Origin of the sequence: Clostridioides sp. ZZV14-6345 (assembly GCF_020657775.1) — a bacterium.
In the GTDB taxonomy this organism is placed as follows: domain Bacteria; phylum Bacillota; class Clostridia; order Peptostreptococcales; family Peptostreptococcaceae; genus Clostridioides; species Clostridioides difficile_D.
The window spans coordinates 1-45,628 of record NZ_JAGWCX010000032.1 but is presented as its reverse complement, the minus strand read 5'-3'; the positions used below and the strand labels follow the sequence as shown (position 1 = coordinate 45,628).

32 protein-coding genes and 1 riboswitch are annotated in these 45,628 nt (G+C 29.7%); of the genes, 4 read left to right on the top strand and 28 right to left on the bottom strand.

What is annotated here, in order from left to right:
• Positions 1–202: 202 nt before the first annotated feature.
• From KGF39_RS10395 to KGF39_RS10330, 14 genes are all read right to left on the bottom strand, one after another.
• The gene (locus KGF39_RS10395) at positions 203–1,522 is read right to left on the bottom strand and encodes an APC family permease (protein WP_227822255.1); all 1,320 of its coding nucleotides are present in this window, start codon (positions 1,520–1,522) and stop codon (positions 203–205) included.
• 37 nt (positions 1,523–1,559) lie between these two features.
• On the bottom strand, positions 1,560–2,306 hold the full coding sequence (locus KGF39_RS10390; protein ID WP_161802989.1) for a gamma-glutamyl-gamma-aminobutyrate hydrolase family protein: 747 nt from the start codon (positions 2,304–2,306) through the stop codon (positions 1,560–1,562).
• Between the two features lie 242 nt (positions 2,307–2,548).
• Positions 2,549–2,851, bottom strand: a complete 303-nt coding sequence (locus tag KGF39_RS10385; RefSeq protein WP_227822254.1) for a hypothetical protein — start codon at positions 2,849–2,851, stop codon at positions 2,549–2,551.
• Between the two features lie 294 nt (positions 2,852–3,145).
• The gene (locus KGF39_RS10380; protein ID WP_227822253.1) at positions 3,146–4,579 is read right to left on the bottom strand and encodes a glycoside hydrolase family 1 protein; all 1,434 of its coding nucleotides are present in this window, start codon (positions 4,577–4,579) and stop codon (positions 3,146–3,148) included.
• Positions 4,580–4,591: 12 nt separating this feature from the next.
• Positions 4,592–6,019 carry a 6-phospho-beta-glucosidase gene (locus tag KGF39_RS10375; RefSeq protein ID WP_227822252.1) on the bottom strand — a complete coding sequence of 476 codons (1,428 nt, stop codon included), beginning with the start codon at positions 6,017–6,019 and terminating at the stop codon, positions 4,592–4,594.
• A gap of 85 nt (positions 6,020–6,104) precedes the next feature.
• Positions 6,105–8,021, bottom strand: a complete 1,917-nt coding sequence (locus KGF39_RS10370) for a beta-glucoside-specific PTS transporter subunit IIABC (protein ID WP_227822251.1) — start codon at positions 8,019–8,021, stop codon at positions 6,105–6,107.
• A gap of 94 nt (positions 8,022–8,115) precedes the next feature.
• On the bottom strand, positions 8,116–8,955 hold the full coding sequence (licT, locus tag KGF39_RS10365) for a BglG family transcription antiterminator LicT (RefSeq protein ID WP_227822250.1): 840 nt from the start codon (positions 8,953–8,955) through the stop codon (positions 8,116–8,118).
• A gap of 362 nt (positions 8,956–9,317) precedes the next feature.
• Positions 9,318–10,505 carry a M20 family metallopeptidase gene (locus KGF39_RS10360; protein WP_227822249.1) on the bottom strand — a complete coding sequence of 396 codons (1,188 nt, stop codon included), beginning with the start codon at positions 10,503–10,505 and terminating at the stop codon, positions 9,318–9,320.
• A gap of 13 nt (positions 10,506–10,518) precedes the next feature.
• Entirely contained in the window at positions 10,519–11,910 is a 1,392-nt protein-coding gene (locus KGF39_RS10355; RefSeq protein WP_227822248.1) for a YfcC family protein, read from the bottom strand.
• Between the two features lie 147 nt (positions 11,911–12,057).
• Positions 12,058–12,237, bottom strand: a riboswitch (Lysine riboswitch).
• A 273-nt stretch (positions 12,238–12,510) separates the two neighbouring features.
• Positions 12,511–14,163 carry a PTS transporter subunit EIIC gene (locus KGF39_RS10350; protein ID WP_227822247.1) on the bottom strand — a complete coding sequence of 551 codons (1,653 nt, stop codon included), beginning with the start codon at positions 14,161–14,163 and terminating at the stop codon, positions 12,511–12,513.
• A 19-nt stretch (positions 14,164–14,182) separates the two neighbouring features.
• On the bottom strand, positions 14,183–15,586 hold the full coding sequence (locus KGF39_RS10345) for a Sapep family Mn(2+)-dependent dipeptidase (RefSeq protein WP_227822246.1): 1,404 nt from the start codon (positions 15,584–15,586) through the stop codon (positions 14,183–14,185).
• A gap of 266 nt (positions 15,587–15,852) precedes the next feature.
• Positions 15,853–16,344 carry a PTS glucose transporter subunit IIA gene (locus KGF39_RS10340; protein ID WP_227822245.1) on the bottom strand — a complete coding sequence of 164 codons (492 nt, stop codon included), beginning with the start codon at positions 16,342–16,344 and terminating at the stop codon, positions 15,853–15,855.
• A 25-nt stretch (positions 16,345–16,369) separates the two neighbouring features.
• The gene (locus tag KGF39_RS10335; protein ID WP_227822244.1) at positions 16,370–17,182 is read right to left on the bottom strand and encodes a Cof-type HAD-IIB family hydrolase; all 813 of its coding nucleotides are present in this window, start codon (positions 17,180–17,182) and stop codon (positions 16,370–16,372) included.
• Positions 17,183–17,194: 12 nt separating this feature from the next.
• Entirely contained in the window at positions 17,195–18,346 is a 1,152-nt protein-coding gene (locus KGF39_RS10330) for an iron-containing alcohol dehydrogenase (protein WP_227822243.1), read from the bottom strand.
• Between the two features lie 392 nt (positions 18,347–18,738).
• Between KGF39_RS10330 and KGF39_RS10325 the strand changes: the two genes are divergently transcribed.
• Positions 18,739–19,380 carry a transaldolase family protein gene (locus tag KGF39_RS10325; protein WP_054275033.1) on the top strand — a complete coding sequence of 214 codons (642 nt, stop codon included), beginning with the start codon at positions 18,739–18,741 and terminating at the stop codon, positions 19,378–19,380.
• Between the two features lie 25 nt (positions 19,381–19,405).
• Positions 19,406–20,950: a BglG family transcription antiterminator gene (locus KGF39_RS10320; protein ID WP_227822242.1), complete on the top strand. Its 1,545-nt coding sequence runs from the start codon at positions 19,406–19,408 to the stop codon at positions 20,948–20,950.
• A 184-nt stretch (positions 20,951–21,134) separates the two neighbouring features.
• Here the strand turns inward: KGF39_RS10320 and KGF39_RS10315 are convergent, their stop codons facing one another.
• Together KGF39_RS10315 and KGF39_RS10310 are read right to left on the bottom strand one after the other, a co-directional pair.
• Positions 21,135–21,761, bottom strand: coding sequence for a YitT family protein (locus KGF39_RS10315; RefSeq protein ID WP_054275035.1), 627 nt, complete (start codon positions 21,759–21,761; stop codon positions 21,135–21,137).
• Positions 21,762–21,896: 135 nt separating this feature from the next.
• On the bottom strand, positions 21,897–22,613 hold the full coding sequence (locus KGF39_RS10310; RefSeq protein WP_054275036.1) for a ribulose-phosphate 3-epimerase: 717 nt from the start codon (positions 22,611–22,613) through the stop codon (positions 21,897–21,899).
• A gap of 408 nt (positions 22,614–23,021) precedes the next feature.
• Between KGF39_RS10310 and KGF39_RS10305 the strand changes: the two genes are divergently transcribed.
• A complete protein-coding gene (locus KGF39_RS10305; protein WP_227822241.1) occupies positions 23,022–24,236 on the top strand; it encodes a 6-phosphofructokinase in 1,215 nt (404 codons plus the stop codon).
• A 607-nt stretch (positions 24,237–24,843) separates the two neighbouring features.
• The gene (locus KGF39_RS10300) at positions 24,844–26,172 is read left to right on the top strand and encodes a hypothetical protein (RefSeq protein WP_227822240.1); all 1,329 of its coding nucleotides are present in this window, start codon (positions 24,844–24,846) and stop codon (positions 26,170–26,172) included.
• Positions 26,173–26,299: 127 nt separating this feature from the next.
• Here KGF39_RS10300 and KGF39_RS10295 read toward each other — a convergent pair whose 3' ends face one another.
• The 12 genes from KGF39_RS10295 to KGF39_RS10240 all read right to left on the bottom strand — a co-directional run bounded on the left by KGF39_RS10295 (position 26,300) and on the right by KGF39_RS10240 (position 45,524).
• Positions 26,300–27,490, bottom strand: a complete 1,191-nt coding sequence (locus tag KGF39_RS10295; RefSeq protein WP_227822239.1) for a M20 family metallopeptidase — start codon at positions 27,488–27,490, stop codon at positions 26,300–26,302.
• A 105-nt stretch (positions 27,491–27,595) separates the two neighbouring features.
• Entirely contained in the window at positions 27,596–28,975 is a 1,380-nt protein-coding gene (locus KGF39_RS10290; RefSeq protein ID WP_227822238.1) for a M20 family metallopeptidase, read from the bottom strand.
• A 30-nt stretch (positions 28,976–29,005) separates the two neighbouring features.
• Entirely contained in the window at positions 29,006–30,214 is a 1,209-nt protein-coding gene (locus KGF39_RS10285) for a hypothetical protein (protein WP_227822237.1), read from the bottom strand.
• 1,012 nt (positions 30,215–31,226) lie between these two features.
• Positions 31,227–32,723, bottom strand: a complete 1,497-nt coding sequence (locus KGF39_RS10280; RefSeq protein ID WP_227822236.1) for a glycoside hydrolase family 1 protein — start codon at positions 32,721–32,723, stop codon at positions 31,227–31,229.
• Positions 32,713–34,146, bottom strand: coding sequence for a family 1 glycosylhydrolase (locus KGF39_RS10275; RefSeq protein ID WP_227822235.1), 1,434 nt, complete (start codon positions 34,144–34,146; stop codon positions 32,713–32,715). The genes KGF39_RS10280 and KGF39_RS10275 overlap by 11 nt, the downstream gene beginning before the upstream one ends.
• Position 34,147: 1 nt before the next feature.
• Positions 34,148–35,971, bottom strand: coding sequence for a beta-glucoside-specific PTS transporter subunit IIABC (locus KGF39_RS10270; RefSeq protein ID WP_227822234.1), 1,824 nt, complete (start codon positions 35,969–35,971; stop codon positions 34,148–34,150).
• A gap of 143 nt (positions 35,972–36,114) precedes the next feature.
• Positions 36,115–36,927 (bottom strand): MurR/RpiR family transcriptional regulator, encoded by an 813-nt coding sequence (locus tag KGF39_RS10265; protein WP_227822233.1) that lies wholly within the window; start codon positions 36,925–36,927, stop codon positions 36,115–36,117.
• A gap of 309 nt (positions 36,928–37,236) precedes the next feature.
• Positions 37,237–38,679, bottom strand: coding sequence for a family 1 glycosylhydrolase (locus tag KGF39_RS10260; RefSeq protein ID WP_227822232.1), 1,443 nt, complete (start codon positions 38,677–38,679; stop codon positions 37,237–37,239).
• Positions 38,680–38,698: 19 nt separating this feature from the next.
• Entirely contained in the window at positions 38,699–40,570 is a 1,872-nt protein-coding gene (locus KGF39_RS10255) for a beta-glucoside-specific PTS transporter subunit IIABC (RefSeq protein ID WP_227822231.1), read from the bottom strand.
• The gene (locus KGF39_RS10250; protein WP_227822230.1) at positions 40,560–41,420 is read right to left on the bottom strand and encodes a PRD domain-containing protein; all 861 of its coding nucleotides are present in this window, start codon (positions 41,418–41,420) and stop codon (positions 40,560–40,562) included. The genes KGF39_RS10255 and KGF39_RS10250 overlap by 11 nt, the downstream gene beginning before the upstream one ends.
• A gap of 884 nt (positions 41,421–42,304) precedes the next feature.
• The gene (locus tag KGF39_RS10245) at positions 42,305–44,254 is read right to left on the bottom strand and encodes an FAD-dependent oxidoreductase (RefSeq protein WP_227822229.1); all 1,950 of its coding nucleotides are present in this window, start codon (positions 44,252–44,254) and stop codon (positions 42,305–42,307) included.
• On the bottom strand, positions 44,226–45,524 hold the full coding sequence (locus tag KGF39_RS10240; protein ID WP_227822228.1) for an OFA family MFS transporter: 1,299 nt from the start codon (positions 45,522–45,524) through the stop codon (positions 44,226–44,228). Before KGF39_RS10240 ends, KGF39_RS10245 begins: the two co-directional genes overlap by 29 nt.
• Positions 45,525–45,628: the final 104 nt, after the last annotated feature.

Below are 45,628 nucleotides of genomic sequence, written 5' to 3'. Positions count from 1 at the left end.
TAAATTGATAATTATCACCATAAGTAGTATAATTAAACTGTATACCATTTTGTTTTAACACACAATTATTATACAAGAATCCCAAACTCTTTTGAAATTGGGATTCTTGTATAATAAAGGGTGTAGCACTATTTTCTAGTGATACAGCCCCATTTCCCTAAATTCAAAATAATCTTTATAGAATCCATATAGATTACAATAATTATTTGACTTCTACATCATTATATTTCTTTGAGTATACCTTAGTCATATAGAAATATATAGGAACTACAATTATCATCCCTCCTAATCCCCAAACTATCTTCATAGGTTCATCTATACCTGCTTTTATTAGTAATAATATACTTATAATAACTGCAAATATTGGTATAATTGCTCCTCCAGGTATTCTAAAATTTACATCTTTACTAGCATACTTCTTTCTTAATATCAATACAGCTAAACAGGTAGGAATATATTGAATAAATCTAGATACAACACTTATTTGAGATAATGTTGTAAATGAGCCCGACCATGCTATTAATAGAGTTCCTATAACAGATACTATAATGGCTATATATGGAGCTCCATTTTTATTAGTTTTTCTTATAGACTTAGGCATTAATCCTTGCTCAACCAAAGCAGCAGCGGACCTTGGTGTAAATATAGATGATGCAATATTTATACCTCCAACAGATACTATAGTTCCTATTGTAATTATATACCCACCTATAGGACCTAACATCTTAATAGCAGCATCTGCAACAGGAGTAGCTGACCCTGCTAATCCATTGCCTAATACACCTATACTTATTCCCAGTATAAGCATATATATTACTGATACCACAAACATTACCATTACCAGTGCTTTAGGTACATTTTTCTTAGGATTCTCCATATCTTTTGCTGCAACTGCTAAAGATTCAAATCCTGTAAAAGCATAAAATAAAGTTATAGATACTGCTACAAAAGCTGACGATGCACTTTGACCTTTTTGTATTATTACAAATGGTGTAAAATTAGAACCTTTTATAAAGAATAAGCCTACAGCTATAAATAAAACTATCGGTAATAATTTTCCTATAGTCATTATATTGTTTAAATGCTTAGATTGTTTCATTCCCATAAAGTTTATAATCCCAAGTCCTACAACTAGTATACCAATTATTATATTTTTAGTAAGTGGTTCTGCTGCCTGAGGCCATACAGATGATAGTGTTACAGCAAAGAAATTTGCCATAGTAGCCCAAGCAATCATACTAACTATCCATTTCATAAATCCAACTTCAAATCCAATAAAATCTCCAAACGCCTCTTTTGCATAAAGATATGGACCTCCGTCAGTATCAAACCAACTACCTGCTTCAGCAAAACATAAAGCGATAGAAACAGCTAAAAACATACAAAAAACTAATACTAATATACTTGCTGGACCTATATCTGTATAAGCATCGCCAGGTAACCCAAATATACCTGACCCTATTATTGCATTGATTCCTAATAATACAATACTCCAAAAACCTAACTTAATGCCTTTTTCCATTGTTATTCCCCCCAAACCCAACTTAATATAGTTATAATTATTTAGATGCTTCTTTAACTATTGCCATAAATATTTTTTTCATATTATCATAATCTCTAGTCATCATTTCTGGATGCCATTGTATTCCTATTACAAACTCACTTCCCTCCTTTTCTATAGCTTCAATCAAGCCATCTTTAGCTGTAGCTGAAACAATATATCCTGGTGCTACCTTATTGACAACTAAGTGGTGAAAGCTATTAACTAAAATTTCTTTTTCTCCTAATATTTCATATAACTTTGTTCCCTCTTTTATCTGTGCTGTATGTGTAGGTATGTTAGATAAATGTTGCTGATTGTGTTTAATATAAGCTCCTTCAACTAGAGATAAATCTTGATATAAACTACCTCCCTCAGCTACATTTATAATTTGTTCTCCTCTACATATACCTAAAACTGGTTTTTTCATATCTAAAGCATGTTTTAATAATTTCATATCAAAAACATCTCTCTTTGGTGATATTGCACCTAACTTATTATGAGGTTCTTCTTTCCATATAAGCGGATTTATATCTTGTCCTCCAGATAGTATAAGCGCGTCTATATTAGATACTTGCTCCTTTATAATCTCATCATCATATACAATCGGTACAATATATGGTATAGCTTTACACATAACTACTGATTGTATATAGTCATTATTTACATAAGCTCTTTCATAGCCAGGAAACATTCCCCCCTCATCAATTAATAAATTGCCTGATATTCCTATTACTGGATATTTCTTTTTAACCACTTTCTTCACCCCTTAACTTATTTGTGAACAATAAAAAATGCTACTTCTCTATTAAAGAGCAAGTAGCATACCAATATTTTATTTATTTAAAGATTATAATTCATTTTAGAAATACTTTTCCTAAATACTAGTAATATAAATAATTTTATTGACTTATATTTTATTTTAATCCTGTTTAATTTGACTTTTATGAATGGTCTTAAGTCTAACTAATGGGTAAAATAGGTATTTATATTTTCCTTTTTAGTAACCTAATTTACTACTAATACATCTATCCCTTCTGGTAATGAAAATAACTTGTATATATCCTTTTGCTTTATACTCCTATTTATAGTTATTATTTTTGAAACATCTTTTACATATTTTTTTATTTTTAATACTCTGTCATCTATCATTACCAATATTATGTCACCTTTTATCGATTCTTTTTCTGTTATTTTATTTAAATAATAGTTTTTTATCATTACTTTATCTTTAAATATCAGTTCTAAATTTTTATTTAAAAAACATTCTAGTTTAGATAGCCCATCAGTTACTACTGCTATTGTTTTCATCTTATTACTCCTTTTAAAATATACTCTACTCTTTTATAATATACATTTAATTTTCACTTTAATACTATCAAAAAATTGTACATTTAGTATACTAACATATTCATTTATTGGTTTTATGTCCCACGTATCATAGTCGTAATGCCTATCATATTTCTTAAACTTATATAGAGCAAAAATTGTGCCAATTATAAAAAAGATGGAATAACGAATCGTTACTCCACCTTTCTTTGTGATAAAAAATCGTATATATCAACACTATATGCTACTCTTCTAAACACAAACAGTATCTATATGCTATAACTTTTCACCATTAGATTCTATTACTTGTTTATACCAGTTAAAACTCTTCTTCTTAATCCTAGACAAGTCTCCACTTCCATCATCATACTTATCCACATATATAAACCCATATCTCTTAGCCATCTCACCAGTAGATGCACTTACTAAGTCTATACATCCCCATGGAGTATATCCAAATAAATCAACACCATCTTCTACAGCTTCCTTCATTTGCTCTATATGCTCTTTTAAATATTCTATACGATAGTTATCATTTATTACTCCATTAGGTTCTTTTTTATCATAAGCTCCTAAACCATTTTCAACTACCATCATAGGTATTCTGTATCTATCATAAATCTCATTTAATGAATATCTAAGCCCTTTAGGGTCTATTTGCCACCCCCATTCACTAGACTTAAGATATGGATTTTTTACTCCACCTAATATATTACCACTTGTATTAGCTTCTTTAGAATCGCTACTTACACATATAGACATATAGTAACTAAATGTATAGAAATCTACACAACCTTCTTTTAAAATTTCTAAATCGCCTTTTTCCATTTTTATTTCGATACTATTTTCTCCAAAATACCTATTCATATAACTTGGATATTCGCCACGCACTTGTACATCTCCACAGAAATAATTCATTACTCTACTATCTCTTTGAGTTTTAACTACATCATCTGGATTACAAGTATAGGGATACATTGTTGCAAATATTTGCATACATCCAACTTGATAATTTGAATCTATTTCATGAGCTAACTTAACAGCCTTAGCACTTGCTACAAATTGATGATGTAACCCTTGAAAACGAAGTTGAGGTATATCTACTTGGTTTATAAAATCTGTAGTTCCTTTATTTAATATCCCTTGTGATAAGTAGCCTCCCATAGGCATAGTAGCCGAATTTATTTCATTGAATGTTAGCCAATATTTTACTTTTCCTTTATATCTCTTAAATATTGCTTCACAGTAATTCATATACAGGTCTATTACCTCTCTCGAAACCCATCCATTGTATTTCTCTGTTATTGCAAAGGGTACTTCATAGTGGGATATTGTTATTAATGGCTCTATATTGTATTTTAAGCACTCATCTATTACATTTTCATAAAACTTAAGTCCTAATTCATTTGGCTCTTTCTCCATTCCTGTTGGAAATATTCTAGTCCATGCTATTGAAAATCTAAACACTTTAAATCCCATTTCTGCAAATAAAGCTATATCTTCTTTATATCTGTGATAAAAATCTATTGCTTCATGACTTGGGTAGAATGTTCCTTTTTCTATAATTCTCGTTATTTTTTTACTTACCGTTTGAGAGCCTCCAGTACACATATCTGAGCAAGATGGTCCTTTCCCATCTAAATTCCATGCTCCTTCACATTGATTTGCAGCTGTTGCTCCCCCCCACAAAAAATCTTTTTTAAATGACATATCTATATCCTCCTATTCTAATTCTTTACCATTTGATGCTATTACTTTTTTATACCAGTCAAAACTCTTCTTTTTGCTACGTTTTAAAGTTCCGTTTCCATCATTATCTTTATCCACATATATAAATCCATAACGCTTTTTCATTTCTCCAGTACTAGCACTTACTAAATCAATACATCCCCATGGAGTATACCCCAATAAGTCAACACCATCTAACTCAACAGCATCTATCATAGCTTTTATATGAGCACGTAAGTAATCAATTCTATAATCATCATTTATATTACCATTTTCCTCTGGATTATCTACTGCTCCTAGTCCATTTTCAACTATAAATAATGGTTTTTGATAACGGTCATATAAAGAATTCATAGTTATTCTAAGCCCTAGTGGGTCTATTTGCCATCCCCACTCACTTGCACCTAAGTATGGATTTTTAAGGCTTGCAAAAACATTTCCTTCTGTTAAAATATTTACTTCAGGGTCTGCACTTGTAAGTCTTGATGAATAGTATGAGAACGATATAAAATCTACTGTATTTTCTTTAAGTATCCTTTTATCATCTTCTTCCATCGCTATATTTATTCCTTTTCGCTCCAATTCTTTTAGGGCATAAGCTGGATATTCTCCACGAGATTGTACATCTATAAAAAAGTAGTTTTCCCTATCTTTTTCTATAGATTTCCATACATCCAATGGATTACAAGTATTGGCATAAGTGTTTCCTGCAGCTAACATACACCCTATTTTAAATTCTGGACTTACATCATGAGCTAGTTTAGTAACTAATGCACTTGCAACTAATTGATGATGCGCAGCTTGATATTTTATTTGTGTTTCATTTTCACCTTCTTCAATATATAGTCCTGCACCTATAAATGGTAAATGAAGTATCATATTTATTTCATTGAATGTCAGCCAATACTTTACTTTTCCTTTGAATCTTATAAATATGGCTTCACAGTATTTTACATATAAATCTACTAGCCTACGATTCCTCCATGCACCATATTTTTCTACCAAATACATAGGGACATCAAAGTGGCAGATTGTTACTACTGGTTCTATTCCATATTTTAAACACTCATTGAATATATCTTCATAGAATCTTAATCCCTCTTCATTTGGAGCTTCCTCAACTCCTGTGGGAAATATTCTAGTCCATGCTATTGACATACGATAGCATTTAAATCCCATCTCCGCAAATAATTTTATATCATCTTTGTAATTATGATACATATCTATTGCTTCATGAGCTGGATAATAATATTCATCATCACATTCAAACATTTTCATTTTTCCAGCTAAAACTGGAAATCTATTTTCTCCTTGTGGTATAACATCAACATTAGCTAAACCTCTACCACCTTCTTTATATCCACCTTCACATTGATTTGCAGCTGTTGCTCCCCCCCATAAAAAATCTTTTCTAAGTGCCATAGCTCTACCTCCAATAATTTATTTATAGTAAATCTCTTTTAAAATAAAAATACCAATTTCTGATTCTTATTAAGAATACCCTATTCTAAGCTAAAACAGTTATCAATTCCTGACTATTACTTATGTACTTTGGTGTTTTTTCTATAATATCCACATAATCAGAATAATTAGTAACAACTACTGGTGTTTCTAAGCAATATCCTTCTTTTAATATATTTTCTATATCAAAAGTTATTAAAGTTTGACCTTTTTGAATCTTATCACCTTGCTTAACAAAAGATTCAAAGAATTTACCTTCTAATTGAACAGTATTTAACCCTATATGTATCAATAACTCACATCCATTATCAGATATTATTCCGATTGCATGTTTTGTTGGAAATAAAGTCATTATAGTCCCATCAAATGGTGCTACAACCTTTCCCTCTTTAGGAACTATAGCTACACCCTTACCTAATACACCTGTTGAAAATGCTGAATCTTTAACTTGTTCCAAAGCTTTTACTTCACCTTTTATTGGACTATATATTACTTCTCTTTTAGTATTTTCTACCATTTTTTGTCTATTATCATTTTTAGAGTCTTCTACCACAGTATCATCTTTCCAGAAGAAGAATGTTAATACAAATCCTACTACAGTTGCTACTATTGCTGCTATTATTGATACATAAACGCCTGTCATATCTCCAGTTGTTGGATTTATATAATTAGGTATGCCAAATATTCCAAGTCCACCCATTACATAACCTTTGACATTCATTATTCCCATTACAGCTCCTGCTGCTGCACCACCTATACAACTATATATGAATGGTGTTTTTCTTGGTAAAGTTATTCCGTATATTGCAGGTTCCGTTACACCACATATACCTGAAATAACTGCAGGTACACATAACTCTTTTATTTTCTTGTCTTTTAATTTAAAGTACATTGCTGCAACTACTGCTGTTTGTGCAAAAGATGGTGCAAATGCTCCAACTAATATTGTGTCAGACCCCATAGTCATAAGGTTTGAAATAGCTATTGGTACTAGTCCCCAATGTAGCCCAAATATTACAAGCACTTGCCACAATAAACCAGTTAATACGCCACATAAAACTGATGAGAAATTAAATAAAGCTAAAAATCCATTTCCAACTATATTGGAAGCATACGTTGCTATAGGACCTATAACCATAAATCCTACTGGTAAAGAAACTAATAAAACTGCCATTGGTACAAAGAAATTCTTTACTACATCTGGTATTATTTTAGCAAACACTTTTTCTAACTTAGCTGCTAATAATACTATTAAAATTACTGGAACTACTGTTGAAGTGTAGTTCATTGCTATTACTGGTAATCCTAAGAAAGTTATATATACTGGTGATTCAAATATTGTTCCAGCAAATAGATTATATAAAGGTTGACTTGTAGATGCTAAAGTATCTAATTGAATACCTGAATAGCATAAAACTGCACCTATAAGCATACCAATAAATGGTTTTAATTTGAATTTCTTAGCAGCTGTATATCCAAGAATTATCGGCATATACTGGAACATTGCATCTCCAATTGCATTTAGCATAATATATGCTCCATCAGCTTCTCTATATAAACCCAATGCTGTAAATACTGCGTTGAATCCTTTTATCATACCAGCAGCACACAGTACTCCTAATATTGGTTGAAAAACTCCTGATATTATGTCTATAAACTTATTAAGTAATCCTTTTGGTGCATCTGAATCTGAATTGTCTATTGTATCCCCTCCTAATCCAGCCAAATCACACACAACTGCATAAACATCTGGAACATGGTTACCAATAACTACTTGATATTGTCCTCCACTTTTCATTACAGTAACTATACCATCCATTTTTTTTAGTACATCATCATTTGCTATTGACTCGTCTTTTAACTTAAAACGTAATCTCGTTATACAGTGAGACAAACTACTAATATTCTCCTTCCCACCTACATTAGCAATAATGTCTTTTGATAATTGCTCATACTTTCTCATTTTTTCTCCTCCATTTTCTTTTTGAAATATGAAGGTTTGGCCAACTTAATGTCACCACCCAATATATATAAACCTAATTATTAGGATTTATATCTTACTTAATACTTTTGCTTACTACTCTTTCAACATGAATAGTTAAGTATAATTTTTCTTCATCTGTTAAATTATAATTGTATTTTTTATGTGTAAATTCATCTAATTTTTCTATACATTTATAAGCATTTTTATATTTTACTTTTATTACTTCTAATAAATCATCTTCATTATTTTCATATGATTTATTACTAATAAGCCTTTCTGCAAAATACTTTAGGTGAGTAATAAATCTATAATAATAAACTGAATCTTCATTAAATACTATTCTATAGTGGTATTTAACCACATTTGTAATTTCTTGTATCATTTGTGTAATTTCATATATGACTTTTATATTTTGATCCATTTGTGCATTAACTATATGTAGTGCTATGAATCCAGCTTCATCTTCTGGCAATCTAATCTCAAACTTTTCTTCTATGTAATCCAAAGCTTCTAATCCTATTTTAAATTCGCTTTGATAAAATCTTTTTATATCCCAAAGTAGTGCATTCTTTACATTTACTCCTTCACGAACCCTTTCTATTGCTGTATATATATGGTCAGTTAAAGAGATATAAATACTATCATTTAATCTCTTCCCTAATTTTTCTTTAGCTTGTAAAATTATTTCATCTGATAATTCCATATACCTCATAGGAATATCTGCTATTAATTCTTTAAATTTATCAGACATATTTGGGTCTGAAAGTTTGAATACCTTATCAACCTTATCCTTTGATATGTGGTCACCTGTACGTTTCTTATATGCTAAACCTCTTCCCATAACTACTATTTCTTTATCATTTTCATCCGTTGTAATAATTACATTGTTATTGAGTATTTTTTCAATAACCATTGTGATTCCCCCTTTCTTAATACTAAGTTAAAGTAAATATTTTTAATTATTAAGAATATTTTGAATATAATTTATTGCATTAAAAAAACCTATTTATTACACATTAAATAGATTCCCATGAATCCTGAGTAATAAATAGGTTTAGCTTGTACTTAAACAATCACTATCCGTTTATATTTTATTTTAATTATTATTTATTATATGTTAGCAAATTTATTTTTTAATGTCAACTTTTTCTAAATATTTTAATGTTGAATAAACTATATAAATTATATTAATAAAATATTGTTTTATCAAAAGACAAATAAAACAAAAAAGGTATTACCAATTTCATGGAAATACCTTTTGTTTTTAATTTAATATTAATTTAAATGATTTTTCTTAATCTCATCAAGTAGCCCATCTTCCAAATAGATTTCTAATGCACACCCTACCATTGCCTTTACTGATTTGTGAAGTTTATCATAAGCTTCCTCAGAATTTGCATAATTTAGAAACTCTTTTTCATGAACATATACCATTGGATTTATATCCAAAGCTATTTCTGTATACATAGTAGGACAAACTTGACTTACATTACCTATATCTGTAGAACCTACTGGACCATCTTTACCTTCTAATATATCTGTTATACCTGCCTCAATCAAATTATTTTTTGTTATCTTTTGAAGTACTTTGTTATTTATTATATTATCAAAAGAATTTTCAAAATATCTATAAGAAAGCTTAGCCCCTGTCATTAACTCTGCACCTTTTGCACAGTTTATAACTTTTTTAGTTACTTCATCTAAATAACTTCTTTCAGCTGCTCTTACAAAAAACTTACAAGCTGCTTTTTCTGGAACTATGTTTGGAGCTTCTCCTCCATTTGAAACTATCCCATGTATTCTAACATCTGATTTTACATGTTGTCTTAGTGCATTTATACCAGCAAAGGTAAGTTGTACTGCATCCAGTGCATTAACTCCCATATGAGGATGACTAGCTGCATGTGCTGATATCCCTTCAAAACTAAATTCTAATGAGTCTATTGCCAAAGCTTTACAGTTTATATTGTTAAAAGCTTCTATATGCATTTGATAACTTACATCAATATCATCAAAAGCTCCTGCCTTAACTAAATCACATTTACCTCCTGTTGTTTCTTCAGCTGGTGTTCCTATTAATACAATTTTTCCTTTAAAACTTTCTTTTAACTTACTTAATACTATACAAGCTCCTAGTGTAGATGCTGCAATCCAGTTGTGTCCACAAGCATGAGCTGGTTCTTTATTTTCTCCATATCCTGGAAGTGCATCATACTCAGCCAAAAATGCTATAGTTGGACCATCATCATCCCCTAATTCAGCTCTGAAAGCAGTCTCCATATTGCAGTATGGATAAGTTATATCAAATCCATATTCCTTCATTTTATCTACTAAGTATTTTGATGATATATATTCTTCTTCTCCTAATTCTGGGTTATTGAATATAAAATCACATACTTCTTCAATTTCTTTTCCAAGTTCATTCTCTATCTCATAAGCTCTTTTCTTTATACTCTCTATCATGACTTACCTCCTATTAGAATCCTAGAAATAATCCTATTGTCAAAAATACCATTACAAGAATTGTTAATACTACCATTAAAGGAATTACAAATCTAACCCATTTTGACCAAGGAATATTAGCTACTGCTAATGCTCCCATTAAAACACCTGATGTAGGTGTTATTAAATTAGTTACACCTATACCAAATTGATAGGCTGTAACTATCATTTGTCTAGATACATCTACTAAGTCCCCAAGTGGTGCAAGTACAGGTATTGTAAGTGATGCAAGTCCTGACGCTGATGGTATCAAAAATGCTATTAAACCTTCTATTAAGAAAGTTAAATTTATAAAGATAGTTTTTGGTAATCCATTTAATAAATTTGCTGCAGAATTTAAAATTGTATCTATTATAAATCCATTTTCTGCTATTATTACGATTCCACGTGCAAATGCTATACATAACCCTGCTGTCATTAAATCTCCTGCTCCGCTTATGAATGAATTAACTATGTCATCTTGTTTAAGCCCTGATGCTATACCTGATATTATGCCTATAGCCGTAAATATCATTGCAATTTCAGTTATATACCATCCTAGCTTTAAAACTCCATATATCATAATCGCCATACCTATTGTAAAAATTGCTATTACCATGGCTTCTCTTTTTGTAAATTCTTTTATGTTTGTATCAGTATTAACCATTGATTCTTGATTTAATGATATACCATGTACTAAAGACTTTTTAGGGTCTTTTTTAACTTTATTGGCATACATCATAACAAATCCTATAGATATAGCCATATATATTATAAACATAACAACTCTAAATTCTATCCCAGAACCTGGTGTTATTTGTGACAATGCTTGTGCTATTCCTACAGAGAAAGGATTAGTTGTAGCTGCTCCAAATCCAGCCGTTGCTCCTATAAACACTGTTGCCACTGCTGTTAATGAATCATATCCCATACTGGTCATAAGTGGAATAAATATCATATAAAAAGGTAGTGTTTCTTCACTCATTCCAAATGTTGTTCCACCTAGTCCAAATAGAATCATTGAGATAGGTATTATTAAAAATTGAAACCTCTTCATTTTATTGACAGTGTGGGCTATAACAGCTTCTATAGCTCCTGTTTTATTAACTATTCCAAAAGCTCCTCCAACTATTAAAACAAATCCAACTACTTCAGCCGCATCTATAAATCCATTTATAGGTGCCGTAAATACATCAGTAATCCCTTGTGGATTTGATGATGCTTTTTCATAAGTTCCAGCCACAACAACTGATCTTCCGTCTATATCTACCCTTTCAAAATTTCCACTTGGTACTATCCAAGTAAGAACTGCCATTACTACTATTAGTAAAAATATTATAGTAAGTGTCTGCGGCATAGTAAACTTTTTCTTTTTTAAACTGCTCATTTTTAATCTCCCCACTTTTTAAATTAAAATATTTTATTATTGCATCCCTTTTCTACCCTATTTTGTCTAGATGTAAAAAAGCTCAACATGGATACATGTTGAGCTAAATGTGCTAAATACAACATACCTGCATCTTCCCTTTATCTTGTTTAAGATAGCTCTCCATCAAAATTTGGGATAATTTTGATGACAGTACTGTACCTATTAAATACAGTCCCAGCACTAGCTTTGGACACTAGCACTTCGGCACTCACTCCTTTTATATTGCTTCATTGGCTTCCAACCTCTTCAATATTAATCTTAGTAAATGCAACCTCTACCTCAATCTTTTTATTAGATGAGGTAATTCTTATTAAGTTTTATTTATCGTAAGTAATTGTAGCATAATATGTCGAGATTGTAAATATTTTCAGTATAATAATTCTTGCTTTATGATATCATTCTACTATTCGCAAATAATCTTTTCCTCCACATGATTTAAGGAATATAGTATATTTTGAATACACACAAGTTTTCTAGAGATTTAAAATTATTATAATGCTCTTATAATAAAAAATAAAAGCCATGTAAACTCATCTAATTTACATAGCTTTATATATATTAATCTACACCCAATACAGCTTTGAGTTTTGATGCTATTGTAATAACTCTTGGTCCAAATATAACTTGAACTGAATTTTTCTTTTTAACAACTCCACTTGCACCTAATTCATTTACCCAGAAACTGTCTTCATAGAATCCATCAATTGAATTTAACTCTACTCTAAGTCTAGTCGCACAGTTTGTAATATTTTTTATATTACTACTTCCTCCTAAACCTTCTATTATATAGTGTACAAGTTCTGAATCTTTATCACCTACTTCATCTTCTACTACATTGTTTTCTACTACTTTAACATCACCTACAGACTGTCTTTCTCTATATTCTTTCTTACTATAAAGCTTAACTTCTTCTGAGCTTCTTCCTGGTGTCTTTATATCAAACTTCTTAATTGCCCATGTGAATATTATATAAGTAACTATAAAGAATATTGGTATTAAAAATAATAAAGGTAATGCATCTACCTTTTGAGGTTGTAATAAATTAGGGAACATATTTCTAAATGATTCTCCCATTATAGAAACATTAAACATTTCTGTGAATACATATGTCAACCCTGCTAGTGGTACATATGCTGCAAAGTATAATAATGGTGCAACAAATAAGAATGTATACTCTATTGGCTCCGTTACCCCTACCAACATGGCTGTTACTATTGCTGGTATCAATATACTTATTGCTTTTTTCTTATTAACATTGTCAGCCAACTTATACATAGCTAAAGCTGCTGCTGGCAATATTGCAAAATGTATTAATAAACGTCCTGTTGTAAAGTTACGAGTGATATAAGATAGTGTATCTGGGTCTCCCATTTGAGCTAATCTTATATTGTTAACACCTTCGTAAATTGCTCCACCTACTTCCATTGTTCCACCTACTCTTGTATATTCTATAGGAAATGCAATTAAGTGATGTATACCAAATGGTAATAATGCTTTATCCATTGCTCCAAAAGTAAATGTTCCTAATAATCCACTCGAACCTATCCAATTACCAAGTTTAGATAATGCTAACCCTACTGGTGGCCATATGAAGTACATTGCTGTACCCAATACTATTGATGCTATAAACATTATAATCATTGAAAATCTTGGCCCTGAGAAAAAAGATAATGCACTAGGAAGTTCTATGTCAACAAATTTGTTATGTACTGCACTAGCTACAAATCCAGCTATTATAGCTCCAAATATACTACAATCATATGAAAATATTCCTAAGAAAGAACCATATAAGGAACTTCGACTATATGCTTCTGCCTCACCTAATCCAGATGCCATAAACGCTTCTGCTGTAACTGTATCTGAATTTATACCATTTGCTACTAGTAATGTACTTATAACTGTGTGCATTCCTATGAATAAAACAATTCCTCCTAATGCCCCCCATCCTTTTTCCTTTTTAGATAAGCCAAAGGCTATACCAGTAACAAAGAATATTGGTAAGTATCTCATTACCATAAATCCTAGGTCATTTATTACTTTAAAGAATACATTTATGAATGACCCTTCTTTTATTAACCCGCTAAGCCCTAATGCAGAAACGTTTTCCATATTTGCAAAAGCTGACCCTAATCCTATAAATACTCCTGCTACAACAAGTAATATAACAGGAATCATCATTGCTCCAGAAAGTACTTGTAATTTATCCTTCATAGTATTATTTCCTCCATTTTTATTGAAATGCTAGGCTATATAATGCATATATATAAACTTCTATCGCTTTATATAATGTGTCTATACTTATATTTTCATTTGCCTGATGTGAATTTGGACTATCTCCATCTATTGTAGGTCCAAATGCAACTCCATTTTCTAATACCCTTGCATAAGATGCAGCTCCTTTTGTAAAAAGTTCTGCTTCTTTTCCAAAACCTTGTTTATATGCACTTGATAATTTCTTTATTAATTCACTATCTGGTTCTACATACAATAGTTTTAAATCCTTATATATCTCAATTATTAAATTTTCTTTTTTCTCAATTTCATTAATTCTATTAGTTATAAATTCCCAACTTATGCCCTTAGGATATCTAAAATCTATTTTCATATTCAACTCATTCTTTTCTAAGAAGATACTCATTATGCATATTGTAGAAACTCCCATATCTACATCTTCTTTATATAGCCCTAATTTTTTTCCATGATTATCATCTGTAAAGTATGAATTTAAAATATCTTTTATTATGATTCCTTTGACATTTAGCTCTTTGATTTTTTCTAAATCTTTTGCTAAATTAAATGCACAGTTATATGACCTGTGTGGGTTTCTTGATAAAGTTCTTTCTCCTAGATATCTTACTAATACTTTTTCTTCTTCTAGTTCTTCTATCTCTGTATAATAAGCTAATGATTTTACTAACTCTTTCTTGTCATTAGTTTTAAAAATAGCTTCAATTTTATCACATACAAATCCATCTTCTTTGTTTGACTTTATATCAACTAAATTGTGATTTCTAAATTTATCTTCATTTATTTCCTTTTTTATATTAAAGTACAAAATTCCCTTCTCTCCATTTACTATTGGGAAGTTTCCATCTGGAGAAAATGCAAATTTTGGTTGTTCATTGACACTAAAGTAATGTTCCATACATTCCCAAGTTGTCTCTTCAGCTCCACCTACTATCAATCTAATCTTTCTCTTTGGCTTTTCATTAAGTTCTCTTAAGAAAAGTAATGCATACAAAATTCCTATCAAAGGTCCTTTGTTATCATTAACTCCTCTTCCGTAGAGATAGTTATCTTTTTGACAGACTTTAAAAGGTTCACTCTTCCACAACTCTTTAGTATATATTGGTACCACATCTATATGATTAAGCACCCCCACTACTTCTTCACCTTCTCCATATTCTATATGGAGTGCATATCCGCCAAAATCTTTTACAACAAAATCCTTATCTTTTGCTATTTGAATAAGCTTATCAAAGGCATTTCTTATTTCTATTCCAAATGGTTGATTTATATCTTTTGTACTGTCATCTCTAATTGAAGGTATCTCAACTAAATTTTTAATATCATTTATGATATTTTTTTGATTGGATTTTAAATAATCAATAATTAGCTCTTTATTTACTATCATCTTAATTATTTATCACCCCTTTATATTAGTTTTACAAAGCATTTCAGTTCATATCTACATTATAAATTTTGAATATTATTTTTACAATATTTCAAATACTTCTCTAAATTACCATAATGATATGGTAAATAGTCAACAGATTACGACAAAATTATACTTTACCAATTATTAATATTTTAGTTTATCTATTTCATCTAAATCCAATGTACTTTTATTCTGATAAAATTCATCAAAAAAGATGTAGCATTGGCTACATCTTCTTGTATCTACTCAATTTCCATTATTACACTATTGGTGTCTACATTTCCAGGCTCTAGTCTATATTTTACTGTTCTCTTAACAGTATCAGCATCATCAATTATAACTACAGGAGTTATTATATTTAAATCATTTGATGTTATAAATTCTAAATCCACTTCCATTATTAAATCTTTAGCTTTTACCTTATCTCCTGCCTTTACCTTAACATCAAACGGCTTTCCTTCTAGTGACATTGTCTCTAAACCTACATGTATCAACATATTTGTGTTATCATTACTCTTAATCATTAATGCATGCTTTGTATCAAATACACTGACTATTTCACCATCAACAGGAGAATATAACTTACCTTCACTTGGTATTATGGCTACTCCATCTCCCATCATCTTTTGGGCAAAAACTGCATCTGGAACATCTTCTAAGTTAACTAAATTTCCCTTAAAAGGACTGTATATTTTCTCAATCTTATCTTCTTTTTTCTTAAATATATTAAACATAACTCACTCTCCACACTATAAAATTTTATGATAATACTTTTCTTAAAGCCTTTGCTACACCATTATTTACATTAGTATCAGTTACAAAATCTGCCTTAGACTTTACTTCATTTGTAGCGTTACCCATAGCAATACCAAGACCTGCAAATTCAATCATGGATATATCATTTTCATTATCACCTATACAAATAACTTCTTTGCTATCTATACCTAATATATCACAAAATTTTTTAACTGCAATACCTTTTGAAGTACCTTTACTCATAACTTCAAAATTTATCTTTCCAGAACTTACTACTTCTAAATCTTCTTGTTTTTTAAACTCTTTTTTTGCTTCTCTTAAAGACTCCAAATTTTCTGAGAAGAGTATACACTTTAAAATGTCATTTCCAGATTTTTCTAATAAGGTTTCACAACTTGCATTTTCTATTATCTCGATTCTATCTTCTTCTTTATTTTTACTATTTACTAGTCTGTATGGATGTTCTTGTCCTATTTCATTGTTGGCTATAATTCTTTTGCATCCCTTAAAATGTCTATTTAAATTATACTTTTCACCTATTGTATATATCTTCTTTAGTATATCTTTACTTAAAACTTTCTTATACTCGTATCCTAATAAGTTAAAATATGTCCCATTAGTTGATATAATATATATATCATCGCCTAATACACTTGTAAAATATTTCATGGCATTATAAGGTCTTCCTGTGACTAAGGCTACCTTAATCCCCTTTTCCATAGCTTCTTTTAATGCTTTAATATTTTCTTCTGATATTTCAAATCCTTTACCCATTAAAGTGCCATCCATATCAGTACAAATTAATTTATATCTCATTTGTATCACATCCTAGTAAGATTTTTCTAATATTTCAACAAGGTCTTCCTTCTTTCCAAAAGGTAAAAATTCTAAAACTGGACAGCTTATTATTTCTTCTAATTGTTCTTTTGTTATATTAAACTCAGATAGTTTTGTCTTAAGACCTACACTCTTTAAAAACATTTTTATTTCATTTCCTAAAGCTTTAGCTGCTTCATTATCTTCTACTTTTTCTAATTCTCTGTTAAACATTCTCGCTACTTTAGCAAATTTCTCTACATTGTTTTCATAGAACTTTTCTGCAAATTTTGGGAACACTATAGCCAAAGCTTCACCATGAGGAATGTGTGTAACCCCACCTATTATTTCACTTAGTGGATGTGGTGCTGCTGCACCAGCATTTGCTAGTGAACTTCCTCCTAATGTATCTGCTACTGCTAATTTTGTTCTATAATCTACATTATTTTTTTCCTCCATTACCTTAGGTAGATAGTTAATGACTAATTCCATAGATTTTTCAGACATTATCTCTGTAAAATCATTAGCACTTGGATTTATGTAACTTTCAAATGCGTGAGTAAAGGCATCAAATGCTGTTGATGCAGTAATTCTCTCTGGCAGAGTTAACATAAGCTCTGGGTCTACTATACATTCTTTTGAGAAACAATTTTGATGGAATATTGTATTTTTTTCGATTCCTCTTGATATCACTGCTGCTTGTGTAACTTGACTTCCTGTTCCAGAGGTAGTTGATACAGCTATTAATGGTAATTCTTTTTCACTTACTTTGTCATATATTTTAAATGGATTTGTATATGTATTAAACATATAATCCCAATCTATTTTTTCCAGTCCAAAAGTCAAGGCTAATATTTTGGCAGTATCTATACTTGACCCTCCACCAACAGCTAAAACAACATCTACAGATTCCTTTTTTGCTAATTCAAATCCTTCATTTACTAGCTCTACAGTTGGGTTTGGCTCTACCTTATCAAAGTGTACAACTTCTATCCCCTTTCCTATTAAATCCAATGTAATTCTTTCATATAACTGGTCTAATGGCTCTACATTTGGAGTAGTAACTAACAAACATTTCTTTCCATATTTTCCTATTATACTAGGTAACTCACTTAAAGTTCCTTGTCCAAAATTTATTCTTGATGGTTGATAAAAGTTAATCATATTTTTCCTCCCTTAAATTATTGCCTTCATACTCAAATTATACCTATTACCAGATTTTTAAGGCAATACCTTAACTGTTAACTCTTATTCACTAAACTTTATGGCAATTAATAAACAATTAATGTTTCATTATTACCATATCATTATGTAAATTTTATTAAGTGCTTATAGGATAATTTTATAAACAATCTTATTGTATAATTAACTTAACGTTTTACAAATAAAAATTACAGAAGTACCCTAATATGAACCACATAGAATCTATCAATAAGGTTTATTAGGTCAAGGTATATCTACTGCTGTAGTAATGTTACTCTCTAATAAAATACATAATAGTAAAAATTGAGTATATACACTTTTTTATAATAAATAGCTTAAAGGAGAATTAAATTATGAAATATTTAATAGATAGTGCTAATCTTGATGAGATTCAAAAGTGTTTAAAATATGGATTTAAAGGAATAACAGCTAATCCATCTATGTATCTTAAAGAAAATGTAAACTTCTATAAATTTATTGAGGCATGTACTAATTTAAATCCGGAAATATTAACTGCTGAAGTTATAGGAAATAATTTATATGAATTACTTGAGTCTTGTGATAAGATATCAAATATAAACAAGAACACCATAATAAAAATAAATTTTTCTGAAGTTGGCTTAGAACTTATAAACATATTGAATAGTAAAGGCGTAAAAACTGCATGCACCCTAATTTTCAATGTAAATCAAGCATCATTGGCTATAAACGCAGGTGCTGATTACCTATTCCCTTTTATAGGTAGAAATGATGAAAATGGATATGATGGTATAAAAAACCTTACAGAAATATGTGACCTTATATCAATAAATGGATATAATACTAAAGTTATTGCAGCTTCTATTAAAAATGTATTCCACTTAACTCAAGCATCTCTTTGTGGATGTGATTATGCAGCTGTAACATATGACTTATTTAAAAAAGCTTCTTTTAACCAGCTTACAGTAGACGGTGCCAATACTTTTGAAAAAGATTGGTCCAAAGTTAATAAATAGCAATTAAGATTTAGGAGGGTTTGCATTGAACAAAAGACTATTAGATATTGCTGAATTATTGCTAAATAGTTCAGACTACATTACTGTAGATGCTATTGCCGAAGAATTAAATGTTAGTAATAAAACTATTCGTAATGACCTTGTTATTTTAGATGAATGGCTTTTAGAGTTTAATTTATCTCTAGATAAAAAAACTGGTTCAGGAGTTATTATTCTAGGTAATGAAGATATAAAACTTAAAGTTATTAGAGATATCAATGATAAATCAAATTGTATATATGCATACTCTCCTGAAGACAGAAAAAGATATATTTTAAGTAAATTATTTATTAAAAATTCTAAGTTTAGGATTCGTGACATTTGCAATGAACTACATGTTAGCAGAGCTACTGTTCATAAAGACTTGGTAGTTATTCAAAATTTTTTGCAAAGCTTTAAAGTGACACTAGTTAGAAAAACCAACAATGGTGTATATCTAGAAGGCAAAGAAAAAGATATTAGAAAAGCAATTTTTGAGCTTGCTACTGTTAATAAAAGTTATACTGAACTTAAAGAAATATTATTCTCGAAATTTAATGAATGTAAAGATACACCTTCAACAAAAATATTTAAGGAGTTATTCAACTATGATTTTGAGAAATTATCCCAAATTACTCTACACACTTTACAAGTAGAAAAAAGCAATCTTAGTGATGAGTATTATATAAACTTCTTAATACATATAGCTATATGTATTAAGAGAATTTCAATTAATAGATATATTAACTTATCTGAAAGTTTCTTTAGAGAATTATTAGAACATGAATGCTTTGAAAAATCAAAAACTTTATGCTCCAACCTAAGTGAAGCTTTTGATGTAGAATTTATTGATGAAGAGGTTTGTTATATCCTCCTTCATATAGAAGGATTACTTAAGTCAATAAAGAAACCTACTATTCTTGAGCCTCTTAGAAATGAAGAAATTACAGAGTATAATCTATCTGAAGCAATAGCTACCCATTGGGGAGATATATTAAATTTAAACTTAAAAGACGATTTAATATTAATAAAATCTCTTGCTAATCACCTTAAGTCAGTTCTACACAGAATAAATTATGGGTTTACTATTACAAATCCCATATTAAATGATATAAAGAGAACATTTCCTTATACGTATAAGGCTGCTAAAGAGTCTAATACTGTTATTAAACAGTTGATGAGTTATGAAGTTAATGAAGACGAAATAGGATATCTTGCTTTATATTTAGTATCAGCAATAGATAGAAGCAAAGCTCCCCTAAATACTATTTTAATATGTCATTGCAGTGATGGTGTATCTAACTTACTAGTCCAAAAACTAGGTTTTGAGTTTAATCAGATTAATATAGTTAAATCTATACCTCTATCTTCTATTTCATTTACAAACTTTGACGATGTGGACTTAATACTAACTACTGCTCCTGTAGACTTTGAACATAATGCTGAGCTGATAAATATAAATGCTCTTTTAAGTAAGAATGATATTTCTAGGCTTAGTACAATTATAAAAAAACTATATTCTGAAAAAAATAAAATATTATCTTACAAATAAACAAACAATAAGGCTGTCTCAAAATAGAGATAAGCCTCTTTTTTATTGTTGAACTGGTGAAAATATATTTGATTTCATAGAAAAAAGTGCCTCATGAACTAAAAAATTCATTTTGAGACACCTTTATTTTTTACATTTAACCTTTTTATTTAAACTTTTATATTTAAAGTAAATTTTATTATTTTTATTGAGTGCAAGCACTATTTATATTATTAATTTCTTCATTATTCTTACCAAACTTTGTAGTTACAAATCCTATTGTTTTTATTATGAGTAATAAAGATATCAATGAATATATAGATATCATAAAATTCTTACTTATTATTCCAGACGCTACTATTATAAATCCATCTAGCATAAATAATATAACTGGCAACTTCAGAAACTTAATTACCTTATTAATAAGCATTGCAACTAAATCAGTTCCACCAGTACTACAGCCCCTTATTATTGCTATCCCTATAGCAGTTCCCACCAATAGCCCACCTATCACTCCAGCTACTAATAGATTGTCAGTTATGTGAGTTTGTGGTATTACTTTTAAGAATAATGGACCCATAAGAGTTATATATAATGTTTTTATTCCAAAACCTTTCCCTAAAAATAATAATCCCATTACTAAAAGTGGCATAGATATTCCTAATGATATATTCTCAACAGGCATTGATAAGAATGTGCTAAGTACGACTGATAATCCTGTTATCCCTCCTGGAGCTAATGTATGTTCTGCAAAGAAAAAATTAACTGCTAATGCCATTAAAAATGCTGATATTGTTATCAGTAAATAATCTTTTATCATTTCTTTTTTCATTTAATAACCTCCAATGATTATATTATTTCAGTATAAAAAATCAATTAAATTAGTCTAACTTCCTATAGTTTTTCATAAAATTAATGCTTCCTTAAAAACATTAAGAAAGCATCTCTTTTATCCTAGTTTATTATCTTATTCTAAACCAAACTTTGTAGCTGCTTCATCTATAGCTTTTCTACAATTCTTAACCCCTGCTGTTATACCATCTTTATCCTTGAATATTGCTGATGATAATATTACAACATCTGGATTACATTCTATTAATGGCTCCATATTGTCTGCTCTTAGTCCACCATCTATTGCCAATTCACACTTAGGATTCTTTTCATCTATCATTTTTCTGGCTCTTTTAACTAAATCAACAGCACTCTTTCTCCATCCCCAGTTGTCTTTTCCGTCAGTTTCATCAACACCATGAACGACTATTTGCAATCTATCTATATCATATATAGCTTCATCAACAAAACATAGTGGTGTGTAACATCCAACTGTTAATCCTACTTTCATACCAAATTCTCTACAGTAATTTATTATGTATGCAAGAGGAGCTCCTAAGAAATGTTCAGCTGGTATTATCAACATGTTACATCCTGCTGCTGCTATTTTTTCTATAAATAATCTATCACAATCTCTTGTGTATATATGACATTCTATTGGTTTATCTGTTACTGGTCTTATTGCTTCTATTATTTGATGACCACCCATAAGTTGCATATTTTTTAAATCATGCATATCTGCTGCATCTGAATGTACGTAGTCTACACCTGCATCCATTGCTTCCTTAACTACGGCTGATATGTGACCGTAATTTACATGTGCCAATCCTGCTGCTATTTTTATGTGTTTCATATTTATGTACCTCCATATTTTACTTTAATTAGTATTAAATATTATTTTTTGATATTTTTTTAATATTTTTAATCTTGTGCTACTTTTGTTGATGTATGTATTTCTTATATGAACTTATTCTGCTTTTGTGAGCTGTGAACTTATTTTGCTTTGTAAATTAATATTACACTGATATATTTTTTTTCACAACACTTTGACTACTCCTTAAAAGTACCTTTATATTGTGGTAAATTATAGACATTAATTATGTATAAAAAGTTAGTTTTTTGCCACATTCTTATGGTATTTATTATCTATACTAGCTCAATTGATATAGCTAGTTCACTTAATATATAATCAGACTATAAATATAAATTTACTCAATAAAAAGTACCATTCATAACAATATTAATGAAAGGGAGATGTAAAATGAGAAACTGTATTATTGCCCAATCTGGAGGTCCTACAGCTGTTATCAATGCTTCTGCAATTGGTATTTATGAAAAAAATTTAGAAACTAAATACTTTGATAAAGTGTATTTTGGTATCAATGGGATTGAAGGTATATTAAACAAAAATATAATAGATTCAGACTCCTTAAACAAAGATAATGTATTGAATTTAAAGCAAACACCTTCGTCTGGTCTTGGTTCTTGTAGATACAAACTAGCTAATTATAAGATAAATTCTTATGATTATGATAGAGTTATAAATATACTAGATGAATACGAAATAGATACATTATTTTACATAGGCGGAAATGATTCTATGGATACAGTAATGAAATTTTCTCAATACTGCAAAAACACTACTTGTAAAATAAAATTTATAGGGATTCCTAAAACAATAGATAATGATTTATTAGGAACTGACAACTGTCCTGGATTTGGTTCTGCTGCAAAGCTTATTTCTACACTAATAATGGAAACTTACTTAGATTTTTCTATATATAAAAATAATGGAATATTCATAGTCGAAACTATGGGTAGAGATACTGGATGGTTAGCGGCTTCTTCTGCACTAGCTAGACTCAACGATAATCCACTAGTTGATTTAATCTACCTTCCAGAAATTGATTTCTATGAAGATAAGTTTATAGAAGATGTTAGAAAAATATTCAAAGAAAAAAATAAGGCTTATATAGTTGCATCAGAAGGTATAAGAGATAAATACGGAAACTTTATATATGAGCAAAAAACTTCTGTTCATGATAAATTCGGTCATTCTCAATTGGGTGGAGTAAGTAACTATCTAAAGAACCTTATAATATCATCATCAATTACAACAAGAGTAAAAACTTTAGAGCTTGGTGTAATACAAAGATGTGCTATGCACTTAGCTTCAGAGACTGATTTAAAACAAGCTGCTGAAGTTGGTGCATATGGACTAGAACTTTCTAAAAAAGGATATACAGGAGTTATGGCTATCATCAACAGAATATATAATACTCCTTATAAATATGAAGTTAGCCATACTGATATTTCTAAAATAGCTAACAAGACAAAGTATTTTCCTAAAGAGTGGATAAATGAAGAATGTAATTATGTGACTGATGAAGCTCTAGATTACCTATATCCACTTATTCAAGGTAACCCAGATATTAAATATAAAAATGGACTACCTTATTTTTCAATAATTTACTAGTAAATTATTATAATTTGATATACACTCAATTCTATAGCTCTTAAATACCTAAGTGGCTGTTAAATAAAATTATAAATTGTTATATGACAGTCACTTAATCGCTTAATTATTTAACTGTTTAGTTTTTAATTTTTTAATCTTTTTTAATACTAATACGATTTGTTGTAATAATGTCTCACACCCATTTTCATTTTGGATAGATTATAATTAGTTAGACAATAAATATTTTGTCATGATATTATTATATATAGTGATACAAATAGAAATACTTTTATCATGGCTAGAAAAACAAAGATTACACAAAGGATTTAAAAATCAAACAGCTTTAATTAAAATAAATGGTTAAGACAACTTCTAAATCAACTACATAAACAATAAAAGAACATAAAGTAGTTAAATCTACAATTATAAAATTAGTAAGACTATAATAACTTAAATAAAATTAAAATTAACAAATACTATTAAAGTTAGCAAATATTACTCTATTTAAATAATTATTTTTTATAAAGAGTTATTTATTTTAATTGAAATATGATTTTAACTAGCACAATAGATTAATGTAATATTTAATATAAAATAATTATAATAATTGAAAAGGAAGTAATCTATGATGAAAATAGCAGTCATAACAACCGAATTTTTAAAAGAGTTTGTAGATAATTCTATAAAAAAGTTAAATATTAATGCAGAAATTGAAATATATATCTATAGAGATTTTTCTCATGTCGGAGACTTATATTTAGAAATAGAAGATAGGTTTGATGGATTTGCAGTTAGTGGTCCTATCCCCAAAAAAGCTATTACAAAAAAGGCTGGAACTATTAAAAAACCTCTAGTTGATTTTGGTACTGACTTACAAAGTTACTATGATATGTTTCTAAAACTTATCTTTAAATACAATACATTAGATTTTTCTAGAGCATACTTTGACTTAACGGACTGGGCAGATAATCCAAAAGATATATCATATTATCTATCAAATGGCACATTTGGAGACTTAATGGATAGTATTGATAAAAATGCCTCTAAAATGAGTTTATCTGATATAGCAGAACTCGAAAAACATATTGCAAAAAAACATATTAATTTATGGAATGAAGGGAAAATCGATTTTTCTACTACCCGTTTCAGTAGTATTGTTCCTATGTTACAAGATGCAGGAGTAAATTTTCATTTCATATACCCTGACATAGATTTATTAAAAAATACTTTTAGTAACTTAATAAAAGATATTCATTTACATAGAATGAAGGGAAATCAACCAAGTGTAATATATATAACGGTTAAAGATACAAATTATGATGATTCTACTTTAGACCAAGTTTATAAAATATTAAATAGTATAAAAAAGAATAAATTGACCGATTTTATAATTGAAAGAAATAGCAGTTCTTTTAAAATTTTCACTAAATGTGAAACTATTAAATCATTAACTAAGAATTTTACTACATGTTATATAAAAGAATTTATTGAAAATAGCATAAATCTTAAGGTATGTGTTGGGTATGGAATTGGTAATGATATAAAACAAGCTATGTCTAGTGCTATAAGTGCTAATAAGGAATCTAAAATAAATCCTTTAAACTACAGTTTCTTAGTTAATGAAAATTATGAGACAATAGGACCTTTATTATGTGATAAGTTACTTACTGTTTCGAATAAGGTAACTCCACACATAAATACAATTGCTAAAAATTCTAAATTGTCTACTCTTACTATTCAAAAGATTATATCCGTTACTGAAATTCTACAAAGAGATGAAGTTACTCCTAAGGAATTATCTTCATGTTTAAATGTAACAGTAAGAACTGCCAATAGATTTCTAAGTAGTCTCTTAAAGTCTGGAAATGCTACTATATTATATGAAAAACAAAACTCAACAAAAGGTAGACCTGAAAGGGTGTACAAATTATTTATATCCGAAAATAAAGATTAAAATCTAGAATACATAAAAATATTTTATCATCTGACGTTAAGTAAAATTATATAATTTTTTAAAAGGTATATCTTGACAGTTGTTTTTAAGATATACCTTTTAAGATATTTAGCAATATTTTATGTTATTATCGACTAAAATTATTTTCTAACCATTTTACTGCACAATGAGCAAATAAAGCTGAACCGTAAACTAATCCCTCTTCATTAAAAATTGCCTTAGGATTATGCATTCCAAAATTATACCCCTGACTAATACTTCCCATTCCAATCCATAAAAACACTCCTGGCACCCTTAGTAAAATCTCTGAAAAATCTTCTGAACCCATTGCAGCTGGAAAGTCTATTACATTTTCATGCCCTATAACCTCTTTAACATAAGATACAATCTCATCTCCTACATCCAAATCATTTATAACTGCAGGAGTCCCCATTTTAAACTCTACTTTAGCATTTCCTCCAAATGATTTAGCTATTCCTGTAGATATTTCAATAATCCTATTTTTTAATTTCTCTCTAACAGATTGGTCAAATGTTCTTAAAGTTCCTGACATAGATGCTTTATTTGGTATAGCATTTGGTACGCTTCCTGCATTAAACATACCAATAGTTAAAACTACAGGCTCTTTCTGAGGTTTTTCTCTTGAAAGTATAGTGTTTAATGCTATTTGTATATGTGACATTATGTTTATTGGGTCCACTCCAAATTCAGGGCTTGCTCCATGAGTTGCTTTTCCTTCTACGATTATTTCAAATATATCTGCAGATGCCATAGCTGGGCCACGTGAGTAAGCCACTTGACCTGTGTTAAGAAATTTGCCCACCATACTGTGAAATGCCATAGCTGCATCGACCTGAGGATTTTCTAATATACCATCATCAATCATTGATTTTGCACCTCTGGTAGTCTCTTCATCTGGTTCAAATACAAACTTTACTCTACCTTTAAGTAAGTGCTTATTATCCATAAGTATTTTAGCTGCTCCTAAGAGCATTGCTGTGTGATTATCATGTCCACAACTATGAGATGCACCTTTATTCTTACTTTTAAAAGGTAAGTCCGTCTCCTCCATAATAGGAAGTGCATCCATATCTGCCCTTAATAGTAAGGTCTTTCCATCATTATTACTGTCTAAAACAGCTACTATTCCATTATTGGATGTTAATTCTGGAGAATATCCCATTTCTTCTAACATGCTGGTAACAAATGTAATTGTTCTTGGTAGATTGCAACCAGTTTCAGGATTTTCATGCAAATATCTTCTCCATCTAATAATTTCCCCTTCTATTGACTTTGCTTCTTTAAAAAAAATTTTCATATTCCTTCCTCCTAATCAGATAGCCAGCAAAATTTCACTTTCTTTTGCTAAGAAAATGATGCTGGCATAAAAATTATAATTTTATATATTAAACTTCATTTCTTTTTAAGGAGTTGGAATATCATCTGGAATAGGGCATTTGTATGTTTTACCATTCATAGATTTATCAAATTCTTCTTTTGCCTTTTTAGCTATCTCTGGATTATTCAGTATTTTAGCTCCAAACATAGCCATAATTTTTGCTGCATATATCATACCTTTTTCTCCTATAGAACTTCCTGCACAAGATGTAAACTGCCAACTATGACCTGGTGCACCTAGATTTGTACATCCTGTAAAAAAGTATGCTGTCGGAACTATATGCATTACATCCCCAATATCAGTAGAGCCATAACTATTAAAGTTTGTAACATTTCCTCCACCGTAATATAGATGAGTTCCTTCTGGTAAATTATATTTACTTATCATAGCCTTATATTGTTGTGGGCTTTGTCTATCTAACTCAGCTGCAAAGTCCAATTCCTCTTGAGTCCAAGGCTCTTGTTTAATCTCATTCATACATTCTGATACAAGATTTGCTAAAACATGATTATTTAAAGTGTTATAACATCCTCCTAAAAACTCTACTTCAACTTCTGTTTCAGTCATCATTGCAGCTCCTTTTGCTACCTTTACAAGTCTTTCATATGTACTTTCTACAGCTTCTCTACTTAAAGCTCTTGTATAATACCATACTGATGCTTTATCAGGAACTATATTGGGTGCTACTCCTCCATCTGTAATTGTATAATGAATCCTTACATCAGAAGTAACATGTTCTCTCAAATAATTAGCTCCCACATTAGTAAGTTCTACAGCATCTAGTGCACTTCTTCCATTTTGAGGGTCTGAACCTGCATGTGCAGTTTTCCCCTTAAAGTGAAATTTTACAGAATTAACAGCTGTTGAAATACCAATTGTAGCTTCACTAATTTTATTTGGATGAAAATTTATAGCTAAGTCTAGACCTTCAAATGCTCCACCTCTAGCCATAAATCCTTTGCCTGTTAATTGCTCTTCTCCCGGACATGCATAAAATACTATAGTCCCACTTAAGTTATTTTCTAGCATCTCTCTTTTAAGCCCTACTACTGCCCCTACATGTGCTGTGCATAATAAATTATGTCCACATCCATGGCCATAAGCTCCCAATTCAAATGCTTCTTTCTTTGTTGAAACTTTTTGATTTAAACCAGGTAATGCGTCAAATTCTCCCATAAAACCTATAACTGGCTTGCCTGACCCAAAACTAGCCTTAATAGCTGTAGCTAAACCTCCTACACCTACTTCCACATCAAATCCTTCACTTCTTAGAAAATTTGCTGTATTTTCACATGCTTTAAATTCTTTAAATGCTTTTTCTGGATTTTTCCATATTTTTTTACTTAAATCATCAAGTTTGAATCTTTTTTTATCTATCTCATTTATAGATATACTTCCTATCATTTCCTATTCCTCCTACAAGTCTATTTACTATCAACCAAATATAATTGGACCTATTATACTAGCAAATGCCACTGATGCAATGGTTACAGTAACAAATCCCCCTATAATCATCTTTGGTAACAAATAATCTGTTGCCCTTTGTTTTTCTTCTTCAGTTCCTTCCATAGCATCAATACCTTCATTAGAAATTATCTGTGTTGCTGGATAAGCAAGCATGCAAGTTACGCCAATTGCAGCTGACATTCTTGGAGAATATCCTAATAGTTTTCCTACAATTGCAGTAAATATTATTATGAATACAGAACCTACAACAAGTATTCCTATAGTTGGAACAATCATTCCAAACAATGCTGTTGGGGTTACCTTAGCAAGTCCCCCAGGTAACATTAACATACAACCAAACATTATAATTCCATTAGATTGAGATTTATCTAAAATTCCTTTTTCTAAAAAACCTATTCGTGTAAAAATCAATCCCACTAACAAACATGCTATATTGGGATTTAAATAATAGTTTGCAGGAGTAAATCCTGGTATTAAAGTAGCCAATCCTACAAAATTACCAATCATAGCAACAAATGAAAGCTTTGCAAGATACACTAAAGTAGATGATTTTTTACCTGAATCTTCTTTAAAAATTCTCATGCTTGGAAGCTTAAAATTACTTTTTGATTCATCTTTTAAGAAATCTCCACTATCTCTTTTAAATTTTAATTCTTTATTTATACAATATGTAGTTATCGGAATACCAAAGAATTTTTGAAATGATAATACTAGAATTACAAATGCTGCAAGTTCAGGTCTATTTGCTGCTTCTGCAACAGTTGTTACAATAATACCGGCAACAGTAGAACCTGCTATTGGAGGTGCTGCTATTAAAGCATACTCTCTACCAAATAACATACTACCTACTGTTAAACAACCAACCCCTATTCCTACAATACCTACTAATGCAATTACAACCGTTTTCCATTCATGACATAAGTCTTCAAGATTTATAAGTGTTCCTAAGTTAGTTATTAATAAAGCTATACCAAAGTTACTCATTGCAGCTAATATCCCTGATGCTCCTGTAATGTCTTTTGGTAAAATATTTGTCCAAAATCCTAGTAAAAATATAATACATACAAATAGCAATGTTGAAATTGCACCTTTTGTTTTCTTAGATAAAAACTCACTAAAAGCATAAATCATTACAGATACAGTAAAGCAAGTAAGCGGATTCCAAAAATTTTCCATTGTTGTTTCCTCCTAAATATAATAATTTTTTATCAATAAAACAATAATTATAAAATGTATATTCTGTAGTTATTCTTAACTACATATGGTATAGCTTGATATTTTTTGATGATATTTTATATGTCTTAAATTATTCCTAAAATGCCTAAATAGATATAACTATAGTTAACTCTTTAAATGTTAATTGTAATTATTAACTTACTAGATTTCTTTTTACTTTCTACATCATTTTATAAATGCAGAATTGTACTACAACTATTTTCAATCTTAGTATACATGTTGGAAGACTTACGTTTATTTAAATACATAATATATATTTACAAACGTCTCAAATTATTCTCAAAATACTTAAAATAAAATAATAATGCACCCATTAAATTAATATTATCAGAATACACTTCATTTTAAGTCTTCTCTATGTACAAACTTTATCTACTGGCGCATCCCCTCCTTTGTAAATCAGATTATTTTTAAGTGAATTTAGATATCTTATTCCCAGAAATTATTCCTAGAAACAAAAATCATTTATTATATTAAATCAATGATAAACTATACTTTAAAACTCTTTCTAGATAAGTATAACTTATCATATAATGACATCTATACCTTTACCTCTATAGTAGTCCTAAATTATTCTTAAATTAACAATAAAAATAATTTTATTCCTTATAAAAGCACTCGTTTTTATATTGTCAAACTATTCTTAACATAAATTATAATTTCAAACCTTTTCTTTGTCAATATATTCTGACATTTTTCCAGAAATTTTATAAATTTATATAGCAAGTAAATCATATTATTTTTTATGTAATAAATAAATCATACTATGAATATGTCTAAATATTTAATTAAGTAAAAACGTAAAAAATGTGTATTCTCCTTTGTATAATAAGTTTAGTTGTCATTACTTTTAGGAAGAATACACACTTTATTTTAAAAATCCCATACTCTATTTTAAATACTTTGCTAGATACTAATCAGCATTAGCACCTAACTTCTATTTATCTTATTCCTACCCTACTACCATATTCGTAGGTAAATCTAAAACTTCTCCATTCGTAGCTATTACATTTTTATACCAATAAAATGATTTTTTCTTAACTCTATTCTTAGTACCATTTCCCATATCATCTTGGTCTACATATATGAATCCATAACGTTTACTCATTTGAGACGTCGATGCACTAATAATATCTATACATCCCCAAGATGTATAACCCATACATTCAACACCTTCATCTATTGCTATAGCTATTTGTTCAAAATGATTTTTAAAATATTCTATTCTATAATCATCATTTATCGAACCATCATTTTCTACAGTATCATATGCCCCTACACCATTTTCAACTATCCATAATGGTTTTCTATAGCGATCATATAAATCAATAAGTGCTATTCTTAAACCCTTAGAATCTATTTGCCATCCCCATTCACTAGTTGGTAAATATGGGTTCTTAACACCTGTTACTAAATTGCCTCCAACTTTCTCTCTTTTTTCAGCATTTATACTTTGAACCATTGACATATAATAACTAAATGCAACAAAATCTGCTGTATATTGTTTTAATATATCTTCATCCCCTTCAAGCATTTTTATATTTATATTATTTTTCTCCCAATATCTTTTAATATGAATAGGATACTCTCCAAACACTTGTACATCACTATACATAGAGTTATTTCTATTATCTCTTTGAGCTAATATTACATCATCTGGATTACATGTTTCTGCATAAGTTAAAGTCTTAGTAACCATACATCCAACTTGAGAATCTTGTATTATCTCATGACAATACTTTGTAGCTAATGAAGCTGCTACAAATTGGTGATGTAGTGCTTGGTATATTGCTTCTTCTGTTTCTCTTTTACTTTTATATTTTTCTTCTAACACCCCTACTGTAGTAAATGCATGACGAAATACACTATCAATTTCATTGAAAGTTAACCAGTATTTTACCAAGTCTTTGTACCTCTTAAAACATACTTTTGAATATTTTATAAACATATCTATAACTTCTCTAGATACCCACCCATCATAATTATTTACTAAATATATTGGCATTTCATAGTGTGATAATGTAACTAATGGCTCTATACCATTTACTCTTAACTCTTTAAATAAGTTTTCGTAAAATTGAAGCCCTTTTTCGTTTGGCTCTTCTTCTATACCCTTTGGGAATATCCTAGTCCAAGCTATTGAAACTCTTAATGTTTTAAATCCCATTTCTTTAAACAAAGCTATATCTTCTCTATATCTATTATAAAAATCTATACCTCTTCTTTTAGGATAAAAAGTATCTTCTTCTGCATTCATAGCTTCTTTAAAATCCTTGATTCCCACATGCCATTGACTTTTATAGTCTTTTATATCTATGTTAGGCTTGTACTTAGCTATATCAGCTACTGACATTCCTTTTCCATCAATATTCCAAGCTCCTTCTGCTTGATTTGCAGCTATTGCTCCTCCCCATAAAAAATTTTCTGGAAATTTATATTTATTTTTCATATTTCTCAACCCTCTCTTTAATTTCTAAATCTTCACCATTTGTTGATATGATTTGTTTGTAATAATCATAGCTACACTTTCTCATTCTTTTAAGTGTTCCTGACCCATCATTATTTTTGTCTACATATACAAATCCATATCTCTTTTTCATCTCACCTGTACCTGCTGACACTATATCAATTGGTCCCCACCAAGTATATCCCATTATTTCACAACCATCTTTTATTGCTTCTTTCACCATTTCAACATGTTTCTTTAAATATTCCATTCTTTCATAATCGTATATTTTTCCATCTGTTTCAATCTCATCGCTTGCTCCTAGACCATTTTCAACTATAAATAACGGTTTATGGTACCTATCATAAAGTTCATTGCATACATATCTTAATCCTAATGGGTCTATAGGCCATCCCCATTTAGTTTCTTTTAAATATGGATTTTTCTTACCTAAAATTCCACCTGTATTTCCTAGTATTTTCATACCAACTTCGTGAAGTGATGACCTATAATAACTAAACCCTACATAATCACAAACACCTTTTTTAAGTATTTCTTTGTCCCCATATTCCATATGTATATTTAAGTGGTTTTCACTAATTATTCTTTCAAAATATGTTGGATATTCTCCTAACATATGTATATCACTGTAAAATAAAGACCTACGTCTTAATTGATAAGATTCAAATACATATTCTGGTTTACAAGATGCTGGATAAATAGGTGATAGTGATAACATACAACCTATTTTAAAATTCTTATTTATTTTATGTCCTTTTATAACTGCTTTTGCACTAGCTACTAACATATTATGACTAGCTTGATATATATCTTGAAGTTTAGTATCATCTTCTTTTATCTCTATAGCTGCTGCTATAAGAGGTAGTGTATGAGCATGATTTATTTCATTAAAAGTCATCCAGTATTTTACTTTATTCTTATATCTTTTGAATATTGCATTACAATAGTTCTCATAAAAATCTATAAGCTTTCTATTTTTCCAGCCTCCATAATTTTTTATTAAACCTAATGGTGTTTCAAAATGGGATATTGTAACTACTGGCTCCATTCCATACTTAATCATTTCATCAAACAAATTGTCATAAAACTCTAAACCCTTTTCATTTGGTTCATTTTCATCTCCATTAGGAAATAACCTACTCCATGCTATTGATGTTCTAAAACACTTCATCCCTAAATCCGATAATTCCTTTAAATCTTCTTTATATGTATGGTAAAAATCTATTGCTTCATGACTTGGATAATACTTACTTTCATCTATTTCTAATTTGATATTATCAAAACGTCCTTTTCCTACTGAAAGTACATCTGATATACTTAAACCTTTTCCATCTTCATCATATGCTCCTTCTGCTTGGTTTGCAGCTATTGCTCCTCCCCATAAAAAATTCTTTTGAAAACCCATTTTATGCCTCCCCTAAGACTACTTTTGATATATTATTTATAACTTCATACTGACCACTTGTTACTATTATCATGGTAGTTATGTCATAGCCTTTTCTTTTTATCTTTTCTATATCAAATTTAATTAACTCTTGACCTTTTTTAACTCTATCTCCCTGTCTTACCAAAAGTTCAAATCCTTCACCATTCATTTCAACAGTGTTTATACCTACATGAACTAATATTTCAGTATCATCATCAAATCTCATTCCTATTGCATGACCAGTTGGAAAAGCAACTTCTATAGTCCCATCTTCTGGAGCTTTTACTATCCCTTTTGAAGGTATTACTGCTATACCATCTCCCATAGATTTACTTGCAAATACAGAATCCTTTACATCTTCAAGGTTTACTAGTGTACCTTCAATACAAACTGGCAACACTATATTATTACTTAATTGTACTTTATTTTCTTTCTCTATTACTTCTTCTTCAAAACCTAATATATAAGTTAAAATTGCAGATAAAAAGAATGACATTGCTATACCCATTATGTATATGACAAATGTATCTCCAAAGAATGCAGGTAGAGTAGTAAGTGCTGGGAATACATACACTATTGCCTTTGTTTTGAATAATCCCATAAATGCTCCTGCTATACCTCCAGCTATTACTTGTGCTATTAATGGTTTTTTGTATTTCACACTTAGTCCATATACTATAGGTTCTGTTATACCACCTAATAATGCTGGTATCATAGCTGATACTGCAAATGTTTTTATTTCTTTATTTCTAGAACGAAAGAATATTCCTAGTGCTACACCTGCACTAGCAAAAGTAGCTGCTGCTATCATAGGTCTTATAACGTCATATCCTAAGTTTGCTATATTATTTATCATTATAGGAACTACTCCCCAGTGAATTCCCATCATTACTAAAAATGTCCATCCTGCCCCTACAATGGCACCTGCTAAAAGACCACTCTTATCACTTAAGAAATTTATTATATCTCCCATCCCATTTCCTAATATAACTCCAACTGGTCCTATCACCATAGATGATAATGGTACCATTATTAATAAAGCAACCATAGATAAAGTGAATATCTCTATACTATTTGGTATAAATCTCTTTAATAATCTTTCTATATGACTATAAATGTAAATAGTAAGGATTGCTGGTATAACTGTCCCTGAGTATCCCATAAGAACAACTGGTATCCCAAAGAAACTAACTACATCTCCCGTGTTTTGCATAAGCCCTGTAAAGTTTGGTTCCATTAAAGCCCCAACTATAGCAAGAGATATAAATGTATTACATCTAAATGTTTTTGCTGAACTATATGCTAGGAATAATGGTAAATAATAAAACACACTATTTCCTGTAGCACTTAAAATACTATAAGTGCTTGACTCTGTACTCATGAAGTTATATGTGGTCAAGATTACAAGTAGAGCTTTAATCATACCTGCACCTGCAAGTGCTATGATTATTGGATTAAATATCGACGACATTACATTAAACATACGTGTAAATATGTTCCCTGTCTTTCCTTCACCTTTATCATTGTTATTTTCTTTTTCACTCTTTATTTCAGGATATATATTTAATATAGTATTAAATATATCTGATACATGATTACCTACAACAACCTGAAATTGACCATTTCCCTCTACAACTGTTAATACACCACTCACTTTTTTAATAACTTCTTTATTTGCCAGAGATTCATCTTTAAGTTTGAATCTTAACCTTGTAACACAATGAAATAATGAGTTTACATTTTCAACTCCTCCAACTTCTTTAACAATTTTTTTTGCTAAATCTCGGTAGTCTTTTTTAGCCATATGATTCTCTCCTTTCATAATCCTTTTTGGATATCGTTTTCATTATTGTAATTGAATTATATCATCATACTTTTTTTACCTTATAATTTTCGATTTTTGGAAACTTTATTATATAAATAAAAAAACGTGGTATAATATTTAAGTCACCACGTTTTTTTGTTATTTATTAGTTCTTTATATCTAGATACAATAATATCTGTAATTACCTGATATATTATAGGATGTGTTTGAACACTTGATTTATGTCCAAAACAGATACATAAATCAACATATGGACTTTTTTCTAGTTCTTTATTTGATGTAATTGCAACAATCTTAGCTTTTGTTTCTTTAAAAACGCCTTTATTTATATTCCCTCCTATCAGCTGATATTTCTTTATATAATCGCCAGAGTTTGTAAATATAATTATTAAAGTATCCTCTTTTGCATTTTTAATAAATTCATGCTGTTTTACATCATCTATTCTAGAAAAAATATATTTATTGTTATAAGCTAACTTAGTTTGAAAATCTACAGCGGCAGACTGAGAATAAAGCACACCAAATGCTGCAATACTTTTATACTTAATTAAATCTTTGGCTAATTCATCTATTTTATTATATTGAATATTTGATTTTAAATCTTCTAAATCTTTCATTATCGCATTTATATAATCTTCAACACTATGACAATCAAGATATCCTAGTATATTATCATTATAATTTAATATATTTTGATTTTTATTACTTTTATATCCAGCTGCAGATTTTAAATCAGAAAAATCTTCAAATCCAATATATCTTGTAAACTTTGATATTGTTGACTTTGAAACAAAACATAATTCTGCTACTTCTGATATTGTCATATCTTTAATTTTGTCATAATTACATATTAAAATGTTTGCTATATGATAGTAAGTAGATTCAGTTTTTCCATTGTTTAAAATATTTAACAACCTATTTAGGAGTACTCCCATTTATAAACCACCACCTTCAAATAAATCTTAAAATGATAGTTTATATTATACTTTGTTTATATTTGTAGATAAAATCATTTTTAAATATTTATTTCAATATATTTTTTAATACTTCTTTTTCTAAATATAAAAAATGTTCCTTCTCCCTGTATAGATATATTTAAGTTTTTAATTATCACCATTTAGTACAGTTTAGTTGATTATAGAATCAGATGTTTTTAATATACATAAAAAATGTGTACCTCCAATGATAGTAATTATACTTAGCTTCTTTATTACCACCATTTTTAGGAGAATACACATTTTACTTTACATACCTAATGAATTTAAATTATCTCCATTAGATTTTATTACCTCTTTATACCAATCAAATGATTTTTTCTTATATCTCTTAAAACTTCCTTTACCTTCATCATCTAAGTCAACATATATAAATCCATATCTTTTGCTCATCTGACCTGTAGTTGCACTGACTAAGTCAATTGGTCCCCACATTAAATATCCAAAACATTCAACATTATCCTCTTCAATTGCAGATTTCATTTGAGATAGATGCTTACTTAAATACTCAATTCTATAATCATCATTTATAGTTCCATCTTCTTCGATTTTATCATATGCCCCTAAACCATTTTCTGTAATTAAGATAGGTAATTGATACTTTCTATAAACATAATTTAAAGTAAATCTTAAACCTATAGGGTCTATTGCCCATCCCCACTTACTTTGTTCTAAATATGGATTTTGAATTCCCCCAAATAAAGATTTATCACCTGATAAATTTTCTTTTGGAGTAGACACACTTGAAAAATAATAATTAAGCCCTATAAAATCTAACCTACCTTCTTCAAATGCTTTTTTATCTTCATCAGTCACTTCAATATTTATATTATTTTTTTCATATTCTTTTAATTTATATTGAGGAAACCTTCCATTACACATTGCATCAATTTGATAATAGTCACGGTCATTATCTAAAAATGCATTTAATACATTACTAGGATTACAATTGTATGGATAAATTGGATTTAGTCCAAATACACATCCAACTTTATTACTTGGATTGATTTCTCTAGCCAACTTTGCAACCTTTACACCTGCTAAAGTCATATTGTACCCTACATTTGCTAATGTTTGAGCTTTATTTTCTATTTCACTATATTTAATACCTGCTATCATATAAGTAAAAATATCCGAGTGCTCTGTTTGAGGGTCAATATGGTTCATCTCATTGAATGTAACCCAGTACTTTACTTTATCATCAAACCTTCTTATTACAGTCTCACTATACTTTAAATACAAATCTATGAGCTTTCTGCTATTCCATGAACCATATTTATGTACTAAGTTCATAGGTAATTCAAAATGATATAGTGTTACAATAGGTTCTATATTATTTTCTATTAAAGTATCTATTAGACCTTCATAGTATTTAATCCCTAGTTCATTGGGGTTCTCATCATCCCCATTTGGAAAAATTCTTGACCAATCTATAGATATTCTTAATGCGCTAAATCCCATTTCCTTAAATAAAGCTATATCTTCTTTATATCTATTATAAAAATCAATTCCATTGTGAGATGGATAATCTAATTTTTCTTCTATTTTATCAGTAATTACTCTTGGTGTTTCATAAGAGCCTTTAGTTACAAAATCCATAATTGCAGGCCCTTTGTTATCACTATCCCATGAACCTTCACATTGATGGGCTGCAATACTTCCTCCCCAGAAAAATGTATCTTTAATATTCATGAATTTCCCCTCCTAAAATTTATACTATTACAGTTAATAATTCTTCTGATTCATCATTTGATGAGATTACATCTAAATAATCGCTAGTATTTGTAACTACAGTTATTATAGTTGAATCAAAACCTTCCTCTATAATTTTATCTGATTCAAATACTGCTAAAGCATCTCCTTTTTTAACCCTTTGATTTTGTGTTACAAGACTTTCAAAGAACTTTCCATCTAAGTTTACAGTATCTATCCCAATATGAATTAATATTTCCACTCCTTCATCAGTCACTATACCATATGCATGTTTAGTTGGAAATACTATAGTTATAGTTCCATCTACAGGAGATATAACAGTTGATTTTGATTCACTAGGTATAACTCCAACCCCTTTACCTAATGCTCCAGAGGAAAATGCTTTATCATTAACTTCCCCAAGTGCAATTACCTGACCTTTTGCAACATTTCCAATACTAATAGTTCTTGAATTATTCTCGTTGATTATTAGTTCTAATTCTTTTTCATTATCATCCTTAACTTCTTCTTTTTCATCTGAAAGTATTCCTAATAAATAGGAAGCTACTGTTGCTACCACAAATGATACTACTACACCTATTATCATAAATGTAAAGTTAGATACCTCTCCTCCAACAAGATATGTTGGTAATGCAGCTAATCCCCAAACCATTCCATATGTTTTAACTTGTGCTAAGCCTGCTATTAAACCACCTATACCTCCACCTATAATTACTGCTACAAATGGTCTTCTATATTTCATAAACACACCAAACACTGAAGGCTCTGTAACTCCCATAAGTGCACTAAAGCTTACTGTCCCAAATAATTGCTTTTGTTCTTTATCTCTAGTTTTTAAGAAATATCCAAACATTGCACCACAAACTGCAATATCAGATATCGTTGCAGCACCCATAAAAATTGGGTCATACCCTAATGTTGTCACAGAATTTAAAGCTATAGGCATAGTAAAATTTGCCGCACCAAAAACTATTAAGAGTGGTTGTAAAGCCGCATATAATGCAACAACGCTCCAATTACCTAATGTATTAATTAAAAACATACATGCATAGTTTAGTCCATCACCAATCCACATACCAATAGGTCCAAATACAGTTAATGTAACTGATAGAGTTATTATTAAAGATAATACTGGAACTAAAAAATAGTGTAGTGCTTTAGGTAATATTTTTTTCAAACCTTCAATTATAATTCCCATTGCCCATACTCCTAAAAGTATTGGAATAAAACTGTTTGCATAAGTTGTTGCCTGTAAGTTTATACCAAATAAACTTAATCCTTCTACACCATCTATTGATGAAGATAGTAATGTAACTGCTAACACTACTGCTATATAAGGATTTACATTAAGTCTTTTTGCTGATGCTATTGCAATTAATACTGGTAAGAAGTGAAATGTAGCACTTCTTAATGTATCTAATATTTGATATGTAGGACTATCACTCTGAAGTATACCAGACATATTTAAAAGTGCTAATATACTTGCAAGTATACCGGCTGCAAGTAGTACTTCAATTACTGAAGTCATAGTCTCTGAGACTACCACAAAGATGGAATTAAATATACCTTTGATACCTCTAATTTCCTTTTTTCTTTCACCTTTTACACTTGATTCACTTGAACTTAAACCTATCATAGACATAAACTCGTTATATACATCTACAACATGAGTACCTATTATAATTTGATAAGCAACATCATTAGAAACTACATCAATTACTCCTTTTAATTTTTTAATTTCTTCTGTTTGAGCAATGCTCCTATCATTTAAGTTAAGTCTTAAACGAGTAACACAATGTGCTACCGACTTTATATTTTCTTTTCCGCCTATAAGTTTTATTATATTTTCATTTAAATCTTTATACTTCATCTGATTTTGCCTCCAGTCTTTGAGTCACCCTATTTATATGCAACATTAAATAAGTTTCTTCACTTATAGATATGTCGACATTAAATTGTGATTTTATATATTTTCTTATCTTTTGAACACTTCCAAATGACTTTGGATAAAGTTGACTTACTTGTCTATATAAATCTATTGAATTATCTTCATCTGTTGAAGCTTCATCTGACATAATTCTTTGTATAAAATACTGTAGATGAGTGGTAAATCTCATATAACTTGTTGAAGTTTCATCTAGCTCTACATTAAAGTGATATTTTATTATCGAAACTATATCTCCTAAAGTTCTCAGTTCCACAACTGTGTCATCATGAGATTTTTTATTTACCTCCATATTTACAAAATGAAGTGCTATTGATACTGCTTCATCATCAGGAAGATTAATTCCCTTACTATCACCAATTAATTTTAGTGCATGCATGCCAATTTCAAAGTGTTTTGGATAAAACCTTTTAACATTCCATACCAAAGGACTTTTTATAAATTGATTCTTTTCACATCTTTTAAGTAAAAACTCTAAATGGTCTAGTAAGGTTAAACTTAGATAATCACTTGATTTTATATTTAAAACTTTCTCACCATGTTCAATTATTTCATTAATAAGAACTATATTGTTAGAATCTGAGTTTTGTAGTAGATAACTAAAGTGTTCTAGCATATCGTATGAATCTAGTATATAGGTTCTCTCTATTTCATTTTCATTTATCACTTGTCCCACTCTTTTTTTAAAGCCAATTCCTTTGACAAATACAATAATTTCGTTTTTACCTCTTTTTACTAAGGCTACATTGTTATTTAAAATCTGAACTATTTTCATATATTCCTCCTTTCAATAAAAAGAACCCAAGCATATATGTATAGAGTATTCCTCTATTTTTCACATATATACTTGAGTTCTGCCTGCTAATCAGTAACATACTCAAAATTATGACTACGTCGCCATAATTAGAATTCTTTTTTGTTTAATTTTATATCCTATATCTTATACCATCTATGTAAATCTGTCAACGATTTCCTAAATATTTTTTAATTCTATAAGTATAGGCTCTTTTATACAATTACCTAATAAAGTTTAGATACTAAATTGATATTATTTTACTATCACTAATATTTATAACATTATCTGAATCATTAGCTATTTCAGCATTGTGAGTTATCATAACAAAATTTTTAAGTATCATAAATCATTTATCCAAATTATCTTTAAGGTAAATTGGTGGATACTTCACACCTTTTAATTCTTTATTGCTTCTTAAAAATTTATTATTATTTTCCATATCATAAATTTGTAACATTACTTTATTTACATATAGAACATAATAATTATCACTATAAAAATATTGATACTCCTTAATTTATTGTTTAAAACTTAATATAATGCACTAAAAAAAGGATATTATCTTTTTTATTAAAATATAACATCCCTCATATTTAGCATCAATATATATGCCCCAACTGGTAAGTTAAAAGACCACACTGTCAGTATTTTGCTTAATTTGAACCTCCTGAATTATAAAAGCTTTTTGATAGTTTAATTGCATTTTCTTTGTATCCATTGTCATTCATAACTTGAAATACAGCATCTTTAATATCTTCTGACTTATTTTATTTCATACAAAAAAAGAATGTCTCATGAACTAAAAAGTTCATTTTGAGACACTCCTTTTTTATAATAAAACAATACTATCTACTTCTTTTTAACTATATATCTAGCGCAGCATGATGCCCTTGGTATACTGCAGTTGTTATTGTAGAAGCACGCACACAATCTCCAATTTGAGCTACATATGGAGCACAATCAAGTAAAGTATCTACCACTTCTCTTCTTGGTTTTTGTCCAAGTGCACATATTACCGAAGTTCCTGGAACATTTATTTTATTTCCAGATTTATTCATACATACTACACCTTCTGTTGTTACACTTAAACCTTTATGCTCTGTATATACATATATACCTTGTTTTTCTATTTCTTGTAGTAATATTGGACGATGTCTTATATTTGCATCTGGAGCAAGCTCTGCTCTCATCTCTACTAAGTGAACAGTCTTTCCTTCTTGAGCTAAGTGAATTGCAGCTTCACACCCTGCTAATCCCCCACCTAAAACTACTACTTCGTCAGTGACTTTTTCTTTTTCTAGGTAATAGTCATTAACTATTACTACATTTTCTCCATCAAGCCCCTCTATTGGCGGAACTAGAGGTTCAGACCCTACTGCTATAATTAATGCATCAACATTTTCATTTTCAACATATTCTTTTGTAACTGTTGTATTTAAACGTACTTCAACACCTAAATCTTTTGCTATTTTTCCAAAAGTATTTCCTAATTCATACATTTCGTACTTAAATGGAAGTGCTTGTTCTCCCTTTAAAATTCCACCTAATTCATTAGTCTTTTCACAAAGTATTACTTTATGTCCACGCTTTGCAGCTGTAATGGCTGCTTGCAATCCTCCTGGTCCACCACCTGCTATTAATACTTTTTTAGGTTTTAATACTGGAACAACTTCAGTTCCATCTAATTCACGTCCAATAAGTGGATTAACAGTGCAACGTCTTGTAGATGTGGTAGCACGTTCTGCCATACAAGTGAAACATCTTAGACATTTTACTATGTTTTCATCTTGATTACTCATAACTTTTCTTGGTAATTCGTGGTCAGCTAGTAATGCACGAGCCATATAAATAACATCTGCTTTTCCACTAGCAATTATCTCTTCCATCATTTCTGGGTCATTTAATGCTCCTATAGTAGCAACTGGAATACTTACATGTTTTTTAATTTCTTCTGCAAGGTATACATTACATCCATGCTCTAGGAACATAGAAGGGTGTGTTACTGCAAACCCTCTTTGGTATGTACCTGCTGATACATGAAGTAAATCTACTCTTGATTCCAATAATTTAGCAATTTCTATTCCATAATCTAAATCATACCCTCCCTCAAATAATTCAGAACCACTCATTCTAAACTCTATTGGGAATCCTGAACCTACTGCTTTACGAACACTATCTAAAACTTCTTTAGCAAAACGAACTCTGTTTTCTAAAGAACCACCATATTTGTCAGTTCTTTTGTTAAAGTAAGGTGATAAGAATTGATTGATTAACCATCCATGTCCACCATGAATCATAATCATCTCAAACCCTGCTCTCTTAGCCAATGCTGCAACATTTCCATACGACTCTACTATTTCAGCAATTATTTCTTCTGTAAGTTCTTTTATCTCTAATCCATCAGGACGAACACTAGGACTTACTCCCCATTGTGATAATCCTCGCTTCTTATCTTTGTCAACTAAATAAGTTCCTGAATATTGTCCTGAATGAGATAGCTCTACACTTGGTATTGCTCCATGACGACGAATTGCATCTGCTGTGTAAGTAAAACTTGCTAAAGAGTCAACTGTTTTTAAATCTAGATGATATGCATGTGAGCCATCTGTTTCTGGATGAACCATACATTCACTAATTGTAACTGCACCTGCTCCACCTCTTGCTCTTAATTCGTAAAAGGTTGTTGATTTTGAGCCAATTGTACAATCTGCTGTTATGTCTGTTCCCCCCATAGGTGCTGAAAACATTCTGTTTTTGAATGTTACATTTCCAATTTTAATTGGCTTACATAGATTTGGATATTTTCTTTCCATCTTTTATATCTCCCTTCATTAGATTTTCTATTTTTAAATTTTGTATTTTATTTATATATTTATATAAAAATGTTAACATAAAACCTATTAAAGCTATAATTATAGCTATAATGAAAGCCCTTTGATAATTGCCATCTGCAGCATATACATTTTTCATCACTGCAGGTCCAATATATCCTGCAAAAGCAAATCCAATAAACATGATTCCATAATTTACACTATTATTTTTAGGTCCAAATTTATCTACTGTAAATCCTGGGAAAATTCCCATAAATGAACCAAAGCATATACCTATAATTATTATTCCAATATAGAATGTTGCTACATCTCCTTCTCTTGAGAATAACAAACATAATAAACCAAAAATTGAAATAACTAATGCACCTGCTAAAGTATTTATTCTACCAATTTTATCTGAGATATATCCTGCAACAATACGACCTAATGTATTGAACAAGGCTAAAATTGAAACTACTATCGCTGCATCTGAACTTGTCATCCCAATCATATTTGTTGCTAGAGAAGATGCTAATGACACACACATTAATCCATAGAAAGCTCCGCAAGTTAATATTATAATCATTAGATAAAATATAGGTGTTGAAAGCATTTCTTTCCAATTCTTATTAATAACAACTCTTACTTTTCCCTTTTTCTCTGGTGGTACCCATCCTTCTGGTGTGAAATCTGCTGGACATTTTTTAATAAAGAAAGAAGAAACACATACAATTATAAGAAATACTAAACCTATTGATTTAAATGCAGAGGTTACTCCGTATTTATTAATTATCCAATTAGTAACTGGAGGCATTATTACTGAACTAAACCCATAAGCTGCTGTTGTTATACCACCAACTAATCCACTTTTATCTGGAAAAAATTTAATTGAATTACTTATTGTACATCCATAAACCATACCAACTCCAAGACCTGTTATTATCCCATATGATAAAATCAACATAGGCAATCCTTTTGAAAAACCTGCCAATATCATACCTATACCAAAAACTAATCCTCCTACAAATACAACCTTTTTAGGACCAAATTTATCATTTATCATTCCCCCTGTAATCATAGTAATAGGTCCAACTGAGTTTGTAACTGTAAATACAATTGCTAAACTAGCAGCTGTAAAAGTTGTTCCAGCAATACTATTTAAATATTCTGCCATAGGTGATGCAAATACACTCCACGCATATATTGAGCCAATACATAAATTGATGAAACAACTTGCAATTAATATAATCCATCTTTTTTGCGTTAAATTCATTACTCTCCTCCTCGATAAATTTATTAAATAGAATTTCTTAGTTAAGATTATCACAATTTTTTCTATATGTAAATACAAACATGTAAATATTTACATGTTTGTAT

What these genes read in the sequence shown, in the direction of transcription:
- KGF39_RS10395 (WP_227822255.1), bottom strand. Translation starts at nt 1,522, where the DNA reads ATGGAAAAAGGCATTAAGTTAGGTTTTTGGAGTATTGTATTATTAGGA.
- KGF39_RS10385 (WP_227822254.1), bottom strand. Translation starts at nt 2,851, where the DNA reads ATGAAAACAATAGCAGTAGTAACTGATGGGCTATCTAAACTAGAATGT.
- KGF39_RS10380 (WP_227822253.1), bottom strand. Translation starts at nt 4,579, where the DNA reads ATGTCATTTAAAAAAGATTTTTTGTGGGGGGGAGCAACAGCTGCAAAT.
- KGF39_RS10375 (WP_227822252.1), bottom strand. Translation starts at nt 6,019, where the DNA reads ATGGCACTTAGAAAAGATTTTTTATGGGGGGGAGCAACAGCTGCAAAT.
- KGF39_RS10370 (WP_227822251.1), bottom strand. Translation starts at nt 8,021, where the DNA reads ATGAGAAAGTATGAGCAATTATCAAAAGACATTATTGCTAATGTAGGT.
- licT (WP_227822250.1), bottom strand. Translation starts at nt 8,955, where the DNA reads ATGGTTATTGAAAAAATACTCAATAACAATGTAATTATTACAACGGAT.
- KGF39_RS10360 (WP_227822249.1), bottom strand. Translation starts at nt 10,505, where the DNA reads ATGATAGAGAGTATAAAGAAAAGAGCTTATGAGATAGAGAATGAACTT.
- KGF39_RS10355 (WP_227822248.1), bottom strand. Translation starts at nt 11,910, where the DNA reads ATGAGCAGTTTAAAAAAGAAAAAGTTTACTATGCCGCAGACACTTACT.
- KGF39_RS10350 (WP_227822247.1), bottom strand. Translation starts at nt 14,163, where the DNA reads ATGAAGGATAAATTACAAGTACTTTCTGGAGCAATGATGATTCCTGTT.
- KGF39_RS10345 (WP_227822246.1), bottom strand. Translation starts at nt 15,586, where the DNA reads ATGATAGTAAATAAAGAGCTAATTATTGATTATTTAAAATCCAATCAA.
- KGF39_RS10340 (WP_227822245.1), bottom strand. Translation starts at nt 16,344, where the DNA reads ATGTTTAATATATTTAAGAAAAAAGAAGATAAGATTGAGAAAATATAC.
- KGF39_RS10335 (WP_227822244.1), bottom strand. Translation starts at nt 17,182, where the DNA reads ATGAGATATAAATTAATTTGTACTGATATGGATGGCACTTTAATGGGT.
- KGF39_RS10330 (WP_227822243.1), bottom strand. Translation starts at nt 18,346, where the DNA reads ATGATTAACTTTTATCAACCATCAAGAATAAATTTTGGACAAGGAACT.
- KGF39_RS10325 (WP_054275033.1), top strand. Translation starts at nt 18,739, where the DNA reads ATGAAATATTTAATAGATAGTGCTAATCTTGATGAGATTCAAAAGTGT.
- KGF39_RS10315 (WP_054275035.1), bottom strand. Translation starts at nt 21,761, where the DNA reads ATGAAAAAAGAAATGATAAAAGATTATTTACTGATAACAATATCAGCA.
- KGF39_RS10310 (WP_054275036.1), bottom strand. Translation starts at nt 22,613, where the DNA reads ATGAAACACATAAAAATAGCAGCAGGATTGGCACATGTAAATTACGGT.
- KGF39_RS10305 (WP_227822241.1), top strand. Translation starts at nt 23,022, where the DNA reads ATGAGAAACTGTATTATTGCCCAATCTGGAGGTCCTACAGCTGTTATC.
- KGF39_RS10300 (WP_227822240.1), top strand. Translation starts at nt 24,844, where the DNA reads ATGATGAAAATAGCAGTCATAACAACCGAATTTTTAAAAGAGTTTGTA.
- KGF39_RS10295 (WP_227822239.1), bottom strand. Translation starts at nt 27,490, where the DNA reads ATGAAAATTTTTTTTAAAGAAGCAAAGTCAATAGAAGGGGAAATTATT.
- KGF39_RS10290 (WP_227822238.1), bottom strand. Translation starts at nt 28,975, where the DNA reads ATGATAGGAAGTATATCTATAAATGAGATAGATAAAAAAAGATTCAAA.
- KGF39_RS10285 (WP_227822237.1), bottom strand. Translation starts at nt 30,214, where the DNA reads ATGGAAAATTTTTGGAATCCGCTTACTTGCTTTACTGTATCTGTAATG.
- KGF39_RS10280 (WP_227822236.1), bottom strand. Translation starts at nt 32,723, where the DNA reads ATGAAAAATAAATATAAATTTCCAGAAAATTTTTTATGGGGAGGAGCA.
- KGF39_RS10275 (WP_227822235.1), bottom strand. Translation starts at nt 34,146, where the DNA reads ATGGGTTTTCAAAAGAATTTTTTATGGGGAGGAGCAATAGCTGCAAAC.
- KGF39_RS10270 (WP_227822234.1), bottom strand. Translation starts at nt 35,971, where the DNA reads ATGGCTAAAAAAGACTACCGAGATTTAGCAAAAAAAATTGTTAAAGAA.
- KGF39_RS10265 (WP_227822233.1), bottom strand. Translation starts at nt 36,927, where the DNA reads ATGGGAGTACTCCTAAATAGGTTGTTAAATATTTTAAACAATGGAAAA.
- KGF39_RS10260 (WP_227822232.1), bottom strand. Translation starts at nt 38,679, where the DNA reads ATGAATATTAAAGATACATTTTTCTGGGGAGGAAGTATTGCAGCCCAT.
- KGF39_RS10255 (WP_227822231.1), bottom strand. Translation starts at nt 40,570, where the DNA reads ATGAAGTATAAAGATTTAAATGAAAATATAATAAAACTTATAGGCGGA.
- KGF39_RS10250 (WP_227822230.1), bottom strand. Translation starts at nt 41,420, where the DNA reads ATGAAAATAGTTCAGATTTTAAATAACAATGTAGCCTTAGTAAAAAGA.
- KGF39_RS10245 (WP_227822229.1), bottom strand. Translation starts at nt 44,254, where the DNA reads ATGGAAAGAAAATATCCAAATCTATGTAAGCCAATTAAAATTGGAAAT.
- KGF39_RS10240 (WP_227822228.1), bottom strand. Translation starts at nt 45,524, where the DNA reads ATGAATTTAACGCAAAAAAGATGGATTATATTAATTGCAAGTTGTTTC.